Raw genomic sequence first — 48,445 nt, forward strand, 5'->3', positions numbered from 1 at the left:
GGCCCAGTGGTCGGGGAGAATGCCGTTCTTGACGACCCCTTGAATGCCGCGCGGGGTGCGGTGTTCTTTCGAGACGACGAGGTTGCACACGCTCGTGCCCATGACGGCGACCATCGTTCCTGGCTTCGCGGCGCCGGCCCCGAGGAAGGCGGCGTGCGCGTCGATGTTGCCCGCGGCGACAGTGACGTGCGTGCCAAGCCCGAGCCGCGCGGCCCAGTCCTCAGTGAGGGTTCCTGCGCTTTCGCCGGGGTTGAGGAACTCGTGCCCGAGCTTGTCGAGAACCCCCGCGAACCCTTCTTCGAGCGAGTTCAGGAAGTCTTCTGAGGGGTAGCCGCCGTCTTCTTCGCGATAATTCCCCTTGAAGCCCGCAACGGAAGCGCCGCGCACTTCGTGACCGACGAGCGTCGAGACGATCCAATCCTCTTGCTCGATGATGCGCGAGGCGGCGTCGTATACCTCGCGATCCTCGCGGAGGGTTTGAAGGGACTTCGGGAGAACCCATTCGGAAGAGAGGCCCCCGCCGTATTGCGGCAAGAAGAGGCCGCCTTGTGCTTCGGCCGCGCGATTGATCTCTTCGGCGTGGGGTTGTGCGGCGTGGTGCTTCCAGAGCCGCGCGTAGGCGAGTGGGCGGTCCTGCCAGCGCGAGGAACGCGAAAGGGGCACGAGCTCCTCATCGGTGAGCACGATCGTGCACGCGGTGGTGTCAACGCCGAGGCCCACGATTTTGTCGGGATCGACGCCGCTTCGGTCAACAACGGCGCGCACGACCTTTTCGAGGGCGACGAGGTAATCGTCGGGATTTTGGAGCGCGGTTGCGGGCCCGAGCTTCTCGCCTGTCGCGGCGAGCGTTTCCGTCATCACACCGTGTTCGTAGAGGTGGGTCGCGGTTTCGATCTCTGCGCGATCGCTCAGGCGCACGAGAACTGAGCGCGCGGATTCCGTTCCGAAATCGACGCCAATCGCGTATGCGCTGCTCTGTGCCATGTCACTCCTCTTCGAGTGGGTGTGTGCGAGGGCTTCGGGCGGGTGGTCCGCTGCCCCAGCGTGCCGTATGCTCAAATGAGCGCTTCATGTCGCTCACATGAGCACCTTAACTCTAAGTGTGATCCATGTCAATCACGTAAAGTGCGTGGAGCAGGCGTAGCACCTGGAAAGAGAGCAACGTTCGAGAGGAATCCATGGAGTCCGAGCTGCCCGAGCCGCAACTCATCGCGGCCCTCGCACGCCGCCACTACCTCGAAGACGTCTCCAAGGTGCAGCTCGCCAAAGAGTTCGGCATCTCGCGGTTTCGTATCGCACGGCTCCTCGCCAAAGGTCGCGAAGAAGGCATCATTCGCCTTGAGATCATCGACCCTTCCACTGATCTACCCATGCTCTCCGAGCCCCTCGCGAGCCACCTTGGACTTCGCTACGTGCGAGTGATCGGCTCCAACGGCACAGACACTGATGTGCGCACGCAACTCGGATCAATGGGAGCGCAACTGCTCGGTGAACTCGTGAAACCCGGGGATAACCTGGGCCTCGGGTGGGGGCGGACGGTGGCCGAGGTCGCGAAGAACCTCCGACACCTTCCCCCCATCACCGTCATCCAGATCTCTGGCTCCCTAGCGGCTGCACACGCGTCTTCGCCGATCGACAACATCCGCGAGGCTGTTCTCAGCGCCAACGGCTACATCCACGACCTCCCGGTCCCCTTCTACGTGCGCTCGCCCGAAATGCGCCGCCAGCTCTTCGAAACCCACTCCTATGTGCGAGGGCAATTCGAACACCTTGACACGGCCCTCGTGTCGATCGGTTCATGGGAACACAAGGAAACGCAGCTCTATCGCGAATTCCCGCCCTCGGTGAGGGCGCGGCTCGATCACGTCAGGCCCGCCGGTGAACTCGCAGGCATCTGGTTTGACGAGGCCGGCAGGGTCCTCGCTCCCGAAGTCACCAGAATGTGCATGACCCTCGAAACTCACCACTTGAGCCAAACCCCCCGCGTCATCGCGGTCGCGGCGGGGGCAAAGAAAGTGTCGGCGATTCTCGGCGCCGCTCGCACGGGCCTCATCACGGGCCTCGTGACCGATCGCGACACCGCGGAGGCTCTCCTCGAATCGACGTGACAGGGGGTTAACTCGGCCGACACGAGACCGCGATGGATAAGTGACTTTAGCTGGAAAAGCGCAAATATTGGTGGCGTTCTCCGACGGCGTTATAGGATGGGCGTGAGCGTTTTATTGAGGTCACGGTCGGCATCGAGTCGTCAACACCCGGTGGCGCGCCGCTGCGGCGTCCTTCTCGCTGCGGATCCAATATGATGCTTTCGAATTCCTAGAATAATGAGAGGACCCCCGCCCATGGTTGAACGAAAGTCGCACGCGGCTTTTTATCGCAAGCCCTTGCGTATTGGATCTGCTGCACTGACTCTGGCTCTGGTGACCAGCTTTGCGCCCAGCATTACCTCCAGTGGCTATGAGGAGGCTGCTGCGCAGGCGTCCGGGAGCCACGCCTTCACTCAAAGTGTCCAGTTCAGCGGGGGAGCCACGACCGGGAATATTAAGCCCACTTATATTCCGGGAGAGAAGATGAACGGGAGCTTCGAGCTTTCATACGAGGAGAAGCTCGTTGTTCCCGGTGAGGAGACGAAGTCGGACCCGACTTTCGACAGGGTTGACGAAGACGGCAACCCTACCCACGAGAACGTTGACGTTCCGGGGACTTTGAACTTCACCATCATTAATGAGTTCGAAATTCCTGAGGGTTACGTCGTTGTGATTGACGAGAAAACCGGTGTGATCACGGTGACGTTCCCCGACAAGTCGAAGCTCAACGAGAATACCGTTGAGGAGTTCAAAGTTACGGTGAACGTGGCCTACTTTGACTTCTCTGTGGACACCGCATACGCGTATTTCAAGCTCGACACCGATGGCGACGGTATTCCCGACACCGAGGATTCGGATGATGACGGTGACGGCATCCCGGATGAGAAGGAAAAGGAAGACGGCACGAACCCGAAGGTTCCGAACCAAAACGTGGACTTCGAGCCTGAGTATGAAGATGGATCGGGTAAGCCTGGCGATGATGTGACCGTTCCTGAGCCGACCATTAAGGACAAGGACGGCAACCCGACCGACGCTCCTGAGGGCACGACGTTCACTCCTGGTGAGGATGCCCCTGAGGGTGTGACCATTATCGAGAATACTGGTGAGATCACGGTGACCATCCCTGAGGATGCGAACCATGGTGACACGATCATTATTCCTGTCGTGGTGACCTACCCGGATAAAACGACCGACACCGTTGAGGTGACCGTCACGGTTGAGAAGCCGGACTGGGACGACAACTCCGGTAGGCCTGGCGACAAGGTTGAGATTCCGAACAATGGTGGCTCGGTTGATGACGGCACCACCGTTGAGACTGATGGCCCTGGTACGGCGACGATTGATGACGACGGCACGATCACCGTCGATATCGATGAGGACGCTAATCCTGGTGACACGATCATCGTGATCATCAGGGATCAGGACGGCAACGAGATCGATCGCGTGACCGTGACGGTCGAGCAGCCTGAAACCGATGACACCGGTAGTGGGACCGCTACGCCGGGCGATGATACCGGTAGTGGCACCGCTACGCCGGACGATGACACCGCTAGTGGCACCGCTACGCCGGGCGACGACACCCGTGCGCCTAGGAGCGAAGCACCCACCAAGAGGACTCCGCTGCCCAGGACCGGTGCAGAGATCGCAAGTGCAGCTGGGGCTGCAGCTGCACTCATCGCAGCAGGCCTCGGCCTCGTGTTCTCGCGCCGCCGCCGCGAAGGCGCGGAAAACTGATCGCCTCACCGGTAACGAACCGACATAAATAGTGGGGGGTGAGACCGTGAAGTGGTCTCACCCCCCATTCGTTAATACGAAAACCAGTAGACATCCACGGCCACCATGGAGACCCTCGTTTGAAAGCGAAGGAAATATAGACACAGCAGCTGCGGCACTATGGCCCCCGCATTGCCAGAGGTTTTCCTATGCCTGGTTGGGGTCCAAGCGTGGGCTGGAACTACTTAGGGTTCGGATTTCGATAGGTGATCGTAAAATGAGCTCTCTGCGTCGAGGGCCTCTTCGACTTCCTTCGTGCGATGATCACGCTTGCGGTGGCTGAGCCACGTGCTGAAGCCAAGAACGGCGATCAGCAGAACACCCCACACGAAATTGGACGCGAATGCCGAACCCGACCACGATCCAAGCACCATGTTGATGCCAGTTTGAAGCTCCTGCATGGCGATTGCGCCAACAGCAATCATCCAGAGGCGGCCAGCGCCGCCCCCGACGCCTAGGAAGAAGCAGCCCCCGATGCCACGCACGGGCGCTGAGGTAGGCGCAGCCTCGAGCGTGGAGGCAGCGCTTGCTCATAAAATGGATGCCAACGATTTCACCTCTTTGGGAGTATGGGGCATGAGCAAACCCAGCGTGCTGTTTGTGTGCGTGAAAAATGGCGGCAAGAGCCAAATGGCGGCGGCGCTTATGCGCCACCGTGCACGAGGGGCAGTTGAGGTGCATTCGGCAGGAACGAAGCCGGGAGCGGCGCTCAATGAGGCTTCGCGCGTGAGCGTGGCAACCGTCGGAGCGAATTTTGATGGGGAGTTCCCGAAACCGATCGACCCAAGCATCCTGCGCACCGCGGATCGCATCATCATTGTGGGTGGTGAGGCGCACGTGGAACCCGTCGAAGGAATGCGCGGAACGATCGAAAAATGGGAGATCGATGAGCCATCGCTTCGCGGAATTGAGGGGGAGGAGCGCATGGACGTGATCCGTGACGATATTGACCGCCGGGTAAGTGCGCTGCTTTCTAAACTGACCGCGAGCGAGAACTAGTCGAAAGGAATGACCGTGCCCGATTCTGCTGCTCCACAGCTGTCCATTCTGGATCGCTTGCTGCCGCTGTTCATTCTGGTGGCGATGGCCGTGGGCATTGCGCTCAGCGTGTGGGTGCCGCAAACCTCGGAGCTTCTCAATCGCGTGAAGGTCAGCGATATTTCGCTGCCGATCGCTCTTGGCCTTCTCGTCATGATGTATCCGCCGCTCGCGAAGGTGAGGTTTGAGAAGGCGCGCAAGATCGTGCGCGACAGGCGGCTCATGATCCTCTCGCTGCTCCTCAACTGGGTGGTGGGCCCGCTCCTGATGTTCGCCCTCGCGTGGGTGTTTCTGCCGAACGAACCGGAGCTTCGAACGGGCCTTGTGATTGTTGGCCTGGCGCGCTGCATCGCCATGGTGCTCGTGTGGAGCGATCTTTCGTGCGCGGACCGTGAAGCAACGGCTGTTCTCGTGGCGATCAATTCCGTGTTCCAGCTCCTCATGTTTTCGGTGCTTGGCTGGTTTTACCTGCAGGTTCTGCCCGGGTGGTTGGGGCTCGATGCCACGATCGCGAATTTTTCCTTCGCGGCAATCGCGAAAAGCGTGCTTATTTTCCTCGGTATTCCGCTCGCGCTTGGTGTGCTCTCTCGCCTGATCGGCGAACACCTCAAGGGCCGTGAGTGGTTCGAACATTCCTTCCTGCCGAAGATTTCGCCACTCGCGATGATCGGCCTTCTGTACACGATCGTTGTGCTTTTCTGCCTTCAAGGTCGGCAGGTCCTTCAACACCCCTGGAGCGTGGCGAGCGTTGCCGTTCCTCTCCTCGCGTATTTCGTGCTCATGTTCGGCATCTCGCTTTTTGCGGCACGGGCATCGGGCATGAACTATGCGCAGAGCGCCTCCACGGCCTTCACCGCAGCGGGAAACAACTTTGAGCTCGCGATCGCCGTGACGATCGGAACCTTCGGCGCGGCCTCCTCTGAGGCTCTCGCGGGCACGATCGGGCCGATGGTGGAGATCCCCGTTCTGGTTGCGCTCGTGTACATTATGCGCGCCGTGGGGCCCCGCCTCTTCCCGGCCGACCCTACGCTTCCTCGCGCCTCCTCGGCCGCCAACACCTCCGTGTAACGCTTGCGTGGCCCCGGAGTGGTCACGCTGGGGTTGGGGTGCGGCCCGGTAACGTAGAGCTCACCACGACCGTGACCGCGCTCAGGAGCCGCCATGCCAAAACCCCTCGTTCTTTCCGATATCCGCAACCGCGCGGGCGCGTTTGTGGCGGAGTGGCGCGATGCGGAAGGCTATGAAAAGGGCGAGGCACAAGAGTTTGTGCGCGGCCTCCTTCGATGCTTCGGCATTAGCGGCCGCACGGCCGCCGTGTACGAGAAGCGCGCGCGGCGTTCGTCGACGGGCCAGCATGGGTTTATTGACGCGCTTATTTCGGGAACCGTCGTCATTGAAATGAAAAGTGCGGGTCGCGACCTCGTGGCGGCCGAACAGCAGGCCCTCGACTACATCGAGTCTCTCACGGAGCATGAACGGCCCGATTACATCCTCACGAGCGACTTCAAGCGCTTTCGTCTCTTGAGCCTTGTCGCAGAAGCGGGGGGGGGGGGAGCGACACGCTCGAGTTCCTGCTCGAGGAGCTTCCCGCGCATGTCGAGGACCTCATGTTCCTCGCGGGATATCGCCGCGCGAAGTTCGGCTCGAAGGAGCAAGAGCAAGCGTCGATTCACGCGGCGACGCTCATGGCGCGCCTCTATGAGCACCTAGAGAAGACGGGCTATGACGAGCATCAGGCGAGCGTGTTCCTCATCCGCACCCTTTTTTGCCTCTATGCCGACGACGCGGGCCTGTGGGAGCGTGACCTGTTCTCGCGGTATCTCGAGGAGCGCACGAGTGAAGACGGAAGCGATCTTGGCTCCCAGCTCGCGACGCTCTATCAGGCGCTCAACAAGCCCGAAGAGAAGCGCTACGCGAAGCATGACGAGTTACTGCAAGCGTTCCCGTATGTGAACGGGAGCGTTTTCGGGGAGCCGACGGATATCCCGTATTTCGATCGAGAATCTCGTGAGCTGCTCATCCAGGCGTCCTACTTCAATTGGTCGAGCATTAGCCCCGCGATTTTCGGCAGCCTTTTCCAAGCGGTCAAAGACAAGAAAGCGCGCCGCGAACTTGGCGAGCATTACACAACCGAAACGAACATTCTGAAGCTCATCCGCCCGCTGTTTCTTGATGAGCTCGATGAGCGTTTCACGAAGGCATACAACAAGAAGAGTGAGCTCGAAAAACTACTCACGCACCTCGGTGAGCTGCAGTTCCTTGACCCGGCGTGCGGCTGTGGAAACTTCCTCATCATTGCCTACCGCGAGCTGCGCGCCCTTGAACTCAAGATCCACGAGCGGCTCCAGGAGTTGAACAGTGGCGGCGTTCAGTTGGACCTCATGGCGGAGGATCTTGTGCGCGTGCGCCTTCGCCAATTCCACGGCATCGAGATCGAAGAGTGGCCCGCGACGATCGCCCGCACCGCGATGTTCCTCGTGGAGCATCAGGCGAACCAGGCCATGAACCTCACCCTAGGCTATTCGAAGCCGATGCTTCCCCTTCAGGATTCCGCCCAGATCACCGTGGGCAACGCATTGCGCCTCGACTGGCGCGAGATTCTTCCCGCAGGGCCGAACACGCTCATCATGGGCAACCCGCCGTTTATTGGGCAGTACACCAAGGCCGCTGAACAAACCGAAGATATGAAGCTCGTGTGGGGCGAGCTTTACGACGGTTACCTCGACTATGTGACTGCCTGGTTCAAGAAGGCGAGCGACTTCTTCCGTCCCGTCACTGGCGGCCGCTTCGCGTTCGTGTCCACGAATTCGATCGCGCAGGGCCAGCCCGTCCCCGCGCTCTTTGGTCCACTTTTCGACTCGGGCTGGCGCATACGCTTCGCCCACCAAACCTTCGCGTGGCAGAGCGAAGCGCCCGGGGGACCGGCCGTTCACTGCGTCATCACGGGCTACGACAAGCACGAGCGAAGCGCCCCGCAATTGTTCACGTACGACAACGTCAAGGGCGAGCCAAAGCAGGTTCCCGCAAAGCAGATCAATGCGTATCTCGTGGATGGGCCGAATGTGCTTGTGCGGAAGCGTTCAAAGGCGTTGAGCCCTCAGCTTCCAAAAGTATCTTTTGGATCAAAACCAACCGACGGCGGTAACCTCATCGTCGAAGTGGATGAGTATGCCGAAGTTGCCGCCGACCCTATCGCGGCAAAATTCTTGCGTCCTAACATCGGTGCTCGGCAGCTCATCCACGACGCTCCGCGTTGGTGCCTCTGGATGGCCGGTGATGGTTTTGAACCTAAAGACCTGCATCGTTCAGCTGTGCTTAAGCAACGTGTCGAAAACTGCCGGAATTTTCGGCTTGCCTCGAAGAAAGTTGCAACAAAGAAATCTGCCGATTATCCACATTTATTCCAAGAGAACCATCAGCCTGATGTTGAGTACGTGGGTATACCCAGGCATTTTTCTGAAACGCGAGCATTTGCCACGGTCACACGCTTCGCCCCCGAGATTATTTGCGGTGACGCAAACTTCCTGGCCGAGGATCCTGATGGACTCCTTTTCGGTGTGATTTCTTCGTCAATGTTCATTACGTGGCAGCGTGCGGTGGGCGGGGCGCTCGAATCGCGTTTGCGTTTCTCGAACACCGTCGTGTGGAACAACCTTCCGCTCCCCGCCGTCGAGCCGGAACTGCGCGAGAAGATTATCGAGGCGGGCAAGGGCGTGATCGCGGCGCGCGAGCTGCATCCCGAGCGTTCTCTTGCCGAGCACTACAACCCGCTTGCGATGAGTCCCGCGCTTCTCAAGGCGCACGCTGCCCTCGATCGCGTTGTCGACAAAGCGTTCGGCGCGAAGAAGGCGCTAGCCTCGAACGAGGAGCGCCTCACCCTGCTCTTTGAGCGCTACGCCGAGATGACCGCCGCTGAAAAAGAAGGCACGCGGCGCTAATGCTCTTGCGGGCGTCAAAGCGCGACTTTGGCGGTCGCGGCGGCTTCTGCCGATCGACCCTGCATGGCTAACATCGACGATAAGCGATATTATCGCCCTATGACGATGAATATGGGTGAAGAAACCTCCCTCGAAGAACGTGAGAACTGGGTGACTCTCGTTAAGAGCCTCGCCGATGGTCATCGGCTTCAGATCATCCAGCATTTGCTGTTAGGCGAACACCGCGTGACGGACCTCGTCGAGCACGTGGGTCTTGCCCAATCGACAGTGTCAACGCACGTGGCCTCGCTAAGAAAAAGTGGGCTCCTCGCAAGCCACACGCATGGCCGCGCGACGTACTACACCTTGGCGCATCCCGAGGAAACGAAGACGCTTCTCGCGGCGGCAACGGCCCTCTTCGACGGCACCGAAAAACTGAGGGAAACCTCGCAGCGGGAGGGCGCGAGCCATGACTAAACCATCCGTGTCGCACAGGCGCAAGTACTCTCACGAGGCACACGACCACAGCATCTCTGCCGACGCCGACCGCACGACTCTGTGGGTGGCCTTGATTGTGTTGAGCGTCTTTATGGTCGCCGAAGTCATCGTCAGCCTCCTGACTGGCTCCCTCGCACTGCTGTCGGATGCCGGGCACATGCTGTCCGACGTCGGAGCGATCGGGCTAGCACTATGGACCATTCGCCTCGTCGCTCGGCCTGCGCAAGGGGCGTGGACCTGGGGCCTCAAACGCGTGGAAACCATCTCCGCCGCGGTCAACGGCATCACGCTCCTGATCGTGGCTGGAGTCATCGCTGTGGAGGCAGTCCGCCGTCTGTTCGAACCACCCGAGGTCGACGGTGGCCCCGTGCTCATCGTTGCCCTGGTTGGGGTGGCCGTGAACATCGTCGTCGCGTGGTTGGTTGCTCGCGCCAATCGCTCAAGCCTCAATATCGAAGGCGCCTACCAACACATTCTCACCGACCTCTACGGCTTCCTCGGAACCATTGTTGCCGCGCTCATCATCATGGTGACCGGGTGGACTCTTGCCGATGTCATTGCGTCCCTTCTGGTGTGTGCCCTCATGGTGCACGCAGCGTGGAATCTCTTGCGCGCCGCCGGCCGCGTTCTGCTCGAAGCAGCCCCGGAAGGAATTGACCTCGAGGAAGTCACCACCCACTTTCTTGAACTTCCCCACGTGCAGCGCGTTCATGACTTGCATGTGTGGAGCGTCGCGAGCGACCTGCCGGCACTATCAGCCCACATTGTTGTCGACGACGAGTGCTTTACCGACGGGCATATTCCCGAATTACTCGGCCAAGTGCAGCACTGCGTCGCGGGACATTTCGACGTTGAACACTCCACCTTCCAGTTCGAGCCGCCTCATCACGGGTCAAAAGAACCCTCCGTTCACCCTTGACCTGGCGACGAACGCTGAATCCCGAGCACTCGGGCCAACGAAACACCCTGAGAGTACAGCGGGTTCTGCTCTCGGCTTTCGACCGCTTTCGGCGAAGACTATTTCGAAGAAAACATGCAGTAGAAGGGCCCGCCACACCCGTTGTGCGTGGCGGGCCCCAAGTCAAAAGAAAATTTCTCAGTTGGTGAACGTGATCTGCGTGAACTTCTCCGTCTGCTCGCGGATGCCCGTCTCGGTGGGGAACCGCTCGATGGAGGAAGCGCCGTAGAAGCCAACAATGCCGTCGGTGTTATCGAGAATGTACTGAGCATCCTCGGGGTTGGCGATCGGGCCGCCGTGGCAGAGGCAAAGGATGCTCGGGTTCACGCTTCGCGCAGCGTCGGCAAGCTCCTGGACCTTCTTTGCCGACTCCTCAAGAGTGAGCGCCGTCTGGGCACCGATCGTCCCGGAGGTCGTGAGCCCCATGTGAGGCACGAGAATGTCGGCACCCGCGGCAGCCATTTCCTTCGCCTGCTCCACGTCAAACACGTAGGGGGACGTGAGGAGATCCAGCTCGTTTGCCATGCGGATCATGTCGATCTCAGGGCCGAAACCCATGCCAGTCTCCTCAAGATTGGCACGGAAAACACCGTCGATGAGGCCAACCGTCGGAAAGTTCTGGACTCCCGCGAAGCCAATCTCCTTGACCTGCTTGAGGAAGTGCGGCATAACCCGGAACGGATCCGTGCCGTTCACACCGGCGAGAACCGGGGTGTGCTTGACGACGGGAAGCACTTCATTCGCCATCTCCATCACGATGCCGTTCGCGTCGCCATAGGCGAGGAGCCCCGAAAGAGAGCCGCGGCCCGCCATGCGGAAACGCCCGGAGTTGTAAATGACGAGGAGGTCAATACCGCCGGCCTCGGCTGACTTTGCCGAAATGCCCGTTCCGGCACCGCCTCCAATAATCGGCTTTCCGCTTGCGACCTTCGCTCGCAAATGCTCAAGAATGTCTTTGCGGGACATTTCAGTTCTCCTTCGTTGTCGAATTGGTGCGAATAAGTTCATCGAGACGCTCTGCCATGGCTCGACCAAAGCCCTCGTCATTGACCGCGCATTCACGCTCATGAATGGGCACACCGCTACCCTCGAGATGTGTCTTCACAGCGTCAAAGAGAGCTGCATCCGCCGCGGGGTCGTAGAAGGGACCACCCTCCACATCAATACCACTCAAGCCTTCCGTGGGAATAAACAGCTCAGTAGGCCCCGTTGCGGAAGCGAGCTTTGTTCCGATGCGCCGACCGAGTTCCTCCGTTTCGCTGCGGGACGTGCGCATGAGGGTCACCGTCGGGTTGTGCACGATGAATGTGCGGCCATCGAACTTGCTCGAGACCGTGTCCTTCGGCCCAAAGTTCACCATGTCGAGGGCGCCAAGGCTCACGACTTGAGGCGTGCCCATACGGCCCGCCATCTCAAGCCGCTCAGGGCCAGCGCTGAGGACCCCACCCACGAGATCGTCGGCAAGCTCCGTTGTTGTCAGGTCGCAAACGCCGGCGAGCAACCCGGACTCGATGAGCTTCTCCATTGCCCGCCCGCCCGCTCCAGTTGCGTGGAAGACGAGAACCTCGTACCCCAGCTCTGTAAGGGTCTTACGGGCTTCATCAGCGGCAGGAGTCGTGAGCCCAAACATCGAGAGGCCTACAAGCGGGCGGTGCTCATCGGAGGCGTCCGTGAGGCGAGCTTCGTAAGCCTTCGCCATTCCTGCGATGCCCGCCGCGGCGTTACCGAGCACCATCGCTGAAATGGAATTCACCCCTGCGATATCCACAACCGAATACATGATGGTAGTGTCCGTTTCGCCGATATAAGGCGATACGTCGCCCGAGGCCATGGTCGACACGAGTAGCTTCGGAAAGCCCACTGGCACCGCTTGCATCGCGGGAGCGGCCACAGATGAGCCCCCCGAACCGCCGACAGCAAGGATGCCGTGAATACGCCCCTCTTCCGCGAGTTTCTGCACGATCTTTGCAGCCCCGCGGCCCATAACAGTCATCATCTCGCCACGGTCGCGACGCTCCCGCAGTTTCTCGGCATTTTCACCCGCCTCCGCGATGACTTCATCCGCAGTGATATCCGCGAGATCGTTTGTGGAAAACGAGCCGACATCGACGGCGAGTACCCCCACCCCAAGTTCCGCAAGGCGCTCCTTCAACCAGGCGTAATCCTCGGCCTTCGTGTCGAGCGTTCCTACTAAAGCGATGGTCGTCATCAGGCACTCCTTCGTCTTCGATTCACTCCACGCTACGCCTCGGGTATGTGCGCAGAGTAAAAAGGGCGCGCTCGCTCCGATTGAGCACGAAGGCTCCATCCCTCTCAGAACGAGTGGGTGGCCTCAGCTTCAGTCAAGATTTGACAGAAGTGGCCGTCAATCCGCGCCCAGCCGATGTCTCAATCAAGCTGTGCTGGACAAGACGCATCAATGTGTAGCCCGAGAATACGGAAAACCTCGGTAGGAGTTTGTTGCGGGAGAGCCGCGTGGAGGACGAGGCGATCGTTGAACGCCCAGCAAGCGTCGGAAGCATAGCAGCGAAGGTAGGGCCTCCTTCGCTGCGCTACTGGACCATCGTTGACCTGCGGCGACGGTCACGAGGCTACTCACGGTGACGAAGCACTCAGCTTCGATATCTGCTCGTAATGTTAACTGGGACTCGCATGAAGGAGCCCAATCGCTTGTAAGTCAAGGACTCGAAAAGTCGGGAGATCGACATGTTCTACGACATTGACGACAAAGCAGCTCACAACACAATTTCGCAAACAAGCGGAACAGTCCCTGATATAGAAAACGCCAACACCGACCTCACGAATGATGCGTCGGATCTGGGCGGCAGGCTCATGTACAGCCCGGAGACGTCGGGCACGCTCGGTGGGGACGTAAGCCAGGGTTTCGAATCCGCGGGTGAAGCCTTGGTTTCGATGATCAACAACAATATTCAATCCGCCTCAGACGCCGTGACGTCATACGTCGACGGCGATCGGCAGGTTTGCACGGAAGCCGATGCAGGACTTCAGCGGGCATACGTGAGCGACATGCCTGGTATTCGGTAACCACGATCAGCGAGCGAGGAAGTGTGATGGCTTTTGACCTTCCAGAAATCGATGACCCGGGAACCGTGACCGCTGGCGCCACAGAGATTCGCGATGCAGGCGAAAGCGTTGAGCAAAAAGTGAATGACACCGCGGACACGTGGCAGCCTATGAGCGGTCAGTATTACGCACCCGAGGCCGCGCAAGTGCATCAGGCGATGAAGACGCCCGAGCGCATGGCAACCGAACTCAAGAATGCGGCCGACGATATCGCAGTACGGCTAGAAGACTACGCATCTGCCCTCGGGAGACTGAGGCGACGCAAAACTAACCTCGAAGCCGACATCTCCATTTACGAAATGGCGAGAGCAGCGGCCAACCTCTCGGATCCCGCGGTTCAGGCGTATTTTGAAAGTTGGAGACTCGACCTCGAAAGGCAGTGCGCGCAGCTCACGGCTGATGCTAAGCTCGCAGATTCAAACTGTGCGAGGTCGCTCTCGGTCAAGACCGAGAATGACGGCGAGAACATTGGTCAGATGCTCCTCAACGCTGCCATTCGTGGCAATGATCTCGAGGGCGCTGCTGGGCCATTGCTTCAGGGGGCTCGCCTGAGCACCGACGCCTATAAGTACTACAGCATGGCCTTTTTCTACAGAAACGGAAACATTCGAGTTCGGCAGGGCTGGGCACCCAAGCTCCTGCAGGACCTTGCCGGGAAAGGCAAGTTCGGCGAGGGACTCGTTAAGAGCGTCACGGGCTGGGACGCGAGCGCCGTCACCAACAGGGGGCAATTCCTTGCGACAAACTCGGCGATGAACCCCATGGCGAAGCCCACCACTGCTACCGGCGCTCTTCAGGCAGTCGTGGGCCGCAGCATGCTCAAGCTCGAGGGCAAGAATTCGCGAGTGCCGCACGCTCACCAGCACCGCCTCACGAATGAGAAGTGGGACAAAGTTGGCAAGGCCTCGAAGCTTGCGTCGCGAACCGGTACCGGTGTCGCGGCGGTCACCAACTCGATGGACTCGTGGCAGACCGATTCTCAACAGCGCCCGAACATGGGCAACTGGGAGAAGGGTGCACGTGCAGGCGTCACAGCCGCCGGCGCCACGGCTGGTGGCTGGGCTGGTGGTAAGGCCGGCGCCGCTACGGGTGCCGCGGTTGGTTCCCTCTTTGGCCCCGCTGGCACAGTTGTTGGCGGCGTCGCCGGTAGCATCATCGGTGGCTTTGCAGGCTCGTCGGCAGGCGGCTGGGCCGCGAACAAGGTCAAGGACCCCGTTGGTGGTCTCTTCGATTGATGTGCGCAAGTCGCCGAGTTTCCGACGATTCCTGCGGATCGCTCGAGCTATAGCGAGTAGTGAGGAGACGCAATGCCTGATGCTGGAAAGGCAATACCCGCGGAGGTAACGACCTACACGCACCCGGCAATGGTCGTCGACGTGTGCGCACCGCGCGGGTGGGAAGAAGACACATCCGGCGCTGACCGTGGGATTTTCCTCTACCTTTCGGATGACGTGTGGAACGAGCAGTTCCGCCCGAACATCGTGCTCATCCAGAGGAGGGCTGAGGCCGGAACCGAATCGCTTGAAAAGCTCGCTTCTACTCAGGATGAGGTCGAGGATTCGTTTGCCGAAACCCTCGATGAGTACCGGCTTATGCACCTCGACGCAGACACCGTCGGACTCCAGGGTGTGCCCGGGCTCCAGCGGATCGCCTCCTATAAAAATGCCGACGGTATCCCGCTCACGATGTTCCAGTGGATCGCGGTGCACAACCGCATCCACGTTGATCTCACGATCACCTATCCCACGGAATTGCTCGGCGATCGCGCGCAGCTCATCGTGAACATGGGGCACGGACTGCTGTGGAAGGAGTCGGCACAATGACGGAACAGGCCAATACCGACCGTGAGAACACCGGAGTGGAGCTCGGCTTCGAAAGCTTCATGTCCCTTCTCGAGAGGGGGATCCCGAGCGAAGGCTTCACGGTCGTTGACGTGAATGACCGGGTTGTCGTGAGCGGCGGCCAGGGTTCCGACGGCACCGGGGCCATCTGGAGCACCCTCAGGGACTATCGCTTCCAGCTCACGATCGCGTCGGTTGCGGGCAACGGCGTGGAGGACAACCGGTTCCTGTGGCTCGGCCCCGAGGGGTGCGTGAGCGCCCAGACCGTCGTGACGAGTGAGGTTTCCACCCCGCCGAGCTTCGTGCTCAAGGCTCACCCGCTTTCGAGCCGCTACACGGTGCTGTTCGATCTTGCTGACCTCGCGCCCATTCCCCGGAATGACGTCACGTCAAGCGAGGCGGTCAAGATCGCGGCGGAGACCTGGGAGAACCTGGTTGTTGAACCCGGTGAGGAGCAAAAGCTCCACAAGGCCCAGCAGGGTGTCGCTGAAGCCGTGCGCGGGGTTTCGCCCGGCATGGCAGAGGACATCACCCAGGGGCTCTACGACCAGGTCGTTGTGGCCTCCGGAGCGCAAACCGACGAAGGCCCTGCACCTATGGCGACGGCGTGGATCTCGACCTCGCACGGCTACCTGTCGTTCTTCTCGGAGCCGCGAAAGATCTTCGGAAGCTCCCACTACCTCGAACCGGCAGAGGCGTGGGTGTTGTTCATGATGGCCGCCCATCAGCTTCCCACCGAACAGCAGATCTCCACGTGGTGACGCATGCGGCGTTCAGCGCGAGCGTGTGAGAGGAGTGTGGGGTCGTGAACATTCTTTTGTGGAGTGCCATTTTCGTTGTCACGACGGCTGTTTTCGCGTTCTACATGTTCCACGTGCGCTTCCAAGAAAACGCAGAGTGGTACGACGACTATCGCGAAGTCCCGAATCTGTGGGTGCTCCCGTACTGCACGCCCGTCTTTAGTGTCGGCGCGCTCCTCATCCTTCACCAAGAACTTGGGTACCCGGGCGGCGTTCTCGTCTCCGAGACGCTCCGAATCTTGGGGATCGCGACAGTCGTCATGATCCCCATCGGGATTCTCGGCGCAGTCGGCGTGCCACTTCCGTGGCCCTTTGCTCCGCGCTGGGTTGTCGAGCGCCGCAAGAACGACCGCGCGAAAAGAAAGCTCAAGCAGGGCGAGCGTTGAGCTTCCCCGGGCCGTTCTAGCAGCGGCTTTTCCTCCCTATGAAACAACGCGGCCGCAATCGAGGTCCGCGCGTTCGCGGCGTGAAAGCGCACGAGTCATTGTTTGGGGTTAGCGGAAATGGCACGAGGACCCAACCCCAGGTACTGTTAATGAGAACGGTTACCATTCAAGGAGGGGTTTATGCGGATTCTCCGCTCCACCTGCGCCACACTCGCGGCTCTCACGCTCGCCCTCGCGCCCGCTTTCGCGGGTCCCGACGACGACCGCACGGTCCACACAAACGCGCACATCGACGCGCCCAAGGTCTTCTGGGACGACGCGAACGGCTTCCAGATCAACTCGCAATCAAACGGGAAAACCCTTCCTCTCGACAAGACCACCAACTGGGTTGGCCGCGGCTACAGGGATGTTGGCAAGCAGAGCTACATCTTCCCGGTCACGAAAGACCCGCGCCTCAGCTTCCTCGGCAAAGACGGCGACCTCCTCTACATGGCGCCCCACAGCCCAGGCCCCGGCAACACCCCCATCTGGTCAGGCTTCGGCGCGGACACCGCGGTCCCGATCGAAGACTTCCAAGACGAGAACTTCACCATCGAGCTCACGGGCTTCAACGGTCCCGGCGAGATGAACATGTTCAACTACTCCGAATACGGCGACCTCCCCGTCACGCGCCTCTTCTCCTCGCACGACAAGGACTCACGCGCCGTATGGCTCGATCCCGGAACGCACACCCACAACTTCACGACCTTCACCAAGCCCGGCAGGTACGAAGTCACCTACGAGGCGAGCGCACGAAAGTCCGACGGCACCTTCACCTCCTCGAAACCCACCACTTTGGTGTGGCGCGTGGGCGGCACCAACCCTGCCGACGAAAAACTCGGCGATGTCAAGGCCGCGTACGACAAGGCGGAAAGCGTGAACGGCGACGCGAAGCCGACGTTCACGATCGCCCCGCACACCGGCAAAGACCGAGACGGCGATAAGAGCCTCACCGACCTCACTTTCGATGCGGGCAACGCCGAAGCCGAAGGCGCCGTCGTGTTCTACATCGACGGCTACCACCTTGCCGAGATCCCCGTGAAGGGTGGCAAGGCCACGTGGAGCGAAATGATCGGCTCCAAGGATTCAACCTTCCAGGCCGTGTTCGTTCCCACCAAGGGCGCCTCACGCTGGGTAAGTGCACCCCTCACATCGACGACGGGGAAGCCGGCAACGTCCACGAAAGAGAGTGGTGAATTCCCGAGGGAAGCGTCGGAAAACCCCGCCGGTGATTTCCCGAAAGGTGAGGTCAAGGCGAACTCCCGCGACGTGTCGGTGAGCGCCAAGGTGGAAAAGAACGACAACCTCATGAAGGTCGACACGAAACCCGCCGACGATTCGCTTGTGTACCACGTGACCGGCGGCTTCTACGAAAAAGGCTCTGACTTCCCGACGTGCGAAGTCGATGTTGTGAGCGGCCCGGACCGCCGGAGCTTCGACGTGGACCGTGAAGCCTGCAAGGGCGACCAGTACGACCTGCGCCTTGCCCTTGAGCCGCTGCCGCGTGCCGCGATCGGCAACACGGAGGTCGCCGACTTCGGGCCCGTGAGCACCGCGGAAAAAACGGTGTCGACCCAGTTCTCCGAGAACGGCGCCACGAGCACACCGGATACGGGGGAGGGCGGGAAACCGTCGGACCCGGAAGGAGATGAAGGAGCAAGCGGCACCCTCGCCACCACGCCGGTCACCATCAACAACGGGCACGTTGACCTGCGGGTCATGGAAGACGAAGGAAACTTCACCGTTGCGCTTGGTGATGACTCCCGACAGCACGCGAAGAAGTCCGTGACCCGCACGATCGACTCAACGACGCTCGAGGTCACGAAGTTCGCCAAGGTGAAGCGCGGCGGCAACGTGCTTGCCGACAAGAGCTACGACGTGCTCGGTCCCGAAGGCACCGAGCTGTACATTCTCCCGCAGTCCCAGCAGCAGGGGCGCGTGTGGCCGGGCTTCTCGAGCGAAGCTCTTGACCGCGAGAAGTACCCCGAAGGTGCAACGATGACGCTCACGCCCGTAAGCGCGCCCAAGGGTGCAAAATGGTTTGCGTACACAGAGGGGCTTGGCACGCTTGAGAAGGTGTATGCCTCGAGTGACAAGGCCTCCCACATTCCGCTTCCTCCCGGAACCCACATGCACACCGCGTGGGCGTTCACGAAGCCAGGAACGTACACGATCGACGTGACCGCGCGCGCGAAGGCTGCGAACAATGGCGAACGCAGTGCCGGCAGCGGCGAGGTCACCGCGAAAACACAGCGGCTCACGTTCGTTGTGGAGAAGCCGTCGCCGGGCAACGAGGGTGGCAGCGAGGCTGAGGAGCCGTCGGACCAGCAGCCGGAGAATCCCGCCGAGGCTGGTGCCGCTGATTCCGATGGTGCTGGCTCTGGCGGCGCCGGCGAGGGTGCTGGTGATGCTGCCGGTAGTGGAGCTGCTGATGCGGATGATGCTGCGGCGACCGATGCAGGCGGTGCTTCTGACGCCGGTGGGGCTTCTGATGCCGGTGGTGCCGATGCTGACGCTCCCGGTGCCGGGGGTCTTCTTAGTGACCTTCCGCGAACCGGCGCAAGCGTGGGCCTCACCATTGCAGCCGGTGCGGCCCTTGCGGCCGGTGGTGCGGCCCTCACACGGCGCCGCAAGAACAGCTGAACGCCCCAACGCGCCCCATAGCGAAGAGCCCGCGATTCCTCGACGGGAAGCGCGGGCCTTTTCGTGTCGTTATGAGGGGGTAGGGGTCTCTCACCACACGGGAAGTTCGCCCTCGCCCGGCGTGATGCGTAGCTCGCTCTCGTCGATCGGGCGGTCGTTGATGCTTGCTTCCCGACGCGCCATGTAGCCGTTCTCGTCGAACTGCCACAGCTCATTGCCGTAGCTGCGCCACCACTGGCCGTTCTCGTCTTGCCATTCGTACTGGAAGCGCACTGCGATGCGATCGTCAGTGAATGACCACAGATTCTTGCGGAGGCGATACTCGCGCTCTCGCTCCCACTTGCGAGTGAGGAACGCGACCACGGCCTCGCGGCCCTCGATGTGCTCGTCGCGATTACGCCACACGGTGTCGACCGTGTACGCCTGCGCGACCTTCTCCGGATTGCGGGTATTCCATGCATCCTCAGCGGCTTGCACCTTCTTGGCCGCCGATTCAGCGTTGAACGGGGGGATAGGCATGCGTTGTTCAGTCATGCCACTAGTATGACGCGCATCATAGAAAAAGGGGAAGGTGAGTGCGAGAGCCCGTGCCTCTTGAGGCTTGGGCGTGTCTCGGCGCATTCGCTGGCTTGTTCTTCGTGCCGCCCCGGCCTTCGCCGAGCCTTGTACCTCGGCGTCCCGGCCTTCGCCATATATTCCTCCCTGCCGCCCGGCCTTCGCCGCACATTCTTCCCTGCCGTCCCGCGCCCCTTTCCCCGCACACCGCGCGAAACTATGAAGAAAATGCGGTCTCGAGCCGGGGTGGGAACCGGTTTGGGCCGGATTTTTCATAGTCTGCGACGCCTGGCGACTTGCTGCGGGCAGCAATGCAAGTGATGACGGCACAGTTAAGCCTTTCCTGGTGCTGTTGGCGCGCTGCCGCTCCCCGGCTGCAGCTTCTTCCTGCTTGCCTGCCCTTCCCGCGCGAAACTATGAAGAAAATGCTGCTTCGACGTTGTGCCCGGCCCAGATTAGGACGAAATCTTCATCGAGAGTGACGCAAATGCGGGGCGCCTACACGAGGGTTCGCTTCTTCAGGCGAAGTTGGACGTCGGCGCATTCGGCGACGCGCCTCGAGTGCGTCACGACGATCACGCACTTGCCTGCCTTTGCCGCGCCGCGCAGGATTTCGATAACTTCCTCGGCGGTGTCCTCGTCGAGATTGCCCGTGGGTTCATCCGCAAGGATCACGGGCGCCTTCGATACGAGGGCGCGGGCGATCGCGACGCGTTGCTGCTGGCCGCCCGAAAGGCGCAGCACGTTGCGCGTGGCCTGCTCCTTCGTGAGGCCTAGGCTCTCAAGGCTCGAGATGCCCGCCTTCTTGTCAACGAGCCGCAGATTCTCAAGCGGCGTGAGGTAGTCGATCAGGTTGTAGTTCTGGAACACGAGGGAGATCTGCTCGCGGCGGTGCTTCGCGTACCCCGTATCGGCGATGTCCTTGCCGTTGAAGCGCACCGTGCCACCGGTGGGGGCCTCGAGACCAGCGAGGAGGCTCAACAGGGTTGACTTCCCAGCGCCCGAGGCTCCGACGATCGCGTAAAGCTTGCCGAGTTCAAACTCGGTCGAGACGTCCTCGAGGACTCGTCCGCGGGACTGCTCGTAGGTGTAGCTGACGTGGTCAAGGTGAAGAATGCTCATGGAATAGCTCCTAACTCATTGAGGCGAGAATCGATTTCGGGCTGCGCCGAAAAACTGGAATGAGAACCGCGGCAACGGCGATGGCGACCATGAGCGCGCCAATGCCGAGGGCGGCGAGGGCTGCGAGGGGACTCGTGGAAGGGGAGAGGGATTCGAGAACCGGATCGTTCGAGCGCGCGAGAAGTGCATCGCTCACGGTGTGCGTGGCGAAAATGCTCGCAACCAGGGCGAATACTGCCGCAGCTGCACCGATCAGACCGATCTCGACGAGAAATTGGCGAAGAATACTTCCCTTGGATCGGCCGAGCGAGAGCAGAATGCCGATCTCGTGCAGTCGACCGCGTGCCCAAAACGCGAGCACGAGCACGAGCACCGCGATACTGACGGCGCTGAGGCCAAGCACGAGCCACGTGAGGAGCCGCTCAACCCCCTGAATTGAAGAGAGCACCCCGCGAAACTGCGCGGAATTGTCTTCGAAAGTGAGGTGCGGTTTGGCCTTGCGCGCATTGGCAAGGGCGGCGGGAAGTTCCTTCGCGCTTGCGGTTCGAAATCGCGCGAGAGTGAGGGCGTCCGGGTCGATCAAAGCGCCCATGTCGCTCGCGGCGGTGAAGATACGGTTTTCCGCGGCGCCGGCCGGCAAGCCCGACGGATTCTCCGCACGCCCGTTGAAAATACCGGTCACGGTGAGGCGCATGAGCTGACCCTCGCGCACGAGCGTGAGAGGGCTGCCGAGTGTCAGGTGATTTTTCGCGGCGAAGTCGCGATGCACGAGAGCACCGTGTGACCCGGAAGTAAGCGGTTCGCCTTCCTCAAGAGAGAAAAGCTTCCCCTCGAACAAGGGATTGAGCCGCGAATCGGTTGTGCTCGTCGCCGTCACCTCGCCTGCAAACTCCGGGTCGAGCTGCACAGCCCCAGCCGCGGCCACGGGACTTGCATTTTTGGACTTCACGAGGATGTCGGTTTCGTACGCGCTCGCTTTCACGCCGGGAAGCTTCGCGAGGGCCGCGGCATCAGTGCGGGCGAGGGAACCGTCGGAATAGTGCGCCGTGAAACCAGCGCCGACGTTCCTATCGATTGCGCCGCTAATGTCACTCATGGTCGCGCGCACACCGGATTGCGCCACGAGGCACGTGAAAATGAGCGTCATGAGAAGCAGAAGAATGATGCTCCGCGCTGGGCGCCTTTGAAGCGAGAAAGCGGCCAATCGTGGTGAGGATAAACCTGTCATTTGAGGGCCACCAACAGCTTTTTCGGGGCGGTGCGCAGCATGGGAAGTGCGGCAATAAGCACACAAAGAATAAGTACGACGCCTGCCGCGATCGCAACGCTTGTCACATCTTGATGTCCGAGGCTGACGTGAAGAGAATCGAGAGTTTTGAGGGCACTTGAGGACTCAAGATCGGCACCGGCTTGCTGCCCGGGGGCAAACCCGTTTTGCGCGGAAGAATTGACACTTCCGAGCACCGAAGAACCGATCGACTGCGCGAGAACCGTACCCACGAGATAGGAGATGCCGAGCGCCGGAATGGCGATGAGGTCAAGTTCCATCCAGTATTGGCGGAGCATCCCGCCCTTGGTGGTGCCCACAGAGAGAAGTACGCCGGTTTCTTTCTTGCGCTCGCCGAGCCACAAGAACAGGATAAGGCTCAAAAGGGCGATGGCCAGCACAAATGTCGCGATTTTTGCGCCGTTCATGATCGAGCGCACGCCGTCCACGGCACCCGTGATTCCCGCGAGGTACTGCGTGGCCGGGGCGAGCTGGTAGTTGCGCCAATCGATCCCGAGCCCGCTCGCCTCCTCCGCAACTCCTTCGAGACTCTCACCCTTTTTCACGAAAAAGTTTGCGTCCTGATAGATCTCGGTTTTCTTGGTCCAGCCGTAGAGCTCGCGAGTGGTATCGAGGTCCGTAAAAAGGGTGTTGGCAAAGAGCTCGCTTCGCTGCGCAACCGGGCGTGGATTCTCGCCGGAAAAAAGCCCCACGATCTTCGCTTTTACTTCTGTCGTGGACTTGTTTTGGTTGTCGACGTCGAACTGGTTCCCCTTCACGGTGATGGTGTCGCCAAGTTTCAGGCTATTTGCCTTCGCGAGATCCTCGTGGATGAGGGCCGTGTGGGAATCGCCGCTTGTGAGGTGTCGGCCCTTCGTGAGCGTGAGAGTGCCCCCGCGGAAGCTGTTCTCGAGCTCCGAGCCGTTCACGCCCCACACGTTCGCGGCGTTGCCAAACTGCTTTTCCTTCTGCTCGTCGTATTCGTTGTGGTCGAGCTTTTTGACGCTCGCGCCCACGAGATCAGCCGTGACATTCTGTCGAGCCACGTAGCGCTCAACGCCCGCGAGGTTCGCGATCTTCGCGATGTCAGCACCTTTGACCGTGCCCGCGCCTCGAGGTGTGCCCTGGTTGAACTGCGGATTATTCTGCAGAACAAAACCCGCGCCAGTGCGCTTCTCGACTTGAGAGCCGGCGGCATCGGCAGCGCGCGTGACCGCGCTCGTCACCATGAGCGCCGACATCATCGCCGCGAAAATACCTAAAATAATGAACGACTTGACGCGCTTACGCGAAACGTAACGCCAGGCCCGGCCGAAAGACGACACGGAACAATCCCTTCTCACAAGCAACATAAGGTTTTATCGCCGCGATGTAACAGCGTGCGGCAACGACGAAAGAATCTAACGAAGCTCTCTGGAACGGTTCCCAGTTTCGAGTGTGAAATCCCGGGGAAAGCGATGCCCTCTAGGGGGAAACTCCGGGATTGACGCGCGTCAAAAGTCCCGATTCTTCTCGAACATCTGCGGAAATGGACGCGGGCCCGGATCAAACCCGGAAAATCTATGGCTGGTCTCTGTTTGAGCTAAACCTGGCTAGCACCGCCCAAGGCCGGAAACAATCGTGAAGAAAGTGGTGGCGTGAGGGCGTTCTGGAGCGGCGCCGCACCGAAAATTTCATAGAGAGCGACGGCGGGAAGGGGGTAGCGACGGTGCGAACTCCGGTCGGAGGCTGGAAGCGGTTGTTGGTCGGGGGCTAGAAGCCTGTTTTGGTCGCCTTCGGGTAGTACTTTCTGAACTTCTGCACCTGTCTGAAGCCCGAGGCGAGGGCGAAGCCCTTCATCCATGTGCCTTCGGGCGCGTACCGGTAGGGGTTGTCGACGCCGTGGGCGCGAACGGCGGCGGCGAGCTGGGCACGAAGCTCGGGCTCGGTGACGTAACGCTTGACAAGCCACGTGGGCAGGATCGAGTAGAGGTGCTGGTCTTCGGCGCGCACGCGCGCGAGCGGCGCGTTGTCGATGAAGTCGGCGACAACGTGCTCGGGATAGGAGCCACCCGCGGCGGTCACGTAGTAGTTGTTGCGGCCGAGCCGAGGATTGAGCTCGAGGAAGTAGGCGGTGCCGCTCTTCGAGTCGACTTTGAGGTCAACGTTCGCGAAGCCCACGTAATCCACGTGGTCGAGGAGCTTCTCGAACTGTTCCACAATGCGAGTGTGCGGCCCGGTGAGCATCGCGGCGGGTCGACCAAGTGCGTCGGGGGTGTGTTCACCGAGGAGAACCTGCGCGGCGCACGTCAGGGTGACGCCGCCGGTTCGTGAGCGATACCCGGTGATGGAGTACTCGGATGTGTCGTCACCTTCGATGAGCTCCTGGAAAAGGAAGCGGCCGGTAAAGCCAGCTTCGCCGAGTGCGCGCACGAGGTTGTCATACTCGCCCTGCGATTCGATGACGAAGACTTTCTTCTTGCCGGGGAAACTCACGTGGGAGTATTCGGCGGTGTTCGCGGGTTTGCCGATCACGGGGAAAGCCCACGGTAGCGAAGCGGGGGCATTGAAGTCGTCCGTGCCGTAGTGAGCGAAATCGACGATGCGCGTGGGAACCGTGGGAATGCCGAGCTCGGCGCACGTCTCCTGGAATTGGGCCTTGTCAGCGAGTTTCGCGAGGGTCGTCGAGTCTACCTGGGCGATGATGTAGTGTTCCTCGAGCTCTTCGCGGAAGGTGTCGAGGAAGGCGACGAACGAATCTGCGTTGGTGAGCAGAAGCGTGGGTCGCTTGACCTCTTTATCGTGCGCGAGCTGCACGAGCGCGTCCTTGAGCTCTTCGTCGCTCGCGCCTGCGCCAATCGCGAGGTGTGCGCTGGTCACGGTGCGCTCGTTCATGGCGACCGGCGTGCGCATGACCGTGAGGCAGCGCATTCCATACGCGGCGTGGAAGGCGTTCGTGACGTTCAGTGAGTTGAGGCCCGCGCCAAGCACGACGACGTCGAACTCGATTCCGCCGCGACTCGTTCCCGGAGTGGGGCCTGGTGTCGAAACTGCGAGGGGAGAGGCCACGAGGGCGCCTTTCATGAGAGATCTGCTAGCCGTGTGAGTGTATCGAATTCGGTGCTGCATTTTCCCCGTCTGCGTGCACAAATGCTCAGTAGACTCCTCTCATATTTGTGGGCACGCAGGAGGTGTGCCCAAAGCCAAAGGAGCAATGATGAACGAGAACAGCCCCCTCGACAAGGTCAAGAACGCCGCGCAGTCCCTCGCGGATACGGCGAAGGAGAAGCTCCCCGCGGGTGTCGATGCTGCGGCCGATGCGGTTGTCGATCTTGCTGCGAAGGCTGAGGAGAAGTTTCCGCAGGCCAAGGGTGTGACCGACAAGGTCGTGGATGCCGCCGGCGCCGCACAAGACAAGGTTCACGAGCTTGACGATGAGTCCAAAGGAGACGCCGAGGCGGCTCACTGAGTCGACGCCGATCGAGGTTATGAAGAAACCGGGTTGTTTCCTGGCTGTTGAGCCGGGAGCGGCCCGGTTTTTTCATAAAGAGTGACGGTAGGTAGTAAGGGGAAGAGTGACAGTAGGTAGTGACGGGGAGGAGTGACGGTAGGTAGTGACGGGGAGGAGTGGCGGAAGGCAGCGACGGGGGCCGACGCCCGCCTAGCCCATATCGACGTCAAAGAAACGCGAATCGCGCCACTAGAATCCCGCAACCTGCCCCCGACCGACAAAGAAGGGTGCTAGTCTTCGAGCGGTTGTGCACGGACATGGACAGAGAGCCATGCGAGCACATTCATGTGATCCGGGTACAGCCATGCCTTTGTCCCGTTTTCACGTGAGGAATGTGCATGAGCACCGTAGCGCCTGAGCGCCCCGCAACCACCAGTAATATCGCCCGCCCCGCTAAGAACGAGACCGCAGTGACGGCCTCGGGGCCGGCCCCGACCGAAGCACACGGCCACGACGCCGACTTCAGCTTCACCCCCGTTCCCGCATCCGCGCGCCACGGCTTTTGGGCCGTGGGCTTCGTGATGCTTGGATTCACCTTCTTCTCGGCCTCGATGAGCGTCGGCGCGAAGATCGGCAATGGCCTCGATCTTGGCGGCTTCGTGTGGGCCACGACGATCGGCGGCCTCGTGCTCGCGATCTACACCGGCGGCCTTGCCTACCTCGGTGCAAAGACCGGCATGGGCCTCGACCTCCTCGCCCGCAAGGCATTCGGCCGCATCGGCTCGCTCCTTCCCTCGGCCCTCGTGGGCCTCACTCAAATGGGCTGGTTCGGCGTGGGAGTCGCGATGCTCGGCATCCCCGTCGCCGATCTCCTGCACATCAGCCCCTGGTGGATCGTGGTTGCCGCCGGTGCTGCGATGACCGCCTCCGCGTACTTCGGCATGAAGGCGATCGAGATCGTCTCGTTCGTGTCGGTGCCGCTCATCGCGATCCTCGGTACCTACTCGATGGTGACGGCCACGAGCAAGGCCGGCGGCCTTGTTGAGGTGTTCGGCGACGGCTCGATGCCGATCGTGACCGGCATCGGCATGGTCGTGGGTTCGTTCATCTCGGGCGGCACCGCGACCCCGAACTTCACGCGCTTCGCGCGCTCGGCGAAGGTTGCCGTCATCACCACGGTCATCGCGTTCTTCCTCGGCAACACCCTCATGTTCAGCTTTGGCGCTGTCGGTGGTGCGTTCACCGGCAAGGACGACATTTTCTACGTCATGATCGCCCAGGGCCTCGCGATCCCCGCGATCCTCGTGCTCGGCGCGAACATCTGGACCACGAACAACAACGCTCTCTATACCTCTGGCCTGGGATTTTCGAACATTACGCGCGTGCGCACCCGCCCCATGACCCTCATCGCGGGCATTTTCGGCACGGTCAGCGCGCTGTGGCTGTACGAGAACTTCGTGGGCTGGCTGAGCTTCCTCAACGCCGCCCTTCCGCCGATCGGCGCGATCATCATCGTGGACTTCTTCGTGCGCAAGCACGCCTACCTCGATGCCAACGCTGAGGAGCAGACCGTTGCTCCGCACGCGGTCATCGGCGTTATCGCCGGCGGTCTCGTGGGCTACTTCGTGCCGTGGGGTATCTCGGCGATCAACGCGGTCGTGGTCGCGATTGCCATTCACCTCATCGGCGTAGCCTTGACGAAGCGCCGCTAACAGCACCGTGGGGCGCGGCGTGGTTCGCCGTGTGCAGGCGGGCCGCGCCCGACTCACGTCCGGGCTGGTCGCCGTCCCGAGCGGCGCCACTCCAGTGCCCACCTCAGTCACCTCTCACCTCAGCCCCAGCTTCCCTCTCCCGCACCGATAGAAAGGCCTCTTCGTGCTCATCCAGAACGTTTCCCTTCCGAGCCGTGAGGGCTCGGTTGACCTTCGCATTTCCGACGGTTGCTTTACCCACATCGAACCGAATCTCCCCGCAGAGCCCGGCGAAGAGACGTGGGATGCCGAGGGTCGACTCGCGCTTCCGCCTTTCGTGGAGAGCCACATCCACCTTGATTCGGTTCTCACCGCGGGCGAGCCGCGATGGAACATGAGTGGCACCCTGTTCGAGGGGATCGAGCGCTGGAGCGAGCGGAAGAAGACCTTGAGCGTTGAGGACGTCAGGGAGCGCGTTCGCCGCGTCGCGCGCGACCAGGCGAGCTTCGGCGTGCAGTACGTGCGCACCCACGTGGATGTGACCGACCCCGAGCTCACGGCGCTGCGCGCGATGCTCGAGCTGCGCGACGAGCTCGCCGACCTCATCACTCTCCAGATCGTGGCGTTCCCGCAGGAGGGCATCGATTCGTTCCCGAATGGCCGCGACCTGATGGTCAGGGCTGCCGACATGGGCGTGGATGCGATCGGCGCGATTCCCCACTTCGAATTCACGCGCGAATACTCGGTGGATTCGCTCAACTTCGCGTGCGAGCTTGCGCGCGATCGGGGCCTGCTCATGGACGTGCACTGCGACGAGATCGATGATGAGGCCTCGCGTGGCCTCGAGACCCTCGCGGCGCGCGCCCTCGAGTTCGGCATGGGAGAGAAGGTCACGGCTTCGCACACCACGGCGATGCATTCCTATAACAACGCTTACTTCGTGCGCCTATTGCGCCTGCTCACGATGAGCGGGATCAACTTCGTCTCGAACCCGATGGTGAACACGCACTTGCAGGGCCGCATGGACACGTATCCGAAGCGCCGCGGCGTCACGCGCGTCAAGGAGCTCACGGAGGCTGGCATCAACGTGAGTTTCGGGACCGACGATATCCGCGACCCGTGGAACCCGCTCGGTACGGGGAATCTCCGCGACATTGTGCTGACGGGCCTTTATGTCACGCAAATGATGGGCTACCCGCAGATTGCCGAGTCCTACAACTTCGTGACCCACAATGCTGCGCGCACGCTGCACCTCGAAAATTACGGCATCGAGGTGGGCAACCCCGCGCGTTTCGTGGTGCTTGACGCCCCGGATTGGGTTGAGGCGCTCAACTTCAATGCGCCCGTGGTGCGCTCGTATCGCGATGGGAAGCTCATCGCGAAGACCGAGCCGGCGACCCGCGAGGTGTTCTGGGGCTAGGCCCTGCTCGCTGCTGCGCGGGAAGCGTAGGAGGTGCGACCGAGAAGAGCGAGCGCTGTGACGCTCGCGGGGTGCTCTTCACGGGGGTAGCCGCATCGGTTTTCGCAAAAAGAAGGGACCCGGGCAATCGCCCGGGCCCTCCCTTTTGCCTGTCTCTGCTTAGTTCTTGCGCATGCGGATCACGGCGAAGGCGCCGCCGCCGATGAGCGCGAGGGCGAGAACTGCCGTTGCGGCGATCTCGGCGCCCGTGCGAGGCATGAAGCCGCGGGTGCCGCTCTGCGCGCCCGAGGAGTTCGAGGAGGAAGCGGGGGCCTGCTTCGACGGGCCAGCCGGTGCACTGCCGCTTGCCGAGTCATCGTCGGAATCCGAGCCGCCCTCCTGCGGGGGAGTTGCCGGGAGGGCCGCGTCATCACCCGAGCCGGTGCCGCCCTCGCCGGTGTTGCCATCCTCGGTGCCGGAATCCGCTTCGCCGTCGTCACTCGGTGCCGGGGTGGGATCGGGGACCTCGGTGAAGGAGATGCCGTTCATCTGCCATTCGCTCTCGGTGATCGTGAGGTCTTGGACGACGGGGTTGGGGGCAACCTGCGGGATGCCGTTGTCGATCTTCACGCACTCAATGAGGAGGCTCGCTTCCCCTTCCTTGGCGAAGTCGACGAAGCTCGCGTCGATGGGGTTGACGGCCTTGCCGTCCACGAGGTCGTCAACGCCCGACATGACGATGGGCATGTCGTTGGTGGGGATGTCGGCGACGTCGACACCCTGAAGGAAGGACGTGCGGGCGCCGTCGACGTAAGGCTCTTCGCACTTCACGCGGGACTTCACGGTGTAGGTGAAGGGGTCGGCGTCGAGCGCGCCCTGCTTCTGGACGCCGTCGGACGTCTCGATGGTCGCTTTCACGTCCTTGTCGATGCTCACCTCGGTTTTCGCGGAGGCGACCTGGGGGAGGGCGAGGAGCGCAGCGGCGCCGACGAGGGCGATCGGGCGACGGAGGGAGAGGGAGAGCTGCATGGTTCTACACGTTCCTTGAGCACGGAAGGGGGTTGGCGAGGACAACTGTGACAGGTCGTAGTAAATGCCGGGTAACTAATCGGTGTCGAGCTTCGCCGCCGATTCGTTACTCTCCCTTCACTTAGACCCTTTAGCGTTCTGATTGGCCTTCCGAAGCCTTGAGAGAAAGAATCCCCATGACCGAGCTCCGCTCCTCCCACGCCTCCTCCTTCACGAGCCCAAGCCGCCGCACCGTTCTTCGCGGCACCGTCGCCGCCGGCGCCCTCGGTGCCGTCGCGGCCGCTGGCACCGGCTCCGCGATCGCCGAAGAAGCCCCCGCGCCCGAGCCACAGGATCTCGCCCCCGCCGAGACGGGCCTCGAGTGGCTCGTCGTTGACCACCACGTGCACTCGCTCTACAGCCACGATGCGAAGTACACGATGGACATGATCATGGATAAGGCCGAGGAGTTCGGCGTGGACGTCATTGCGTTCACCGAGCACTCCAACTGGGGCCACGCCAACAAGGGCGGCGTGTGGGAAGCGAACCGCCTCATTCGCAAGGCTCGCGACGAGCGCAAGCTCATGGTGCTCCAGGGCATCGAGTGGTACATCCCCGCGGCCGAGCACTGCACCGTGCTCATTGCCCCCGGCGTTAACGAGGCGCGTGTGCTGCGCACCTTCGAGCTCGAGTTCGATGGCAAGCTCAACGGCTGGGAGAAGCCGGAGCGCGGCACCGAAGATGAAAAATTTCAGGAAAAGAAGGCATGCGAGGCCATCGCCTGGCTCGGCCAGCAGAAGCGCGAAGGCTTCATCGACGACGCGATTGTGATCGCGAACCACCCGAGCCGTTACTGCATTGACTCCCCGAAGGAACTTCGCGCGTGGCACGATGCCGACCAGGACATCTACCTCGGCATGGAAGGCGCCCCCGGTGCCCAGGGCTCGGCCTTTGGCCTCAACCGCGATCCGAAGTTCCAGCGTGGTGAATACGAGAACAGCCGCCGCAAGGACTCGTCCCCGCACTACCCCGACGAAGCCTTCCGCACGCGCGGCGGCTTCGACTATCTCACCTCGGTCGTTGGCGGCATGTGGGACTCGCTGCTCTCTGAGGGCCGCCGCTACTGGATCACCTCGAACTCCGACTTCCACCTCAAGACCCACGATACCTACCGCGTGGGCGACTACCCGAAGGGTGACGGCTGGGAGGAAGGCGCGAGCCTCGGCAACTTCAACCGTGCGGGCCGCCGCCCCGTGCCCGTCAACACGAACGAAGCTCAGGGCGGAAGCGACTACTGGCCCGGCCAGTTCTCCCGCACGCACGTGGGTGCCACGAGCCGCTCCTACGAAGCGGTCATGGAGGCCATGCGCGCCGGTCGCATCTGGATCGAGCACGGCCACCTCATTTCCGGTCTCGAGGTCGTCCTTTTCGCGAAGGACGACAGCGCCGAGCCCGTGACTCTCGGTGACACACTCAAGGTCAAGGCCGGCACCGAGCTTGGCCTGCGCGTGAGCGTGACGCCCACGACGAAGGAGAACTCCGCTGGGATCCTCCCGGAGCTCGCGCACATCGACCTCATCCGCGGGCTCATCACGGGCCCGGTTGAGGATGTCAACACGACGACGGCCCCTCACACCAAGGTCGTTGAGCGCAAGGAAACCGCAGGCCACGGGCTTGAGAAGTTCACGGTCGAATTCGACCTCGGCGTCGTCGAAGAAAGCGGCTACATTCGCCTTCGCGGAAGCGACGGCAAGCGCTCGGGCGTCGGCCCGATGGGTGCTGACGTTGACCCGGCCGGCCCCATCCCCCACGGTGGCGGCAACGGCGAGGGCAGCCCGTGGATCGACACGTGGATGTACACGAACCCGATCTTCTTCAAGGTTTCCTGATTTTGGTTTTCTGAAAGCGTAGGGCTCGGGCCCGCGGTATCGTCTCGCGGGTCTGGGCCCTTCGCCATGAACGAAAGGACTTCTCACGTGATGCCCCTCAACCGTCGGACATTCCTGACCGCTGCCGCCGCCACAGCCGCGAGTGCCGCTGCCCTCACGCCCGCGACCGCCTCGCCGCTCTACGAGCGCGACGAGAACGATATGCCGCGCCTTCTCGACAATCCTTTCGATCAGAGCCTCACGAACCCCGCGCCCGAGGGGTGGGTCTCGAAGAGCCCGCTGCAGCGCGCCCACGCCCACAACGACTACCTCCATGAGCACCCGCTGTGGGATGCGCTCGCGGAAGGCTTCTGCTCGGTTGAGGCCGACGTGTGGTTCGAGGGCGGCAAGATCCTCCTTGGGCACACGCGCCTCGGCGTGCTGAGCGGCCGCTCCCTCGAGGAGTTCTATGTGAAGCCGCTCGCAGCGCTCGTGCGTAGCAACGGCGGCCATGTGTTCCCCGGCTACGAGGGCCCGTTCCAGCTCCTCATCGACATCAAGGACCAGGGCGAGAAGCAGCTTCCCGCGATCGAGCAGATGCTCGCGCCGTACAGCGACGTGTTCTGGCACGTGAATCGCTGCGGCGAGGTCGTCGAGAACCCCGTGCGCGTGGTATACACGGGCGGCCGCCCGTTCGACCTCATCAAGGACAACCCCGAGCGTTTCGGCTCGGCCGACGGTCACCTCGGTGACCTCGGTGGCGAGGCGCGCCCGCTCGAGATGCCCCTTGTCTCGGAAAGCTGGAGCGAGTGGGGCTGGCAGGGCTTTGGCGAACGGCCCGAGGATCAGTTCCGCTCGCTCAAGGAGTTTTCCGACGGCGCCCACGCCATGGGTGCACGCTCACGCCTGTGGGGAGCCCCCTCGAAGCTTCCGAAGCGCCGCGAGATTCTCTGGCAGATGCAGCTCGATGCGGGCATCGATCTCATCAACGCCGACCACCTTCCCGAGCTGCGCGCGTTCCTTCTCGAGCGCGGCGTCGCCTAAGACTCCCCGCTCGAAGGCCTACCGCGCGCGCTCGGCGAGCAGCTCGAGCACGTGGCGGTAGGTTTTTCCCGTTGCGCGGGCCATGCCGATCTCGCACGTGCGGTTGAGCGAGGCGTGTTCGTCCGCGTTGAGGGCCTTGACCTCAGCGGCTTCGGCGGCCGTCGCGGAGGCGGTGAGCTCGGGGTGGAGCATGCCGCGGTCACCCGCGAAGGCGCAGCAGCCCCACGCGTAGGGCACGGTGACCTTTGCGTACGCGGCCTTCGCGACTTTTTCGAGGGCGGGGTTGAGGCCCATCTGCGTCGAGGAGCACGTGGGGTGGAGCACGAGATGCTCGTTCGCCTGGTCGATGTCGAGGTGTTCGAGTACGTGATCGGCCGTGAACTGCACGGCATCGAGCACCTCGGCGCCGTCGTTCTCGAGGATCGCGGCGAAGCCTTCGGTGCAGCTTGACGCGTCGCTCACGATCGGCAGGCCGAGCTCGCGCACGGCGTTCACGACCTCGCGGGTTTTCTTCGAGATCACCTCGTGGCCCTTGGCCTTGCCCTTAGACGTCCAGGGCGTGCCGCAGCACGTCGAATCGATGCCCTTCGGAATGAGCATCGTAAGCCCCGCTTTCCTCAGGAGCTCTTCGAACGCTGCAACAACATTTCCGCCGGGCGCGGCGCCGCCGAACATCGTGTTCACGCAAGCGGGGATGTACACGCCCACGAGCGCACCGTTCGCGGCGCCGGCCATGCGGCCCTCCGGCAGGGGAGCGCCAACGCCAAGACCTTCGGCACGCTCACCGAGCTTGCCGCGAGCCCTTCCGCCGGCCGGCAAATCCTTCGAGTACCGGGGAACGGTGTCCTCGCCGAGCAAGCGTCGGCCCACACCAGTCGCGGCCCCCACAAGCGGCCCCGGAACCTTCTCGGCGGTTGTGAGTCCGACGGAAGCCCCGCGCGTGATCGCGCCCCACGACGCTGCCGCCGCCTTCCACGCCCCCGATTCGACCGGATTCGTGTTTTCTCGGCGCAGCCTCTTCACGAGCAGGCCCGTGTTGATGCCCACGGGGCAGGCCGTGACGCACATGCCGTCCACGGCGCACGTGTCGATGCCTTCGTAGTCGTAGTCCTTCGCAAGCTCATCCGCCGTCGCCGCATCCCCGGCTTTGCGGGCGCGCTCCTCGGCGCGGCGCACGACGATGCGCTGGCGCGGCGTGAGCGTGAGGTCTTTGCTCGGGCACACGGGCTCGCAATAGCCGCATTCGACGCAGCGATCGGCCTCGATCTCGATCGTGGGGTTGAGCTTGAAGTTCTCGAGGTGCGCCTTCGGGTCGTCCTCGATGAGAACTCCCGGGTTGAGGATCCCCGCGGGATCGATCAGGCGTTTGATCCGCTTCATGACGTCGTAGAGCTCATCGCCGTACTGGCGATGCACGAACGGTGCCATCGCGCGGCCCGTGCCGTGCTCGGCCTTGAGGTTGCCGCCGCGTGCGAGAACGGCGTCGACCATCGACTCGGTGAAGGCGCCGAGGCGCTCGCGGGCGGCCTCGCTTTCGAAGCGGTCCGTGAGCATGAAGTGGATGTTGCCATCTTTCGCGTGACCGAAGATCACGGAGTTCTCGTAGCCGTGCTCATTGAAGAGTTCGTGCAGGTCACCGCATGTATCGGCGAGGTTTGCGGGCGGGACCACGACGTCCTCGAGGAGCGCGGTCGTGCCGCTTTCGCGTGCCCCGGCGACGGAAGCGTAGAGACCTTTGCGCAGCGCCCACGCGGTTGCCCGCGCGACGGGATCTTCGGAGAAGATAGCGGGGGAGCGAAGCTCGTGGGCGTGCAGGATTTCTTCGCCTGCGCGCTGAATGGCGGTGAGCTTTTCGTGTTCGTCGTCGCGATACTCGATGAGGAGCGCCGCCTCCGTGCTCGGCGCGAAACCCTTGATCTGCTCGGGAACCCGCGCGAGCTTCTGGCCCACCGCGATCGAGGTCGAGTCCATGAGCTCGAGCGTCGCCGCGCCTGAATCAACGAGCTCGGGCAGGATACGGGTTGCCGCATCGAGGTTTGGGAACACCGCGAGCGCGCTCGTCGTGAGCGCCGGGATCGGGACCGTGCGGAACGTCGCCTCGGCGATGAACGCGAGCGTCCCCTCGCTTCCAATCACGAGCTTCTCGAGAATGTCGATCGGCCGCTCCGCATCGAGGAAGGCGTTAATGCCGTAGCCCATCGTGTTCTTGAGCGCGAACCGTTCGCGGATCACGCGCACGCTTTCCGGGTTCGTGACGACGCGTTCGCGCAGGCGCGTGAGCCCTTCGTGAATCTCGGGAGCCTCGCTGCGCAAGCGGGCGTCGGAAGCCTCCCGGTCGCTCGTGTCGAGGGTGAGGCCCGACGGCAGCACCATGACCATCGATTCGAGAGTTCTGTAGGTGTTCTCTTCGGTACCGCAGGCCATGCCGCTTGAATTGTTGGAGACGACGCCGCCGATCGTGCATGCGGCCTCGCTTGCCGGGTCGGGGCCGAGGCGGCGCTTGAAGCGGCGAAGGCGCGCGTTGACCTGCGCAATCGTTGCGCCGGAGCCGGCGCGCACGCGCGCGCCCTCGTCGAGAACTTCGATGTGGCGGAAGTTCTTGCGCACGTCGATTTGGGTGTGCGGGCTCGAGGCTTGGCCGCACAGGCTCGTGCCGCCCGAGCGGAAGGCCACGGGGCTTTTCGCGGCGTTTGCGCCCTTGAGGATTGCGGCGACTTCGCGCGCCGAGTCGGCGAGCACGACCGCCTCGGGGGTGAAGAGGTAGTGCGAGGCGTCGCTCGCGGCGGCAACCCTGTCGATGAGGCGTGTCTGGATGCGGCTTTCGTCGCTCACGGCGGCGGTCACGAATGCGGGAGCGGTGTTCACGTGGTCCTCCATAGGGGCGCCCGGCGGGCGTTGGCAGTGCTTTAAGCCTAAACCCGAGTGCGGCTCGACGTTTGCTGACGGAGCGGTCCGGACGTTTCTGCAACGTTCGGTAGTTATGAAGTGACATATAAAACGGGAAAAATACTGGCCACGAGATGGTTATAAATGTAAAGATAGTGGAGCTCGCGCCGGCGAAGTCGCACCCAACGAAACTTTTCAACCCCAAGGAGACTTAAGCCAGTGAGCGCCACTGATACGGCCTCGATGCCGGCCGTTCCGGCGTCGGACCACGCCCACGTACTCGAGGCGACCCCCGAAACCCTTCCCCAGGACTCCCGCCCCCTGCCGGAGCTCCCGGCGGGCGCGTGGTGGCCGGTCGCCGCGTCGATCTTCGCGATCGCGTGGGGCGGCAACGAATTCACCCCGCTCCTCGTGATGTACCGCGAGGTCTCTCACTTCTCCGATCTCGTCGTTGACGGTCTCCTTGGCGCCTACGTTCTCGGCATCGTGCCCGCCCTCATGATCGGCGGTCCCCTCTCCGACGTTTACGGCCGCCGCCCCGTGCTGCTGCCCGCCGCACCACTCAGCTTCCTCGGCAGCCTCATGCTGCTGCTCGGCCCCGGCTCGCCCCTCATGATCGGCATCGGCCGCATCCTCTGCGGGCTCGCGCTCGGGCTCGTCATGGCGATCGGCACCGCATGGATCAAGGAAATTTCCGACGCCTCCGGAGCCAACCCCGCCGCTGGTGCTCGCAGGGCGTCGCTCGCCCTCACCACGGGCTTCCTCGGTGGCGCCCTTGTGGCGGCAATGCTCGCGCAGTGGGGTCCCTGGCCCACGCGAACCTCGTATGCGCTGCACATGCTCATGACGGTCGTGACCGGTCTGTGGCTTTTCACCGCCCCCGAAACCCGCAAGCCGGGACATCTTCCCGCGGAGAATGAACCCGTTTCGGGCGCCGAGACCCTCATGTCGAAGCTCCTCGTGCCGAAGGCCGCGCACAAGCGATTTTTGCGCGTCGTGCTTCCCGTTGCACCTTGGGTTTTCGGGGCATGCGGCACTGCTTACGCCGTGCTGCCCGCGCTCCTTAAGGACCGCGCCGGTGATTTCCCGATCGCTTTCGCGGGCCTCATGACCGCGGTGACGCTCGGCTTCGGCGTGGGTATTCAAACCATTGGCAAGAAGATCGACACGCATCGAAGCGCGCGTGCTTCCGTGATCGCGATGGCGATCGTCGCGACCGGCGCAGTGTTCGCCGCGGGGGCCGCTTCGACGACGAGCCTCGCGATTGGTCTTGTCGCCGCGGCGATCCTTGGCTGTGGCTACGGACTCGCGCTCGTTGCGGGCCTGAGCGAGGTGCAGCGCCTCGCCGGTCCCGACGACCTCGCTGGCCTCACGGCCGTGTTCTACTCGATCGCGTACCTCGGCTTCTTCGTGCCGATGCTGCTCGCGGCACTCAGCACGATCTTCAGCTACACCACGATGCTCATCGCGGGCGCCGTGATCGCGATCCTCACTCTCGTCGAGGTCGCGCTTGCCTGGCAGGCGCACCTGCCAGGCGCCCACGAGTAAGCCTTATGCGGCGGGCTCAGCCTCGAGTTGAGCCGGGTTCCTGAGTGAGAGCAGGCCGCCGACCGCGAGCGTGACGAGCACGCCGAGCAGCGGATACCACTGCCACGCGATCCACACCTCGCCCACAACGTACTTCTCCATGACAAAGAAGAAGGCGTTCGTCGCAATCGCGCACAGGAACGCAATGTTCGCATCGAGGGTTCGCGCGCGCTTGTTCACGATGCCGAGCACGAATGTGCCGAGCAGCCCGCCGTAGGTGATGCCCGCGATGCCGAGGGCGAGCACCACAATGCTGCCCTCATCGCTGCGGAAGAACGTCGCGGGGAGGATGAACAGGAGTCCCCACACGATCGTCGCGACGCGACCCGCCTTGAGCTCGTCGTCCTTCGTCATCGGGGTGCGGCGCAATTTCCCCACGACGTCCGTGACGGTCGAGGAGCTGAGCGCCGAAAGCGACGAGGAAAGCGTGGACATGGCCGCCGCGAGGATACCCGCGAGAAGCAGACCCGAGATGCCCGCAGGCAGACCCTCAATGATGAACTTCGGGAAGATCTCGTCGTCGCGCGTGAGCCCGAGGTCAGCGGGGGTGGCATGGTGGTACCAACCCCACAGCGCGAGTCCCACCACGAGGAAGATCGCGAACTGCACGACCACGACGAAGCCCGACGCGATGAGTGCCTTTTGCGCTTCCGCCTTCGTGCGGCATGCGAGGAGGCGCTGTACGATCAGCTGATCCGAGCCGTGCGACGCCATCGCGAACACGGTGCCACCAAGAAGCGACGGGATGAGGCCAGAGGCGCCGCTAATCGGGTTCTCGCCGAGAATAAAGAGGTTCGTTTTGCCGGCCTCGACCGCGTCGGTGAACCATGAGAAGCCGAGCGAGGAGCTCACGACGATGATCGCCAGCAGCCCGCCCGCGACATACAGGAGCATCTGCACCACGTCGACCCACACGACCGCGCGAATGCCGCCGATGAAGGTATAGAGGATCGTGACGACTGCGAGCACGACGATGATCACGAAGTAGTTCGTGTGCACTCCGAGCCCGTCGAGAATGATTTTGAGAGGAATGGCCGCGGCGAGAACGCGGACACCGTCGGCAAGAAGGCGCGTAAAGAGGAACGTGACGCCCGCCGTGGTTTGCGTGGCCGAGCCGAAGCGCTTACCGAGGTAGGCGTAGGCCGTGACCATTTCGCCGTCGTAGTAGCGGGGGAGCAGGAGGTAGGCGACGATCACGCGGCCCACGATGTAGCCGAAGCCGAGTTGCAGGTAGCTGATGTCGCCCACGTAACTCATGACGGGGATGCCGATCACGGTGAGCGCGCTCGTTTCGGTTGCAACGACGCTCAGACACACCGCCCACCACGGGATGTCGCGCCCGCCGAGGAAGTAGTCCTTGGCGTCGGATTGCTTTCCGCTGAGCTTGAGGCCCAGCCAGGCGGTCGCGATGAGGTACGCGATCACCACAACGATGTCGATGATCTGCATGAATACTCCTAGGGGCGTGCGGGAGTGTGGTCAAGAGACTCCGCGCGGCGCCGCTTCCCAAGGAGGTGCGCAACGCTGCGCGTGGAACCATCGTACGGGCAAACCCTAGTTTTTGGAAGAAAATTTTACAGTGGGGTCGATGGGCCGCTGGGCTCGCGGCAGCTTTTCCACAACAAGCAGATACGACTCCGTCACGAGCTCGCGCACGAGCTCCTCATCGAGGCTTGGCCCGGGCGTCAGCGAAATCCAGTGCCGTTTATTCATGTGGTAGCCAGGAGAAACGTCCGCATACATCTCCCGCAGCGCGACGCCGTCACTCGGCGCCGCCTTAAGCGTCACCATCTCCACGCCCGTCACCTCGGTTTGCAGCATGAACACCTTGCCGCGCACCTTCCACACATCCCAATCCGGGCCGAAAGGCGTACCGACGCTCGTCGAGGGAAGCTCCGCGGCGCGTGCCGCGGCGACCTCGAACAGTTGGTGGCCGTCCATTACTTGCCCGGCAAGCGTCGGCCCCGCCCGACCAAACGACCAGCGATCCGGCCGCGCGAACGCTTGTGCCCCGTGACCCGGAAGAGCCACAGGAACGGTTCGGGGATTGCGCGCGCGATGGGGGCGCTCAGCGCCCAACGCCACGGGGCATTCGAGTCCTTATTGGGCTTGGTTTCGAGGGCGTGGACGACTGCGTCGGCGACCTCATCGGGGGTCATTGTGCCCACGAGAAGCTCGACCTTCGGCACGCGGCTTTCGGAGTTGGGGTTCGCCTTGAAGTAGTCGGAGTGCACGCGCGTGGGGGTGAGCGAGCCGACGTTGATCCCCGTGCCGTGGAGGTCCTGGCGCAGCGCTTCGGTGAAGCCGCGAACGGCGTAGCGCGCAGCGGCGTAGCCCACTGCGCCGGGCCACGCGATTTGGGCGACGGGGGAGTTGATCTGGAAGATCGTGCCGCTTCCGCGGGCGAGCATCGGTTCGATGAGACCGCGCGTCATGTCGAAGGCCGCGAAATAGGGGAGGGCCATCTGGTCACGAGCTTCTTCGGGGCTCGTTTCCTCGATGCTGAGGAAGCGGCCCGCGCCAGCATTGTTGATGAGGATGTCGGGGGTGCCGTGTTCGACGAGGATCCTCTCGCATACTTTGGCGACGGCTGCGGGGTCGGAGAGGTCGACGGGGTAGTACGAGGCACCGGTTTCTTCCGCGAGGGGCTGGAGTTTTTCTTCGCGGCGGGCAAGCAGGATGAGGCGGCATTCGCTATCGGCGAGACGCCTCGCGAGAGCTGCCCCAATGCCCGCGGAGGCACCGGTGATGACGATCAGTTCGGAGGTGAGTGCGCTGGGGGTCGCCTGGGTGCTCTTTGTGCGCCTGGTGCTCTTCTTAACCATGCCCCGAGCTTATCGAGCGGCACCTTCGCTCACGCCGAGGAACCACTGGATCGCGGCGGTCGCCGCGCCGCGCGCCCAGAACGCGAAATTGTGTTCGCGCAACTGGATATCGAGGCCGCTCGCGCTCACGTGTCGGATCTCGGCGATGCCCGCATCGAGCTCCTCTTCGTTGCCGGCGAGGAACCTCGCGCCCTCACCAGAAATCACGACGGCCTGCGGCATCGTGAACGCGGCGGCGGTGCCCACGAGGCGCCCCACCTTTCGCGCCGCTTTCGCCGATTCTTCGGCGCTCAGTTCGGTCGCGCCACTCAGATCTGGCCACTCCGGGCCGCGGATACCGTCGGTGATCGTGCCGAAGCCCGTGTTCTCATCTGTGATCACGCACCCATCCATCACGAGCGCAAAGCCGGTACCAATTCCGACGGTCACCACGATGAACCTCGAAGCCTCAAGGCCCGCGCCGAACCAGTTTTCCGCTTCGGCGAGTGAGGTCAGGTCATGCACGATGAGCACCGGAAGCCCCGTGAGCTCCTCGAGCCGATCGGCGGCGCGCACGTTTTCCCAACCGAGGAATGGAGCCTCCCGCACGACGCGACCGCCGTCGATCTGCGCGCCAATATTCACGCCGACGCCGGCGATGGGGAGAGCGGGGTGCGCTTCGGCGAGGGAGTCGCGAAGTTCGCCTATGAGATTGCCGGCCTCGCGCAGCACAGCGGCGGGCCGAAGATCGGTGAGGTGCGCGGTGCGCGAATCGAGCACGTTTGCGCGCGCGTCGGTCACGATCGCGACGAGGCTTTCGTGCGTGATCGATACCCCGATGAGGGCGAAGCTCGCGAGATTCACCGAGAGGGGGATCGCGGGCCTTCCCACCTCGCTCGGCACGGGAGTTCCCTGCAGCATGAGCTCGGCCTCGACGAGCGGGGCGGTGACGCGCGTGAGGGACGCGGCGCTCAGCCCGAGACGCTCGGCGAGCTGCGTGCGCGGAAGCGGCCCGTAGCGCAGCAGCTCGAGGTACACGCGCCTGGCAGACGGCGGGAGCGTGTCGAGCGCGAGGCGTTCGGGGACGGTCGGGGTGTTCACGGTAGTCAACTTTGCCAGATGGTTGGAGGGGCGGTGGTCACGGCGCGGGGTTACGCACGTCTAGCTACGTCAATCGGAGCTTGGGTTTCGATTAGTCGACGCGTTACGCACGTTTACCTACGTCAATCGGAGACTGGGTTTCGCTTCCTCTCGCCGCCTCGTTCATTCTGTCTCTCAAGCGATATGGCTCCCACTTTCGCGTGGCGCACCCCCTATTCCCTGGACGAGTGCTTGACGCGAGTTTATTTTATAACGAAAATAAGTAGGTCGTTGAAGACGCACCTCAAGGAGAAACCATGGCGACCACCACCCGTCGCGGCTTCCTCGCGGGCATGGCCGGTCTCGGAACCCTCGGCGCCCTCGCAGGATGCGGCGGCTCGAACTCGGGCACCACCTCGCTCGAATACTTCCAGTTCAAGTCCGAGGCAATCGACCTGTTCAACTCGATCTGCGAGGAATACAACGCCCAGTCGAAGAACGTCCATGTGCGGCAGAACTTCCAGGCCGACAACGTGACAGCGCTTCGCGTGCGGCTCGTGAAGAACAGCATGCCCGATATCGTCTCGATCAACGGCGACTACAACTTCGGCTCGATCGCTCGCTCAGGCGTGTTCTACGACTTCGCGAAGACTGACCTCCTCGACAAGGTGCAAGACGCCGTCGGCGAGATCCTCCCGAGCCTCGGCGCCGGTGCGGAAGGCGAGGTCAACGGCCTGCCGCTCTCGACAAACGGCTCGGGAATGATCTACAACAAAGACATCTTCGAGGATTTCGGAATCGAACCTCCAAAGACGTGGGACGACCTCATCGCTGCGGCTCACGAGTTCGAAGCGGGGGGCATCGACCCGTTCTACTGGGGCTTCCAAGACAACTGGACCGGCGCCCCCATGTTCTCCTCGATCTCGGGCAACTTCCTGCCGGACGTCGCCGAGTGGTACCAAAAGCGCCTCGACGGCGAGACGACCTTCGAGGACCTCCGCCCGGTTCTCGAAAAGATGAACCAGATCGCCGAGATGGGCAACAAGAACAAGTACGAGGTCGACTACAACGGCGGAAACCAGGGCTTCGCCCAAGGCAAAGCTGCGATCTACGTGCACGGCACGTACGCGATCCCCGCGATCCGCTCCTACAACCCCGACATGAACCTCGGCACGTTCGCGACCCCGGCCGACGACCCGGCGGATACGCGCGTCGTTTCCGGCGTGGACGTCGCCCTCACGATGGGCGTTGAACCGGAGCATGAGGAAGAGGCCCTCGACTTCATGCGCTACCTCATGAAAGAAGAAAACGTGCTCGCCTACTGCAAGGAGCAGGTGGCCTTCCCGACGCTCAAGGACACGGCGACCGACGATCCCGCGCTCCAGGGGCTCCAGGACTACTTCGCAAACGACCTCATCGCGACGTACTCCGACCACAACTTCCCGCAGGGCATCAACCTCAACAACTACATGCAGCAGTTCCTGATCGACCACAACATCGACGCATTCATCAAAACGCTCGATAGGCAGTGGGACAAGGTCACAAAGCGCATGGCCGCGACGGCGTAAGGAGAAGCCACGGTGTCTCAAACGCACACAAAATCCGGCTCCGCGCCGGCACTCAGTTCAAAAAAGAAGCGAATTGACCCCGCCCACATCTGGATGGTCATCCCCGCGATCATCATCTTCGTGGCCCTGCTCGTGTGGCCCCTCATCCAGGGCATCTTCTACACGTTCACGAACTACCAGGGCTATGGCGACTGGCGCTTCGTGGGCCTCGACAACTACAAGTTCCTGTTCCAGGACGACGTGATCTGGGGAAGCTACGGCTTCACCTTCCTCTACGCGATCTCCGCGACCCTCGCCACGAACGTGATCGCGATGTTCCTCGCGCTCCTGCTGAACTCCGCGATCAAGGCGAAGAACATGTTCCGCGGGATCTTCTTCCTCCCGTACATGCTGCCTGTGCTGATCGTCTCCTACATCTTCAGCTACCTGTTCACAAACAACCTCCCGCTCGTGGGCCAATGGCTCGGCTGGGAATGGCTCTCGACTTCGCTCCTCGCAAACGAGAGCCTCGCATGGATCGCGATCGTGTTCGTGGGCGTGTGGCAGGGCGTTGCCTTTACGACCCTCATCTACATCTCGGGCCTGCAAACAGTGCCCGAAGAGGTGTACGAGGCGGCCTCGCTCGACGGCGCCGGCAAATGGAAGCAGTTCTGGAAGATCACCTTCCCGCTCATCATGCCGTTCTTCACCATCAACGTGGTTTTGAGCTTCAAGAACTCCCTTGGCGTCTTCGACCAGGTCGTTGCCCTCACGGAAGGTGGCCCGGGCACGGCCACGCAGTCGATCTCGTTCCTGATCTTCAAGAACGGTTTCCAGGGCGGCGAATTCGCCTACCAGACCGCGAATGGCGTCATCTACTTCATCATCCTCATCGTGCTGTCGTTCGCACAGCTGCGATTCCTCCAGTCCCGGGAGGTCAACTGACATGAGTACCCAATCGATTCCGAACCCAGGCGCGGAAGCACCCGCGAAGGAAAGCATCGAAAAGGGCGGGGCAAGCGTCGGAAAGCCCCAGCGCAACAAGCGCCGCTACCGCCTCCACCGAACAAACTGGTGGGCGACCGCCCTCGTTGCGGTGCTCTCCCTCACGATCCTTGTGCCGTTGTACTTCGCGGTGGTGACCGCGTTCAAAACGGCACCCGAGCTTGCCGAGAGCGGCTTCGGCCTGCCGAACCAGTGGAACCTCGACAACTTCGTCGAGGCCTGGCGCCTCACCGAGTTTCCGAAACGTCTCATGACGAGCGCGATCATCACGGTAGGCGCAGTGATCGTCACGCTGCTCACGAACTCGATGGTGGCGTACGCGATCGCACGAAACCTCCATCGCAAGAGCTTCCAGTTCCTCTACTACTTCTTCGTGGCGGCGCTCTTTGTGCCGTTCCCGATCATCATGCTGCCCGTGGTCAAGCAGACGGCCGCACTCGGCATCGACAACGAAGTCGGCCTGATCCTCCTGTACACCGTGTACGGGCTCGCCATGAACATCCTGCTCTACGTGAGCTTTTTGAAGTCACTGCCGGAGGAACTCGAAGAGGCCGCGCGCCTCGAAGGCGCCTCCACATGGACCGTGTTCTGGAAGATCGTGTTCCCACTCATGGCACCCATGAACGCCACGGTTGGCATCCTCACGTGCCTGTGGTCGTGGAATGACTTCATGCTGCCGCTCGTGATCCTCTCCGATCCCGACTCGCAGACACTGCCTCTCGCGCAGTACGTGTTCCAGGGCCAGTTCAACACCAATTACCCTGTGTCGTTCGCGAGCTACCTCATGGCGATCGCGCCCATGATGCTCGTGTATGTGTTCGCGCAGAAGTGGATCATCTCGGGCGTGATGCGAGGCTCGACCAAGTAGCTCGCTTGTGACGGCGCCGCGCTTGCCCGGTTCCGTCGCTTTTTTGGTTGGTTCCGTCTCTCTTTATGAAGAAAATGTCGCTCCCTGCCCGCGCTATGCGGGGAGGGAGCGATTTTCTTTATGAAGTGGAACGGCCTGGCCACCGCACTGGGGGCCGCCGTGCCGCTGCACCGCGACACCGTGTGCCGCACCGTGTACCGACCGCGCCGCCGCCTCGTGCCCGTCACTCTCTATGAAGAAAAAGTCGCTCCCCACCCGCGCCGCGCGGGGAGGGAGCGACTTTCTTTATGAAGTGGAACGGCCTGGCCGGAAATCGGTGCCAGGGGTGGGCCGTGCGGCCGGGTTTGGGGTTGGGATTAGCAGTCGGGCTGGACTTAGCCGAGGAGCGAGGCGAGCCTCTCACGTTCAGCCTCAACATTGGTCCCCGCGGCCTCCGCGACGAGCGCGAGCGCGAGCGCCATGCCGAGCGCGCCCGGATCAGGCGTACCGAGCACACGATCACCGAGATAGCTCGAACGCCCGCGCCCGCCTGACATCTCCTTCGTCGACTCCGCACCGTCAATGCCGGCGCCGATGGCCTTGGCATCCAAATCACCTGCGCCCGAGTTCGCGACCGCGTCGAGCACGTCGACGATCGTGCGATCGCCAGGCTCGGCACCGCCCACGCGTGTGACCGCTGCGCGAGCCTCCTTCACTCCCTCGAGAAGTGAGCGGTCGTCCTTCGCGGCCGCGGCGATCTCCTGGAAGGCGATGCCGAAAAGCGGACCCGAGGAGCCGCCCGTGTCGTTAAGGAAGCCTTCCGCGATCGAGTTGAGGTCCGCAGCGAGATCGGCGTCCTGGCCGCTCGCATGCGCGAGGGTTGCTTTCGCGGCATTCGCAAGATTCGTGCCTACGTCGCCATCGCCGGCCTTCTGATCAATCTCGTCGAGCGCTGAGCGGGAATCCTCGAGCGTCTCCACGAACCGGGAAAGCCAAGGCGAAGGCTGCTTCGCTCCGGCTGAGGAATCGGCCGAAACTTCATCGCTCGCAGCATCCTCGCTGGTGGTTTCGCGACCAGCTCGCGCATCGAAGCCCTCCGGTATGAGGCGTGGCGTGGGCAGCGCCGTCGTTTCGTGAGGCGCGCACACGTATTCGAGCCACTCCTCCTCGAGTGCCGTGAGCGTAATAGAGAAGCCGGCCATGTCGAGCGCAGTCGTGTAGCTTCCAGAGAATGCGACGCGCACGTCAATGCCCACATCAACGAGGGCTTCGTGAGCGGCGGCCTGGATGTGCAGCAGCTCTAGCGGGGCGAGGCCGCCGAGCCCATTGACGAAAAGCAACGCGCCCGCGCTCCTCTCGAGCTTCTCGGCGAGGGCCCCGCGCAGCTCGCCGATCATGCGGCTTGTGAGCTCGGCGAGCGTCGGCTGGGAGATGGTTTCCTTCGCGCTCTCACCGTGGATCCCCACGCCGTATTCGAGCGTGCCCTCCTCGACGTCGAAGGCGAGGTGGCGAGCGCCCGGGGCCGTGTGGGCGCGGCGGGCGACCGAGAGTGACCGGGTTGAGGCTACGAGAGCATCGCCGAGCTCCTTGAGTTCCGCGAGGCCAAGTCCCTTATCGGCGGCAGCGCCGAGCACCTTCTCCACGAGGGTCGTGCCGGCGATGCCGCGGCGGCCCACGGCACCGGAGTCGGTGCCGAGATCATCGTCAACAAGCACCTGCGCGCTCTCGATGCCCTCGGCTGCGAGGCGCTCCGCCGCAATATTGAAGTTGATGCAGTCGCCCGTGTAGTTCTTGACGATGTGGAGAACGCCGCCGCTCTTCGCCACGGCGCGGCTCGCCTCGAAAATCTGGCGCGAATGCGGGGACGTGAACACTTCGCCCGGCACTGCCGCATCGAGCCCGCCGCGCCCCACGAAGCCCGCGTGCATTGGCTCGTGGCCAGCGCCACCGCCGCTCACGAGGGCAACCTTGCGCTCGGGAGCCGGCTTCGTCGCGCTCACAAAGTACGGGTCGTGCGAGAGGGCGACCGCGTCGCCTGCCGCCGCCGCTATCGCGGAAAGCGCGTAGAAGGAAGGGGATGCGGAATCCGAATAAAACGCGGGCACGGGAACCTCCTGTGGTCGTTGTGCGCTCGTGCTTTCACGGTAACAACCGGCTCTTGACCGCCGCTGATGACACCGAAGCGCAAGACTCAATCGCTGGCACCGAAGTTCGGGTGCGGGGTGGGCTTGCCGTGAGAAATGTGGGCGCGATGGTGTCGGCAAAGGGGAGGCAAGGAGAGGATTGCCGTGAGAAATGCGGACGCGATGATCCCGGCAGGCGTCGGAACCTCAAGATTGACCAGAAAACCCAACATTTCCCCCGACTTTCTTTTGCGGGGAAAAAATCTCGACTACCGTGGTGCCATGAACGAAAAACTTCGCCCCATGCCCCCGCTCGCCGACGCCCCCGGCGCCGACCAGCCCGACTGGTGGAAGAACGGAGTCGTCTACCAGATCTACCCGCGCTCGTTCGCCGATTCGAACGGCGACGGCATCGGTGACCTCCGCGGCATCATCAACCACGTTGACCACCTCGCCGCGCTCGGCGTGCAGACAGTGTGGCTCTCCCCGATCTACCCCTCGCCGCAAGACGACAACGGCTACGATATCGCCAACTACCGCGACATCGAGCCCATGTTTGGCACCCTCGACGACTTCGACGAACTCATCGAGAAGCTCCACGCGAACGGCATTCGTCTCGTCATGGACCTCGTCGTCAACCACTCGAGCGACGAGCACGAATGGTTCATCGAATCCCGCTCCTCGCGCGAAAACCCCAAGCGCGACTGGTACATCTGGCGTGACGCTCGCGAAGTGGAAGGATTGAAGCCCGGCGAGCGCGGCACCGAGCCCAACAACTGGGATTCCGCCTTCAGTGGCCCCGGCTGGCAGTGGGACGAGAAGACCGAGCAGTTCTACCTGCACATGTTCTCCCGCAAGCAGCCCGACCTCAATTGGGAAAACCCCGAGGTCCGCGAGGCCGTCTACGACATGATGCGCTGGTGGCTGGACCGCGGCGTTGACGGTTTCCGCATGGACGTCATCAACCTCATCTCGAAGCCCGAAGGTCTCCCCGACGGCCCGCCCACGCAAGACGGCCTCGGTTCCGCCTTTGAGATGGTCATGACCGGTCCGCGTTTCCACGAATTCATGCAGGAGATGCGCCGTGAGGTCTTCGCGAAATACCCGAAGACCTTCGTCAATGTTGGCGAGACCCCCGGTATCACTGCCCACGACGCGCTCCTCACCTCCAAGCCCGAACGCGGCGAGCTTGAAATGGTGTTCCAATTCGAGCATGTCGGCCTCGAGCACGAGGGCCACAAGTTCAACCCCTCACGCCCGCTGCCGCTCCACGAGCTCGCCGGCAACCTCGCCCGCTGGGATCGCGAAGTTGCCGAGGAAGGCGGCTGGAACTCGCTGTACTTTGAGAACCACGATCAGCCCCGCTCCGTGTCCCGATGGGGCGATGACGATCCCGCGTGGCGCGTTCGAAGCGCGAAGGCGCTCGCCGGCATGCTTCACGCGCACCGCGGCACACCCTACGTCTATCAGGGCCAGGAGCTCGGGCAGATCAACTTCCCGTGGGAGCGCCTCGATCAGTTCCGCGACATCGAAGTACTCAACTACGTGCGCGAATCCGAAACATTTGGTCACGGCAGCTTCGAGGAGCTCCTTCCCGGCATCAGCGACATGAACCGCGACAACGCCCGCACGCCGATGCCGTGGACCGGCGCGGTCGATTCGGGTGCCGGCTTCGGCGAGGGCGAACCGTGGATCGCCGTGAACCCCGCCGCCGGTGAAGGCATTAACGCCGCCGACCAGGTTGGCGTTGAGGGTTCGGTTTTCGAGTTCTACCGCGCCCTCATTGCGCTGCGCAAGAGCGAGCCGCTTCTCGTGTCGGGCGGCTTCGAACTGCTCGGCCCAGTCGAGAGCATGGGGGAGGGGCTGCCAGGCCAGTCCGGCCCGTCGCGCGTGTGGGCCGTGCGGAGGTTTGGTACGGCGGGGGAGGGGTCCGACGCTTCCTCGCTCATCGCCGTTGCGAACTTCTCGCGCGAGAGTGTAGAGCTCGGTGAAAACGTGTGGCCTGCCGGTGCTGAGGTTGTGCTGTCGAACGTCGCCGAAAGCGAACGCGCTGGTGAACAGAAGCTCGGCGGATGGGAGTTCGCACTCCTCAAGGCGTGAGCGCCTGAGTATTGCGTA

General features: G+C 62.5%; 40 protein-coding genes (1 of these 40 running past the window's edge). 24 read left to right on the plus strand and 16 right to left on the minus strand.

The features are described from left to right. Positions 1 to 984, minus strand: partial view of a ribulokinase gene (locus M3B90_RS02625; RefSeq protein WP_259888497.1) — the 5' portion only. It extends 678 nt beyond the left edge of the window; 984 of the gene's 1,662 nt are visible here — the first part of the coding sequence; the start codon lies at positions 982 to 984; its stop codon lies beyond the left edge, outside the window. 194 nt (positions 985 to 1,178) lie between these two features. Here M3B90_RS02625 and M3B90_RS02630 point away from each other — a divergent pair, with 194 nt between their 5' ends. Both M3B90_RS02630 and M3B90_RS02635 read left to right on the plus strand, forming a co-directional pair. Next, positions 1,179 to 2,108: a sugar-binding transcriptional regulator gene (locus tag M3B90_RS02630; RefSeq protein ID WP_259888498.1), complete on the plus strand. Its 930-nt coding sequence runs from the start codon at positions 1,179 to 1,181 to the stop codon at positions 2,106 to 2,108. A gap of 312 nt (positions 2,109 to 2,420) precedes the next feature. Continuing rightward, positions 2,421 to 3,821 carry a YPDG domain-containing protein gene (locus M3B90_RS02635; RefSeq protein WP_259888499.1) on the plus strand — a complete coding sequence of 467 codons (1,401 nt, stop codon included), beginning with the start codon at positions 2,421 to 2,423 and terminating at the stop codon, positions 3,819 to 3,821. A gap of 224 nt (positions 3,822 to 4,045) precedes the next feature. Here the strand turns inward: M3B90_RS02635 and M3B90_RS02640 are convergent, their stop codons facing one another. Continuing rightward, the gene (locus M3B90_RS02640; protein ID WP_259888500.1) at positions 4,046 to 4,345 is read right to left on the minus strand and encodes a hypothetical protein; all 300 of its coding nucleotides are present in this window, start codon (positions 4,343 to 4,345) and stop codon (positions 4,046 to 4,048) included. A gap of 91 nt (positions 4,346 to 4,436) precedes the next feature. Here M3B90_RS02640 and M3B90_RS02645 point away from each other — a divergent pair, with 91 nt between their 5' ends. The 6 genes from M3B90_RS02645 to M3B90_RS02670 all read left to right on the plus strand — a co-directional run bounded on the left by M3B90_RS02645 (position 4,437) and on the right by M3B90_RS02670 (position 10,232). Further along, positions 4,437 to 4,859: a low molecular weight phosphatase family protein gene (locus M3B90_RS02645; RefSeq protein WP_259888501.1), complete on the plus strand. Its 423-nt coding sequence runs from the start codon at positions 4,437 to 4,439 to the stop codon at positions 4,857 to 4,859. Positions 4,860 to 4,868: 9 nt separating this feature from the next. Beyond that, positions 4,869 to 5,966: an ACR3 family arsenite efflux transporter gene (arsB, locus tag M3B90_RS02650; RefSeq protein WP_259888502.1), complete on the plus strand. Its 1,098-nt coding sequence runs from the start codon at positions 4,869 to 4,871 to the stop codon at positions 5,964 to 5,966. Positions 5,967 to 6,059: 93 nt separating this feature from the next. Continuing rightward, a complete protein-coding gene (locus M3B90_RS02655) occupies positions 6,060 to 6,608 on the plus strand; it encodes a type IIL restriction-modification enzyme MmeI (RefSeq protein WP_259888503.1) in 549 nt (182 codons plus the stop codon). Then, positions 6,506 to 8,836 carry a DNA methyltransferase gene (locus M3B90_RS02660; protein WP_259888504.1) on the plus strand — a complete coding sequence of 777 codons (2,331 nt, stop codon included), beginning with the start codon at positions 6,506 to 6,508 and terminating at the stop codon, positions 8,834 to 8,836. The genes M3B90_RS02655 and M3B90_RS02660 overlap by 103 nt, the downstream gene beginning before the upstream one ends. 99 nt (positions 8,837 to 8,935) lie before the next feature. Further along, on the plus strand, positions 8,936 to 9,292 hold the full coding sequence (locus M3B90_RS02665; RefSeq protein WP_259888505.1) for a metalloregulator ArsR/SmtB family transcription factor: 357 nt from the start codon (positions 8,936 to 8,938) through the stop codon (positions 9,290 to 9,292). Continuing rightward, positions 9,285 to 10,232, plus strand: coding sequence for a cation diffusion facilitator family transporter (locus M3B90_RS02670; RefSeq protein ID WP_259888506.1), 948 nt, complete (start codon positions 9,285 to 9,287; stop codon positions 10,230 to 10,232). The genes M3B90_RS02665 and M3B90_RS02670 overlap by 8 nt, the downstream gene beginning before the upstream one ends. A 177-nt stretch (positions 10,233 to 10,409) precedes the next feature. Here M3B90_RS02670 and M3B90_RS02675 read toward each other — a convergent pair whose 3' ends face one another. Together M3B90_RS02675 and M3B90_RS02680 are read right to left on the minus strand one after the other, a co-directional pair. Beyond that, entirely contained in the window at positions 10,410 to 11,237 is an 828-nt protein-coding gene (locus tag M3B90_RS02675) for a phosphoenolpyruvate hydrolase family protein (RefSeq protein WP_259888507.1), read from the minus strand. Between the two features lies 1 nt (position 11,238). Beyond that, positions 11,239 to 12,480 (minus strand): Tm-1-like ATP-binding domain-containing protein, encoded by a 1,242-nt coding sequence (locus M3B90_RS02680; RefSeq protein ID WP_259888508.1) that lies wholly within the window; start codon positions 12,478 to 12,480, stop codon positions 11,239 to 11,241. Positions 12,481 to 12,977: 497 nt separating this feature from the next. On the opposite strand from M3B90_RS02680, the gene M3B90_RS02685 reads away from it, so the two are divergent. From M3B90_RS02685 to M3B90_RS02710, 6 genes are all read left to right on the plus strand, one after another. After that, a complete protein-coding gene (locus M3B90_RS02685; protein WP_259888509.1) occupies positions 12,978 to 13,316 on the plus strand; it encodes a hypothetical protein in 339 nt (112 codons plus the stop codon). Between the two features lie 26 nt (positions 13,317 to 13,342). Beyond that, a complete protein-coding gene (locus tag M3B90_RS02690) occupies positions 13,343 to 14,590 on the plus strand; it encodes a hypothetical protein (protein WP_259888510.1) in 1,248 nt (415 codons plus the stop codon). A 72-nt stretch (positions 14,591 to 14,662) separates the two neighbouring features. Then, positions 14,663 to 15,178 (plus strand): hypothetical protein, encoded by a 516-nt coding sequence (locus tag M3B90_RS02695; RefSeq protein WP_259888511.1) that lies wholly within the window; start codon positions 14,663 to 14,665, stop codon positions 15,176 to 15,178. Further along, complete coding sequence (locus M3B90_RS02700) at positions 15,175 to 15,957, plus strand: hypothetical protein (protein ID WP_259888512.1); 783 nt, start codon at positions 15,175 to 15,177, stop codon at positions 15,955 to 15,957. Before M3B90_RS02695 ends, M3B90_RS02700 begins: the two co-directional genes overlap by 4 nt. 44 nt (positions 15,958 to 16,001) lie before the next feature. Continuing rightward, complete coding sequence (locus M3B90_RS02705; RefSeq protein WP_259888513.1) at positions 16,002 to 16,382, plus strand: hypothetical protein; 381 nt, start codon at positions 16,002 to 16,004, stop codon at positions 16,380 to 16,382. Between the two features lie 180 nt (positions 16,383 to 16,562). Further along, positions 16,563 to 19,064, plus strand: coding sequence for a choice-of-anchor M domain-containing protein (locus M3B90_RS02710; protein WP_259888514.1), 2,502 nt, complete (start codon positions 16,563 to 16,565; stop codon positions 19,062 to 19,064). A 90-nt stretch (positions 19,065 to 19,154) separates the two neighbouring features. Here the strand turns inward: M3B90_RS02710 and M3B90_RS02715 are convergent, their stop codons facing one another. From M3B90_RS02715 to M3B90_RS02735, 5 genes are all read right to left on the minus strand, one after another. Then, positions 19,155 to 19,598: a nuclear transport factor 2 family protein gene (locus M3B90_RS02715; RefSeq protein WP_259888515.1), complete on the minus strand. Its 444-nt coding sequence runs from the start codon at positions 19,596 to 19,598 to the stop codon at positions 19,155 to 19,157. Positions 19,599 to 20,117: 519 nt separating this feature from the next. Next, positions 20,118 to 20,741, minus strand: coding sequence for an ABC transporter ATP-binding protein (locus M3B90_RS02720; RefSeq protein ID WP_259888516.1), 624 nt, complete (start codon positions 20,739 to 20,741; stop codon positions 20,118 to 20,120). A 10-nt stretch (positions 20,742 to 20,751) separates the two neighbouring features. Then, positions 20,752 to 21,888 (minus strand): FtsX-like permease family protein, encoded by a 1,137-nt coding sequence (locus tag M3B90_RS02725; RefSeq protein WP_259888517.1) that lies wholly within the window; start codon positions 21,886 to 21,888, stop codon positions 20,752 to 20,754. A gap of 77 nt (positions 21,889 to 21,965) precedes the next feature. Next, the gene (locus tag M3B90_RS02730) at positions 21,966 to 23,333 is read right to left on the minus strand and encodes an ABC transporter permease (RefSeq protein ID WP_259888518.1); all 1,368 of its coding nucleotides are present in this window, start codon (positions 23,331 to 23,333) and stop codon (positions 21,966 to 21,968) included. A gap of 427 nt (positions 23,334 to 23,760) precedes the next feature. Continuing rightward, entirely contained in the window at positions 23,761 to 25,056 is a 1,296-nt protein-coding gene (locus M3B90_RS02735; protein WP_259888519.1) for a carboxylate--amine ligase, read from the minus strand. Positions 25,057 to 25,201: 145 nt separating this feature from the next. Here M3B90_RS02735 and M3B90_RS02740 point away from each other — a divergent pair, with 145 nt between their 5' ends. The 3 genes from M3B90_RS02740 to codA all read left to right on the plus strand — a co-directional run bounded on the left by M3B90_RS02740 (position 25,202) and on the right by codA (position 28,549). Further along, positions 25,202 to 25,456, plus strand: coding sequence for a hypothetical protein (locus tag M3B90_RS02740; RefSeq protein WP_259888520.1), 255 nt, complete (start codon positions 25,202 to 25,204; stop codon positions 25,454 to 25,456). 380 nt (positions 25,457 to 25,836) lie between these two features. Beyond that, positions 25,837 to 27,150, plus strand: coding sequence for a cytosine permease (gene codB, locus M3B90_RS02745; RefSeq protein WP_259888521.1), 1,314 nt, complete (start codon positions 25,837 to 25,839; stop codon positions 27,148 to 27,150). Between the two features lie 163 nt (positions 27,151 to 27,313). Next, the gene (codA, locus tag M3B90_RS02750) at positions 27,314 to 28,549 is read left to right on the plus strand and encodes a cytosine deaminase (protein WP_259888522.1); all 1,236 of its coding nucleotides are present in this window, start codon (positions 27,314 to 27,316) and stop codon (positions 28,547 to 28,549) included. Between the two features lie 159 nt (positions 28,550 to 28,708). Here the strand turns inward: codA and M3B90_RS02755 are convergent, their stop codons facing one another. Then, positions 28,709 to 29,557 carry a hypothetical protein gene (locus tag M3B90_RS02755; protein ID WP_259888523.1) on the minus strand — a complete coding sequence of 283 codons (849 nt, stop codon included), beginning with the start codon at positions 29,555 to 29,557 and terminating at the stop codon, positions 28,709 to 28,711. 176 nt (positions 29,558 to 29,733) lie between these two features. On the opposite strand from M3B90_RS02755, the gene M3B90_RS02760 reads away from it, so the two are divergent. Together M3B90_RS02760 and M3B90_RS02765 are read left to right on the plus strand one after the other, a co-directional pair. After that, positions 29,734 to 31,425, plus strand: coding sequence for a PHP domain-containing protein (locus M3B90_RS02760; RefSeq protein WP_259888524.1), 1,692 nt, complete (start codon positions 29,734 to 29,736; stop codon positions 31,423 to 31,425). 87 nt (positions 31,426 to 31,512) lie between these two features. Then, positions 31,513 to 32,448 (plus strand): hypothetical protein, encoded by a 936-nt coding sequence (locus M3B90_RS02765; protein ID WP_259888525.1) that lies wholly within the window; start codon positions 31,513 to 31,515, stop codon positions 32,446 to 32,448. A gap of 18 nt (positions 32,449 to 32,466) precedes the next feature. Here the strand turns inward: M3B90_RS02765 and M3B90_RS02770 are convergent, their stop codons facing one another. Further along, positions 32,467 to 35,313, minus strand: coding sequence for an FAD-binding and (Fe-S)-binding domain-containing protein (locus M3B90_RS02770; protein ID WP_259888526.1), 2,847 nt, complete (start codon positions 35,311 to 35,313; stop codon positions 32,467 to 32,469). Positions 35,314 to 35,553: 240 nt separating this feature from the next. Between M3B90_RS02770 and M3B90_RS02775 the strand changes: the two genes are divergently transcribed. Continuing rightward, positions 35,554 to 36,882 (plus strand): MFS transporter, encoded by a 1,329-nt coding sequence (locus M3B90_RS02775; RefSeq protein WP_259888527.1) that lies wholly within the window; start codon positions 35,554 to 35,556, stop codon positions 36,880 to 36,882. A gap of 3 nt (positions 36,883 to 36,885) precedes the next feature. Here M3B90_RS02775 and M3B90_RS02780 read toward each other — a convergent pair whose 3' ends face one another. The 4 genes from M3B90_RS02780 to M3B90_RS02795 form a co-directional block, all read right to left on the minus strand. Then, a complete protein-coding gene (locus M3B90_RS02780; protein ID WP_259888528.1) occupies positions 36,886 to 38,370 on the minus strand; it encodes a sodium:solute symporter in 1,485 nt (494 codons plus the stop codon). A gap of 105 nt (positions 38,371 to 38,475) precedes the next feature. Continuing rightward, complete coding sequence (locus M3B90_RS02785; RefSeq protein WP_259888529.1) at positions 38,476 to 38,862, minus strand: MmcQ/YjbR family DNA-binding protein; 387 nt, start codon at positions 38,860 to 38,862, stop codon at positions 38,476 to 38,478. Further along, positions 38,862 to 39,746: an SDR family oxidoreductase gene (locus M3B90_RS02790; protein WP_259888530.1), complete on the minus strand. Its 885-nt coding sequence runs from the start codon at positions 39,744 to 39,746 to the stop codon at positions 38,862 to 38,864. Before M3B90_RS02790 ends, M3B90_RS02785 begins: the two co-directional genes overlap by 1 nt. A 9-nt stretch (positions 39,747 to 39,755) precedes the next feature. Further along, complete coding sequence (locus M3B90_RS02795) at positions 39,756 to 40,826, minus strand: ROK family transcriptional regulator (protein ID WP_259888531.1); 1,071 nt, start codon at positions 40,824 to 40,826, stop codon at positions 39,756 to 39,758. 296 nt (positions 40,827 to 41,122) lie between these two features. Between M3B90_RS02795 and M3B90_RS02800 the strand changes: the two genes are divergently transcribed. Genes M3B90_RS02800 through M3B90_RS02810 form a run of 3 tightly spaced genes read left to right on the plus strand, consistent with a single transcriptional unit; the run spans position 41,123 to position 44,225 of the window. After that, entirely contained in the window at positions 41,123 to 42,373 is a 1,251-nt protein-coding gene (locus tag M3B90_RS02800; RefSeq protein WP_259888532.1) for an ABC transporter substrate-binding protein, read from the plus strand. Positions 42,374 to 42,385: 12 nt separating this feature from the next. Beyond that, positions 42,386 to 43,297: a carbohydrate ABC transporter permease gene (locus tag M3B90_RS02805; protein ID WP_259888533.1), complete on the plus strand. Its 912-nt coding sequence runs from the start codon at positions 42,386 to 42,388 to the stop codon at positions 43,295 to 43,297. Position 43,298: 1 nt separating this feature from the next. Then, positions 43,299 to 44,225 carry a carbohydrate ABC transporter permease gene (locus M3B90_RS02810; protein ID WP_259888534.1) on the plus strand — a complete coding sequence of 309 codons (927 nt, stop codon included), beginning with the start codon at positions 43,299 to 43,301 and terminating at the stop codon, positions 44,223 to 44,225. Between the two features lie 374 nt (positions 44,226 to 44,599). On the opposite strand, the gene M3B90_RS02815 is transcribed toward M3B90_RS02810, so the two are convergent. Next, positions 44,600 to 46,309, minus strand: coding sequence for a dihydroxyacetone kinase subunit DhaK (locus tag M3B90_RS02815; RefSeq protein WP_259888535.1), 1,710 nt, complete (start codon positions 46,307 to 46,309; stop codon positions 44,600 to 44,602). Positions 46,310 to 46,609: 300 nt separating this feature from the next. On the opposite strand from M3B90_RS02815, the gene M3B90_RS02820 reads away from it, so the two are divergent. Next, positions 46,610 to 48,427, plus strand: a complete 1,818-nt coding sequence (locus M3B90_RS02820) for an alpha-glucosidase (protein ID WP_259888536.1) — start codon at positions 46,610 to 46,612, stop codon at positions 48,425 to 48,427. The last annotated feature ends 18 nt before the right edge of the window (positions 48,428 to 48,445 follow it).

Source organism: Dermabacter sp. p3-SID358 (assembly GCF_025147465.1).
GTDB lineage: Bacteria > Actinomycetota > Actinomycetes > Actinomycetales > Dermabacteraceae > Dermabacter.

Bases quoted from the DNA above. Each gene is read 5' to 3' on its own strand.
- M3B90_RS02630 (WP_259888498.1), top strand. From the start codon at position 1,179: ATGGAGTCCGAGCTGCCCGAGCCGCAACTCATCGCGGCCCTCGCACGC.
- M3B90_RS02645 (WP_259888501.1), top strand. From the start codon at position 4,437: ATGAGCAAACCCAGCGTGCTGTTTGTGTGCGTGAAAAATGGCGGCAAG.
- arsB (WP_259888502.1), top strand. From the start codon at position 4,869: ATGACCGTGCCCGATTCTGCTGCTCCACAGCTGTCCATTCTGGATCGC.
- M3B90_RS02655 (WP_259888503.1), top strand. From the start codon at position 6,060: ATGCCAAAACCCCTCGTTCTTTCCGATATCCGCAACCGCGCGGGCGCG.
- M3B90_RS02660 (WP_259888504.1), top strand. From the start codon at position 6,506: ATGTTCCTCGCGGGATATCGCCGCGCGAAGTTCGGCTCGAAGGAGCAA.
- M3B90_RS02665 (WP_259888505.1), top strand. From the start codon at position 8,936: ATGACGATGAATATGGGTGAAGAAACCTCCCTCGAAGAACGTGAGAAC.
- M3B90_RS02670 (WP_259888506.1), top strand. From the start codon at position 9,285: ATGACTAAACCATCCGTGTCGCACAGGCGCAAGTACTCTCACGAGGCA.
- M3B90_RS02675 (WP_259888507.1), bottom strand. From the start codon at position 11,237: ATGTCCCGCAAAGACATTCTTGAGCATTTGCGAGCGAAGGTCGCAAGC.
- M3B90_RS02680 (WP_259888508.1), bottom strand. From the start codon at position 12,480: ATGACGACCATCGCTTTAGTAGGAACGCTCGACACGAAGGCCGAGGAT.
- M3B90_RS02685 (WP_259888509.1), top strand. From the start codon at position 12,978: ATGTTCTACGACATTGACGACAAAGCAGCTCACAACACAATTTCGCAA.
- M3B90_RS02690 (WP_259888510.1), top strand. From the start codon at position 13,343: ATGGCTTTTGACCTTCCAGAAATCGATGACCCGGGAACCGTGACCGCT.
- M3B90_RS02695 (WP_259888511.1), top strand. From the start codon at position 14,663: ATGCCTGATGCTGGAAAGGCAATACCCGCGGAGGTAACGACCTACACG.
- M3B90_RS02700 (WP_259888512.1), top strand. From the start codon at position 15,175: ATGACGGAACAGGCCAATACCGACCGTGAGAACACCGGAGTGGAGCTC.
- M3B90_RS02710 (WP_259888514.1), top strand. From the start codon at position 16,563: ATGCGGATTCTCCGCTCCACCTGCGCCACACTCGCGGCTCTCACGCTC.
- M3B90_RS02715 (WP_259888515.1), bottom strand. From the start codon at position 19,598: ATGACTGAACAACGCATGCCTATCCCCCCGTTCAACGCTGAATCGGCG.
- M3B90_RS02720 (WP_259888516.1), bottom strand. From the start codon at position 20,741: ATGAGCATTCTTCACCTTGACCACGTCAGCTACACCTACGAGCAGTCC.
- M3B90_RS02725 (WP_259888517.1), bottom strand. From the start codon at position 21,888: ATGACGCTCATTTTCACGTGCCTCGTGGCGCAATCCGGTGTGCGCGCG.
- M3B90_RS02740 (WP_259888520.1), top strand. From the start codon at position 25,202: ATGATGAACGAGAACAGCCCCCTCGACAAGGTCAAGAACGCCGCGCAG.
- codB (WP_259888521.1), top strand. From the start codon at position 25,837: ATGAGCACCGTAGCGCCTGAGCGCCCCGCAACCACCAGTAATATCGCC.
- M3B90_RS02755 (WP_259888523.1), bottom strand. From the start codon at position 29,557: ATGCAGCTCTCCCTCTCCCTCCGTCGCCCGATCGCCCTCGTCGGCGCC.
- M3B90_RS02760 (WP_259888524.1), top strand. From the start codon at position 29,734: ATGACCGAGCTCCGCTCCTCCCACGCCTCCTCCTTCACGAGCCCAAGC.
- M3B90_RS02780 (WP_259888528.1), bottom strand. From the start codon at position 38,370: ATGCAGATCATCGACATCGTTGTGGTGATCGCGTACCTCATCGCGACC.
- M3B90_RS02785 (WP_259888529.1), bottom strand. From the start codon at position 38,862: ATGGACGGCCACCAACTGTTCGAGGTCGCCGCGGCACGCGCCGCGGAG.
- M3B90_RS02790 (WP_259888530.1), bottom strand. From the start codon at position 39,746: ATGGTTAAGAAGAGCACCAGGCGCACAAAGAGCACCCAGGCGACCCCC.
- M3B90_RS02800 (WP_259888532.1), top strand. From the start codon at position 41,123: ATGGCGACCACCACCCGTCGCGGCTTCCTCGCGGGCATGGCCGGTCTC.
- M3B90_RS02810 (WP_259888534.1), top strand. From the start codon at position 43,299: ATGAGTACCCAATCGATTCCGAACCCAGGCGCGGAAGCACCCGCGAAG.
- M3B90_RS02820 (WP_259888536.1), top strand. From the start codon at position 46,610: ATGAACGAAAAACTTCGCCCCATGCCCCCGCTCGCCGACGCCCCCGGC.